Genomic DNA, 57,671 nt, shown 5'->3' with positions numbered 1-57,671 from the left:
AGTGCACGTAAACGAGCTGCTTCTTCCTCTGCTGCTTTACGTTCTGCTTCTAAACGTTCTTCTTCTTGTTTCGTTGCAATTTGTGCCTTTAATGCAAGAGATTTCGCTTCATTTTCAGCTTTTTTTACTTCCATTTCGCTTTCCTTTTGTTGAAGCTCTTGGAATTGCTTTTGAAGCTCTTTTTGTTTTTCATCTAATGTCACTTTTTGTTTCTCTAAGTTAGCTTTATCCGCTTCTTGTTGATCTACTAATTCTTGGTCAGCATCCATTAATGTTTTTACCGCTACGACACGGTCCATTAAATCTGCAACGCTTTTCGCTTCAAGAACAGCATTTAAATAAATGCCCACAGTAGTATCTTGAGCTTGGTATGCAGCCATACGATCACTTAAAATCGCTGAACGTTGCTCAATACGTTTTTTAGTATCTACAATATTTGCATCAACTTCTTTAATATCTGCTTGTACTTTGTTAAATACTTTTACTTTTTCATCGATCTCTTTTTGTAGTTTAGTTAATTCTTCTTGTAGCTTTTTAACCTCTGTATCTATTTTAGCTTTCTTATCGATCATTTGTTGAGATGTTTCTTCTGCATGCACTACGGTTGGTTGAACTGTATTAAATAATAAGCCGCCAGCTAGTGCTAATGCTAGCACCATCGACTTACGCCATTTATTGCGTTTACCCACGTTATTCTTTCCCTTCACTAGTCAATTTCGCTCATAGTATTTTAATGTAATCACTGGAACGATTTCTTTTTTTCTCTTATATTTTATTAGCCTTTTAAAGTTTAGCATTATTAGCATAACTTTTATACTATTTCACGGCTTTTTAATCGTTTAGTAAAACTCGAAACATTCTTGTAATATTCATGTAAATTCCGTTAAATTCTACAAAACTCAATTTTATTCTACATAACAACGATTTTAACTGCTTTACCATTGGACCCAATTTCTGTTTTGTAATGTTTTTGTAATATTTCTCGAGAACATTTACCCATTATGCCTCTGCATAATTGCGCCCGGAATCGGCTGAAAGAAGTTAAAATAAAAAAAGGTAAGGGAGCATTTCCCCTACCTCATCTTGTCACAAAAGAATAGATATACATAAAGTGTTTCAATAAACAAAGATTGATTTCCACTCTCAAGTTGGCGCTTCCTATTGCCTCATAGAACGTAGCGCTTGGATAGAAAGCCGTACCAAAAGAATGGCACATAAAAACAATCCCAAGTATGCAGCTGTATTTAAGTAAACAGCGTACGCGTCACGAATAAATTGTGAGATTGCTAAAAGTGCTACAGAAATAATGCCAAAGGTAATACCTACGAGAAGTAAGACCAAACGGGAAAACAAATTTGTAATAAAACGAGCATTATCCTCATCCGAAAAAACATCGTGATGTAAGATAATTTTTCCACTCTCCACCCGTTGAATGAGTTGGTTAACTCGTCTTGGCATTTTGCGCAATGCCGGAATAATCATTGCTAATTCTTCTTGCAAACGTTCCTTCGTTGCCATCGGTTCTTTAAATGGCTTTAGGAAGGATGCTCGCATATATGCAGATGAAAAATCTTTCGCTTCCGTAAAAATATCAAAATTCGGGTCAATTACACGTAATGTCCCCTCTAATGTTACTAATGAACGTAGCGCTAAACCTACCGCTGGATAGAAAGCAAGACCGAAATCACGAACAACCGTAAATAACGCATGTATTAATTCTTCTGTCGGAATTCGATCCACGTAAGAAATTTTCAAGAGAATTTGATCAATTGCTTGCTCTATCTTTGCACGATCTGCATGATCCGCATTTTCAACCAATAATGTTATGCCGTCAAATAAAGTATTTGAATCATTTAGATGAATCCCCATTAAAATTAGCTTTAAGCCCTCTTGTTGTGTAGCTCCCAAACGGCCAACAGCCCCAAAATCAAGAAGGATCGGTGTACCATCCGTCTCATCAATCTGAATATTTCCTGGATGTGGATCTGCATGAAATATACCCGAAAAAAGCATCTGTTCAATGAAAGAGTATAAAACAGTCCGTGCAAACTGCCTACGATTATTTCCTAATCGATTAAATTCAGCCTCAGCATTTGCAACGCTTTTCCCCCGTACATATTCCATGACAATAATATTTTCATAACAGTATTCTGTATAGATTTTAGGAATCTTCACCTTATAATCACTTTTGGTAAGAGCATTCGTCACCTGCAATGTATTACGAGCCTCAATATCTAAATGAATTTCCTCGCGTAACCCATCGCCAAATCCTTTAGCAAGCTCTCGAAAACCAAGTGACTCAGCCCATGTAGATTTGTTTGAAAGCCAATTGGCAAATTCCTCTAAAATATCGAGATCGTCTCGCATGATTCCCTTCACTTCTGGACGTAGTAGCTTCACCACGACTTCATCAAAATTTTTCAATCGTGCCTTATGTACTTGTCCAATAGATGCTGCCGCAATAGGCTCCATTTGAAAGCTTGCAAATATTTCATTCACAGGCTTAGGAAGTGACTCTTCTAAAATTTGTGTTACCTGCTCTGACGATAAAGGCTTCACATTATGTTGTAGCTTCTCTAACTCGTCAATAAAAATAGGCGAAAACAGTTCCTTACGAGTAGAAAGTACCTGACCAAATTTAACAAATATCCCACCACATTGCTCCAAAGTTATCCGCAAAGCAATGGCAAGCTCCTTTTCATTTTCTCGTTGTCTTGTGTATTTAATCGTTTGAACAACGCCATTTGTCACTGCTATTTTTAACACCTGACGCAAACGCTTTTGCTGTCTCCAGTAGCTACGAAGGCGCAATAATAAATTTTTTTTGCCATTCCGATGATCTCTAGCTGTAATACCACTTGGATCAAAAAGCTCAAAAACGAGATAGAGCAACATCGAAATTAGTAGCATGCAGCCAATCCAAACAAGTGTACTGACCTCCGTCACCGTTTGCATCATTGGTTCGTATAAAAAATCTGTATGACGTAAATAGGTATACCAGTAAACAAAGGACGTTAGCGTCACACTAATAACTACAGAAAGAACCCTACGTATAAAATTAATATTTGAACCAATTAATCGACCACTTACAAAATAAATAAGCCCTGATACAACAATGATTTCGATTAAAAATTTCAAAAAAATCAACAGCGTCACCTCCGATGCTACTTCCTAATACTGCTAGTATAACAAAATACGACCTGTACATCTTTGTATAAAGCCAGAGAAATAGTTACTTTAATAAAGGGTGTGGTTTTATAATAGTATCTTTTTTCGGCATAAGGTCACCTTCTATATCTTGAAAAAATAGTGGCAGTCCTTCCGCTAAGACAGGATGTATAACTTTCGTTGGATCTTGTCTTTGATGGTGAATATGCAAATGAGGTTCCGAGGATGAACCGCTATTTCCAACACGTCCTATGAAATCTCCAGGTTCTACAGTATCTCCAACTTCAACAGATACGCTACCTTTTTTAAAATGATTAAGTAAAAGATATGTACCTGTTTCTTTTATTTTTATGTACACGTAATTTCCTTCTATCGACTTAAAATCTTCTGTCCCTGGTGTAATGTCAGCTTCATTATTCGATACAGCAATAACAACTCCAGAAACAGGTGAGTAAATTCCTGTATTCCATATTCCGTAATCCTCATTACTTTCACTATTAATACTATATGGTTCCATTACTAAATCGTAGGCCCATCTCTCTGATGCCCATACTGCATGAGGCAAATTATCTTTAACATCATTACCGCCCCACCCAACTACAGTTTCTTCAGTTAAAGGCCAGCTTACAGTTATAGATGGTTGAGCACGTTCAATAGTGTTCGGGTAAGCATAAGGAATAATATTCATGGTCATTAGTATTGGAAAGATTAACATTATGTTTACGACTATATTAATAAACGGCTTTACACTTTTCTGCTTTTTAACAATAAATATAATCACCATAATCAAATTGATCATCAACCCTAGCGCCCCCACGATTGGTAAAACTAATTTAAGTATTGCCCATGAATACGCTCCATATATGCCACCAATAAAAAAGACACTGATCCATAACAATAAAATAAATCCTATTAAAGCACTATTTGTGTAACCATACTTTCGCAACATTTTTTTAATAATAAGCTTCCTCCTTATGTCTAATATCCGTAATAATAATCACCATTACTAAATATAGCAATCGAAGGATAACGCGCCTATACGACCTCAGATGTAGATTTCCATCTTTAGATAAAAAAATACCTTTAGACAAAAAATTATCTAAAGGTAAATCGAAACGTATATTATTTCTACTCGCAAGGGATGGCCCCTCATTTTAATTAGTAGAAAGTACTTGCTCCCAATTTATTGTGCCATTTTTAACTTGTTCCCGTTTTTCTTTATTCATAATATCATTAGGACGTTCACCTTTTGGCCAATCTTTATCATGATTTGCCCATTCAGGTCGATCCTGCGATAAGATAAAGGCTGCTAAATCAGCGGCATCTTGATCTGTCAAAGTACCTGCTGCACCGACCGGCATATTATGTTGGATGTAGCCAGCCATTTTTGACATTCTTGCCATACCCGCTCCATCATTGAATGAGTTTTTACCCCATAATGCCGGACCTGTATTAGCACCTGTACCTGAGCCATCAGCTGCGTGACAAGCAATACAAGACTGGGCATATACTCCCTCACCATTCTTAACATCCGGTATAGGAATGTTTTTCATAGTACTTGTACCTACCCATTCACGCTCTGCCCCGATAGGTACACCTTCTGAAATATAGGAGAAGTATGAGACCATCGCTTCTAACTCTTTACTATTCATGTCAAATTTCTTACCGTTCATACTGCGAACCATACAACCGTTAATACGCTCCTCAATCGTTACAATATCACCTGAGCGTGCAATATATTGAGGATAATTCGCCATAACGCCTACCAATGACGAAACTTGCTCATCATAACCCGCCCCTGCATGACAGCTTGTGCAAGACAACTGATTCCCAACATATTCTTCTGCAGCAACATGTGTATTATTGACAAGCTCATAACCGTATAATATCGCTTCCTTCATAGGTCCATCTGGTACTTCTTCAATACTTGGCGGCGCATAGACAACTGACTGAGCAGCTGCTGTTGTTGGTATTTTTGTTTGTACAGCGGCTTCATTGCCTTCTCCTTTAGCATCCCCTAAAATTTTGTCGCTAATGACTGCCCCCACAAAAAGTGTACCTGCTAACAGTACTGTCCCCGCTACTCCTGCTACTATAGGTTTCATCTATAATACCCCCCTTTGTATAATCACCTATATTTTAACAAAGCAGCATGTTTTTCGATGTGAATTTTCTCACACCTTACGTAAATAGAACCATTTAGAGGATAAAATGATGAATTCTTTTGTTCTATAACACATTAAACGAGACTTAATACCTCTTGCAGTATGTACTTTTTCCTAATCAATTTCGCCTTGGTGTAATTGTAGCTGACGTTTCGCTTTCTCACAGAAAAGATTTACTGAATAAAGATAAAAATGCCGAGCACAGCATTGCACTCGGCATTATAGTATTCCCTTATAATTTACATTCACCATCAGTACAAATAGCTTCACCATCACCTACCATCTTTAAAACTGGCTGAATACCCGCTATCTCTGCCGCTTGATGTAACGTTCGTACAAAAACCTCAGTTGGCTCTGCACCTTTAATACCGTAACGATTTTCAAAAACAAAGAACGGAACACTTTGTACACCTAGTTGTTGGGCATCATATCGATCTCTGTCTAAAGATTCACTGAAGTCGTTTGATGCCAGAATACCCTTTGCTACTTCAACATCTAAGTCTAAATTTCCAATGACTTTTAACAAGAAGCTATCGTCGTTTAAGTCTTTTCCTTCCGTAAAATAACCACTCATAAGCTCTTCCGTATAAGCTGACTCTTTATCAAACTGTCTTGTCCATTTTGCCAATCGATGCGCTTTTTCAGTATGGGCTGTTTTCATTTCTTCAAAATTGTAATGCAAGCCAACCTCTTCAGCCCTCATTGCTATACCCTTAGTCATTTCATTTACTTCTTCCATCGTGGAGTTAAATTTCGCGGCCATCCCATCATATAAAGTTGGTGCATCTTTCTTAGGCGTATCTGGCCCAATTTGATAAGCTTTGTAATCTATTTCTACCTGCCCTGAATAACCTGCTAAGTCAATAGCACGTTCTAATTCTCGTTTGCCAATATAGCAGAACGGACATGTGAAATCCGAAAAAACCTCAATTTTCATTCACTATCACCCCTTACAATATATCCATCCAAATTTTAATAGCAGTTGCCAATATAAGCACCGCTAACATAGCTTGTAAAATTTTCGTATTTAATTTTCTCCCCGCTCTAGCACCTAATGGAGCAGCTACTAGACTAGCTATAATCATAATGAGCGCGGGGTAATAATTAACTTGTCCCGTCATCAATTTTCCAATTGTCCCACCTATTGAAGATATTAAGGTAATAGCAAGGCTTGTAGCGATTGTCATACGTGTTGGTATACCTAATACTACTAGCATGATAGGTACTAACAAGAAACCACCAGCTGCCCCAACAATCCCCGATCCAATACCAACAATAAACGCTAAAACAGCTGCTATAGGTTTATTGAACGTTACCTCATCTAAAGGCTTATCGTCAATTTGCTTTTTAGGAATAAACATCATCACTGCAGCAATCAACGCTAATATACCATAAACGATGTTAACGCTCACTTCAGATAAAAATTTGGAGCCATAACTACCAATGAAACTTCCTGCTAATACAGCACTACCCATATATATAATCAGTGATTTATTTAAATAACCACCTTTTCGATACGTCCATACCCCAGCAGCAGAGGCGAAAAACACTTCTACTGCACTAATACCCGATACCTCATGCGCTGAAAATGCAGCAAAACCAAGTAAAGGTGGGATATATAATAACATCGGATATTTTATAATCGCTCCGCCAATTCCTAGCATTCCTGATACAAACGAACCGACATAGCCAATTAAAAATATGGTAATGATCCATGTTAAATCCATAGTTTTCCTTCTTTCTGGTTACTTCACTAAGGACCAATAACGAAAGGAGGGTTGTTCTACCTTCAAATAGACAACCCCCACCAGTCTTAAGCTTTCTGAACAAAAAATGTAATGACGCCAGCGTCTTCAGATTTGTCTAAAATCGAATGACCACCCGCTTTTGCCCAAGCAGGGATGTCCGCTAGAGCTCCCTTATCTGTTACTTGAACCTCTAAAATTTCCCCTGAAGCTAATGTATCTATCGCTTTTTTTGTTTTCACTATAGGCATAGGACAAGATAAACCCTTTGCATCTAGTTGTAAGTTTGATTTCATATTTTTCTCCTTTGGAACGGCAAAGGTTGTAAGCGATTTTGCCGGTTCTGTTTGTTTTTTCACTACCTTACGAAGGATGAGCACCTTCGCTTCGCGGTATTTACACGCTATAACCATGCATGCGTACTCATTGCATTTCAACATTCATTTATAATCCACTATCGAACTGCGCAACGATTCGGACCAATTTCCATCTCCGTTTGCTCATCCTGTGTCGGAGTAATCTTACCCATATTTACTTGACGAATTTCTTGATATGCATTTGGCTGCGGAGGCAAATGCTCTGTTACGACACTTCGGAATTCTGCTTCATCTTTAATATTTAAGCCGTGATTTTCGGCAAATAATTGTCCAAGATGCTTTGCTACAGTCCCATCTTCATTTAGTTCATCAATAATCATAAAATGAGCCGGTAACACAATTAAATCATCCGATAATTTTCTGTATCGTTTGTAAAGTGTTTCGCGTAAATCACCCACCCAATCTTCTGCAAGACCCGCTAAATCAGGGCGTCCGATTGAATCAATAAATAAAAGATCTCCAGTTAATAAATACTTGTTGTCCACAACAAATGACGTTGAACCAATTGTATGACCAGGCGAATATATCGCTCCTACATTAATTTTGGATGCGCCAACTTGTACAGTTGTTCCATCAAGTAATGGTGTATAGTCAAACACAACCTCTTCTGCATCTTTTGGTGGTAAATAATACGTCGCACCAGTAGTAGCTGCTATATGTCGACCACCTGAAATATGATCAGCATGTAAATGTGTATCGAACACATATTTAATCTTTACATTTTTCTCTTCCGCAAAGTTTGTGAATGCGTCAGTAAAACGCACAGCATCGATAATCGCAGCTTCTCCCTCAGAGATGACCATATAAGAAAGGCACCCCTTCCCTAAACGCACAAATTGATAAAGCTCACCACCATCTGTTAAATCTCCAACTTTAATCGGTTCTAAATATTCACTCCACGTTTTCATTCCACCTTCTAAATAAGCCACCGTACGTCCCGCTTCTGATAACATCTCAGCTACCATCAGCGATGATCCTTCTTTCGCACAAACAACTAATACATTTTTATCAGCTGGAATCTTCGGTAAAATATCCACGACGCCGTCTAATAGCTCAAAATACGGAATATTAAGGTATTCAAATTTATGGCCATCAATTTTCCAATCTTCAAATGCATCTGCATTTCGAACATCCAAAATAAATAATTCTTCATTATTAATTACTTTTTTGGCTACCTGAGCCGCACTCCATTTTAGAACTGACACTTTTTTACCCCCAAAGGTATTATTTTATTTGTTTTTTAGCGGAAAGGACCGTCCTCTCCGCTTGTATAGTTACAAATTAATTAGAATGTTAATGACGGTGCTGCATCTTTAGCAAACTCTAAGAACGTCACAGCTCCCCCAACCTCGATACCTTCAACAAAATCATCTGTCGTTAACCCCATTACATCCATAGTCATTTGACACGCGATCAATTTCACACCTAATTCTTGTGCCATTTCAACTAATTGCGGAATTGCTGGTACATTAGCTTTAGAAAACCCTTCTGCAAAATGCTCCGCTCCAGCAGGCATAGGTAATGCATGCATTCCTTGTTTATGAATTAAATTTAACCCTTCGAATGTAAAGAAGATGGCTACTTCTTTCTCTGTAGCCGCCGCTGCCGTTGCAATATTGAACACCTTATACGCATCGAAAAGACCACCGTTACTTGCAATTATCGCTACTTTATTTGACATAATAAATTCCTCCTAAAAGTTTTTTGATCAATTATGCCCCGGCATAATTGCGTCTGGAATCGGCTTTGTGCTCGCACAAAGAACTCCTTTCCGATTCCATGACATCCGCCGGAGGCTTTAGGCCAACACGAAGTTGGTCACTCAGTCGTTGCCACAGGACGTGGCGTTCTTAGACTGAGTTCCTCCATTTCAGCGGATGTTTGAACATTCGCTGAAAGAAGTTAAATTGCCCGTCCAGGATGTCATACCCGGAAGAACGTTAAATACCTTTGTAAAGCCATGTGCCACAAGCTTTTGAGCAGCTAAATCACTACGCTTCCCAGTTCGACATACGACATAAACCTCTTGCTCTTTATCAAGTTCAGAAAGGCGTGCTTCTAGTTCACCTATCGGAATAGACTTCGCTCCCTCGATGTGTCCAAAAGCAAACTCAGCCTCCTCGCGAACATCGAGAATAAGACCTTCCCTTTCCATCGCTTTTTCTAACGCAATTGTTCGTCCAAATGTTTGCTCTTCCATTGTGTCATCTGAGCATTTGCGAATGTAATGTTTAAGCACACTTTCTTCTTCCACTGTCCCAATGTATTGATGACCCACAGATCCAGCCCATGCAGCAATATCCGCCTTCGAGCCCTTATCTGTTGCTGATACTTCTAAAATTTGACCATCAACTAAATCCGCCATCGCCTTTTTCGTTTTAACAATTGGCATAGGACAAGAAAGCCCCTTGGCATCTAGCTGAAAATCTGCCTTAATACTCATAACTTCCCCCTCTATACCTATACGGGTATTATTTTTATTAAAAAAATATAGCATTCGCTACAAGTTCCTTGCATCTTCTTACTTCACTTCTCCATCCCAAGCAAGCATGCCACCAACCATATTGGATACATCGAAGCCTTGACTTTCTAAAAACTGAGTAGCACTGCCACTACGACCACCTGATCGACAGACCATAATATATGATTCATTTTTATTTAGCTCATGCATACGAAATTCAAGTAAGCCCAGTGGGATATGAATAATTCCCGGGATGTGTCCTGACTCCACTTCATCTACTTCACGTACATCAACTAAATTTATTGCCTGACCTTGCTCTAAAGCTTGTTGTACTCCCTTTGTTGAAATTTCCTTCACGCCATTCTCCTCCTAATATGCGCTCATGCCTCCGCGGACATTTGTCACATGCTCAAAACCTCGCTTTTTTAATTGCTTACACGCCTGACTACTACGCATCCCACTTTGACAAATGACCACAATCTCTTTATCTTTCGGTAATTTATCAAAACTTGAACCAAGTGGCATATTTTTAAATCGCGGGATATTTCGCCCCTTAAATTCAGCAGGTGTACGCACATCGATAAAAACTTTATCCTTATCATGCAAAATATCTTTCAATTGTGCCGCCGATATTGACTGCACCCCTTTCGTCGGTTTCATTCGCCAAACGAAAAACGCTATAACAACAGCAAGTATAATCCACGTTCCCAAGTAACACTGCCTCCTCCCATATACTATTTAGGGTATATAAAATTTATCTACTTTTCACGACTAAATCCATCGCTTCTTGGATGGCTGTATTCACTTTTTTTGCATCCCCTTCAGCAGTCGTTACACATTCCAATAAATTTTCACTAACAATTACGCCAATAGTCCGATCAACCGCAGAACGCACGGCAGATAGCTGTGTAATCACATCTTTACAGTTTTTTTCTTCTTCCATCATGCGTAAAACACCACGCAATTGACCTTCTATTCGTTTCACTCGATTAGCTGTTTTTGTACCGTAAGCCACACTATCACGCCTCCTCTCAAAACGATCGATTGAACTTGCTTACGTAATTCATATTATACCCCGTTAGGTATAATGTCAACATGAAAGCTCGAATTTTTTCTTAATCATCATTCCAATGTTTTTCCCCTTGTATCTACGCTTTATCCGTCACTTTCAGGTTGTTACCCTCATCTTCTTATCCTTCATTTACAAAAAAAAGCGAGAAATTCGACGATTCTATCATCGAATTTCCCGCTTAAATAGACTTTATGAATGCTTATTTCTTTTTAATAGTAATTGTCCAAGCAGCTTCGCCAACTTGTTCATACTCCGTTACCTCGTGCCCTTCTTCAGCAGCCCAACGAGGAATGGATTCTGTACCTTGTGTACAATCAAATTGCACTTCTAATTCATCGCCTGAATGTAAGTCTTTTATAGCTTCTTTTGCTTCTACTAAAGGAAATGGACAAACCATCCCCATTACTTCTAATGTTCTTTTCATATAGAAACACTCCTTTTTTACGCTGTAATTACTTGCGCAGCTTGCTTAGCTTTTTTACTTGGTCGAACGAATACAAAGTAAGATGCCGTCCATGTACCTAAAATCATAAACCCTAATGAAATCCAACCTTGCCAAGTCATCATCGCTGTCATCACCAATCCATTACCAATGGAGCAACCTCCTGCTAAACCTGCGCCGAATCCCATCAAAAGTCCACCACAAAAGCTGTTAATCGCTGTTTTTGTATCTGGAATACGGAATCTAAATTCACCACTCATTTTTGCCGCGAATAACGATCCTAAGAAAATTCCTAGTACCAGAAAGACACCCCAGTTGATGTAGCTAATTTGTCCAGTCACCAAAAATTGCAAAATATTTGCAGAAGGTGTTGTAACTCCTAACCCATGTATGCGACCAGTAGCAACACTTAATGGCCATGCTAAAATTGCAATCACGCCAATAATTGTTGCTGTTATAAATGGATGCCAACGTTTTTCAAATAATACATGTGCTAATCCCGTTTTTTTCGGCTTTAACCCCGGGATTTTCAATCGTGGCTTCTTGAGCTCACGGTAAACGATCAATGAAACAACTACTACAAAAATCGTTATAATCAACCAATTGTTTACGCCAATTGTCTCGGCAATAGAATTACTTTCAATGCTCGTTTCTTTAATAGCCTTATCCAATGGTAACAATACGCCTGATTTCATCATTGCTGCTACAAGCATATAACCAGCTAATGCAATCCAGCTGCCAATTAAACCTTCTCCAGCACGATACCAAGTCCCTGTTGCACAACCACCAGCGAAAATAATGCCTACTCCAAAAATAAATGAACCAACTATAACAGCTACGATTGGTAAAGAACCCGCACTGAATTCAAAAACCTTTAAACTAATTAAGGCATATACACCAACACTTTGAATTGCTATCGCAATAAGTAATGCGTAAAACATACGGTTATCTTTTGTCAAATACATATCGCGGAAGCCGCCAGTCAAGCAAAAACGACCACGCTGCATTACAAATCCTAGTAAAGCTCCACAAATAAGTCCTGTAATAACCATTTGGACCATCCACAATTCCCCTTTCAATAACCTAGTATTCTTATAAGATATATTACCACTTGTTTTACTATGAATTCAATTACTTTTTTAAAAATATGAATAATCTAACAACTCTTTCATACCTATGCACTCAAAAACCCTTGCTACAAGTGCAAATAACTGCTTCTTATAACAAGGGTTCATTTATTTAGTTAATTGTATGGTTGGACCAAGGAATTGTACGCTCTGCACAAATAAAAGTTTGCTTTATCCCCCCATTTTATATTTAACCTATAGAAATACAATGTTTTAAGAGTTAAAAATACCGTGATTTAGTTTTGTACTAACATGTTTATGAAATTCAGGTAATTCCTTTAACGGTTCTTTAAAAGTAATTAGCACTTTTTCTATACCAATGCTACTTAATTCTTGTAATTTAGCAATTACTTCATCATAACTACCGATCAACCCTGTACGAAAGCCTTCATTATTAGCTACAAAATCACTTAACTGAGTGGCATTTTTCCACATCCCTAACGTTTCTTTGCGATTCTGGAACTGCAGGATTGCTTCTTCATCGGCATGATCAATAATAGATTGAAATTCTTGGAACGCTTCTTCAGAAGTTTTACGGGCAATCACAAAAGCATTCACAGCAAATTTTATCGTCCGACCCTTTCTTTTCGCAATCTCCGTTACATTTTCAATCTGTTTTTGCAACTCTACAATCGGAGCTCCGTTCATAAAATAAACATCACTGTGCACGCCTGCCATAACTTGAGCGTCCTCTGAATTACCACCTTGATAAATTGAAGGATATGGCTTTTGAATTGGTTTTGGTGTAAGCGTAGCATTTTTTATTGTATAGAAATCGCCCTCATAGCTAAAGTTATCTTGTGACCAAAGACCTTTCAATACTTCTAAATACTCTGTAGAACGTCGATAGCGATCTTCATGGTTAATCCACTCAATACCAAACGTTTCTTGTTCTTTTTTAAACCAGCCACTCACTAAATTAATATGAAATCTCCCATTTGAAATGACGTCTATTGTTGAACCTATTTTGGCTAAAGTTGCTGGGTGGATGAACCCAGGCAAAACAGCTGCTATACAGTGAATATTTATCGTTTCGGCAAATAACGCTGCCGCAATCGTTAGGGCATCCAGCTGTCCTTCTTCAGCACTGCCATTACCACCAATATTCCCTATATATCGAATCGGAAATAAAACAGCATTTATATCTAACTTTTCAGCTAATTTTATCAATGTTTTATTGTACTCAAAGCTTCCTTCTGTATTTTGCTCTATCCTAGAACGTAAAAATCCACCTGCTAAATTTGAGCCCCAAATAACAAATTCCATTCTATGATCACTCCATTTATTCAAATAATGGCAATACCTTTTCACCGAAAATTTCTGCTTCCTCTTTATGAGGGAAGCCTGATAAAATAAAGTGCGTTACACCGATATCAATATACGCTTGCAACCCTGCTTTTACTTGCTCTGGTGTACCAACAATGGCGGTTCCTGCACCTTTTCGAATTTTCCCGATACCTGCCCAACTGTATTGATCAAATCGCTCGTTTTCAGCAGTAAGGACGTTCATTCTTTTTTGAGCCACTGAATCTACCGTTTCATAATAGCGATTAAGATTCGATTGCACAGGGTTTTCAATTTTACTAATAATGTTATAAGCAGCATCCCAAGCCTCTTGTTCTGTATCCCTTACAACTATATGAATTCGAATACCGTACTCTAATTGACGATTATACTTTTTAGCTCGACTTTCAACATCCTGAATTTGCTCCCGAATGCTCGCAATTGGCTCTCCCCATTGCAAATAAACATCGGCAGCTTTAGCGGCTATTTCCTTAGCCGCATCGGAAGAACCTCCAAAATAAATAGGAATACCTTTTTCTTGATAGAGAGTAGGAATCAACTTTCCTTCAGTTACATTAAAAAACTCGCCATCATGATGAAACGATTCTCCTCGCCATGTTTCTTTCACTACAGTTAAAAATTCATCTGTACGTTCATAGCGTTGTTGATGTGATAAATAGTCACCATCTTGGGCTAGCTCTTTTTCTGAACCGCCCGTTACAACATTGATCAACACTCTTCCCTTCGAAAATTGATCTAAAGTTGCTGCCATTTTAGATGCAACTGTCGGTGATACAAAGCCAGGTCTAAACGCTATTAACGGTTTTATATGATTTGTCTGATGAATGATAGCAGACCCTACAAGCCAAGAATCTAAATAAGGAATACCTGTAGGAATCAAAATCCCTTCAAATCCTGCTTTTTCTGCCGTTTGAGCTACATCTACTAAATACTCAAAGGTCGGCTCTCTTTCAGGCTGCTTTAACCCTAAATACCTTCCGTCTCCATTTGTAGGAACAAACCAATAAAAGTGTGGTTTCATAGTTCTCTCTCCTTACCTAATTAAATTCTTCAACTAGCTTTAACAGTCGATCCTTTTCACTATAGTTTTGATATTGCGCTGCAAAGGTACGAACAGGATCACCTGAATAAAAACGTTCATATAATTCGTGACGCGCTCCAAGCTGACTACCTATTAAATCCCAAGCTAGTTTAATAAATTTGGTTCTTGCAAATGCACTTGTATGTGTACCTTCATAAAACGCTTGTAACTTGTCACCTATTGGCCCATTTATTTCTTCAATAGTAGACGGCACTTGCAATAATCCGCTTGCTCCAATTTGCTGTAATATTTCCAAAGCACGTGGATAATAACGTGTACCTAAATTTCGGGCAGTCGTTAAAAATCGTTGTTTAGGTAGATAAATCCCATTGTGTTCGACAGCTTCATATTCAGCCGCATTTAATAGGCCCTTTATTGTTTCTAACTGTATGATTAACTCACTTAACTTCTCTTTTACATGTAAAAACTCCGTCGCTCCAGCTGTTTCCGCTAGTTCGTTGCCAATTGCTACTACAGATTCTAATTTACTAATCAGGCGTACAACCGTTTGATGCTGACTTAACAAGGATGATGCCGTTTCAATTCGTAGCTTCCAAGCTAATTCAGGATCTTCTGCTACCAACACCCTTTCCCAAGGGATTAGAACATTATCAAAAATTAGGACAGCATCCATTTCATCAAAACGAGAGCTTAAAGGGTGGTTGTTTGTATCAGTAGAAGCAAACGATTCTCGACATACCATATGTAACCCTTGAGCTGAGGTTGGAACATAAAATACATTTGCCATTAGTGCTTCCTCTACCCCTCGCTTATGATAAGAAGTTATGAGCAGTTCATCTACATATGGTGCTGCTGTAGCAATTGTTTTAGCACCACTCACAAAAATGCCTTCTTCATTTTTAGTAACTACACGTAATTTCCCGTGCTCTATCTCTTCAGCAGTTTTTGAACGGTTTTTTTGCGGGTCATGTGCAGCTACCGTTGATAATAAATCTAAATCACGTGCCTCTTCGTATAGTTTTTCAAGCTTTGTTGCAATGCCCGGTGACAAAACATCTAATTGTTGTCTATTTGCATACCAACCTACTAACTGCGAACGAGAATATTCGGATAAACGGCTCATTACGCCAAATGTTTCATCTACCCAGCATTTATAAGCTAAACTTTTCCTTTTCAAATCATTGATTGATGTTGGAACTAAAAAAGATAAATGGGCGTTTGCACCTTTTTCTGTTTCATATGTTAAAATCGATTTTGTCGGCTCCACTGTTTGTAAATTTAATAAATGCTGTATTGTTTGAACAGTCCCTTTAAATGCGGTATGGTTTTCTAAATTATTAACAATCTCCCCATCTAACCAAACCGTTCGCCCATTATTCAACCTCTGCAAATACGGAATCGGCGTATTCATCTTCGTTTACCTCCCTTTCAACTAAATTATTCAAAAAATGATTTAACTTATTTTTCAAATAGGACTTTTCATAGGTTTCATACTGCCATGCATACACGCGAATTGGATCACCTGTGTAGAACCGTTCGTATAAATCATGACGTGAGCCGAGTTGACTACCAATAAGTTCCCACCCAATTCTAAATAACTTTTCTTTTGTTTGTGCATCCACCTTTGCCCCTTTATAGTATTTAGAAAATAACGGGTATAGCTCATGATTTTCTGGGATCGGAGATGACGATAATTGAATAAAGCCTCCTGCTCCAATCTGCTTTAAAATATCTAGAGCACGGCCATAGAAATGAGTACCTAAATTTCTTGCTGTTTGGAGTGGCGTAATATTAGGTAAATAAACTTTCTGCTCAGTTAGACTCCCTTCTTTTTCTGATGAAATTAATAAAGCTTCAATACTATCAATTTGTGTATAAAGCTCCCCTATTTTTTCCTGAACATGTAGAAAGTAATCTGCACCAATTGATTGAGCTATTGCCGTTGTAACTCCAGCAATAAATTCTAATTTTGATAGTAAACGAACCACCGTTTGATGCTGTGCTAGCGCATCTAGTTGCTGATGCTGGTGAGCTTTCAACACACCCTCAGGTGAACCCTTAATAAGCACCCTATCCCACGGAATTAAAACATCGTCAAATAATAAAACAGCATCCATTTCATCAAATCTTGAACTTAATTGATGATGCTCTTTATTTGAAGCAAATGATTCTCGACAAACAATTTGTAGCCCAGGTAAATTCAATGGCACAATAAACATATTTGCTTGTGCTATTTGATGTGATGATAATTTTTGCGGAGAGGTGACAATGACATCATGTGCATAAGGAGCACCAGTTGCAATCATTTTAGCCCCTCTTACAACTACCCCCTCCTCGGTCTCCCGTATAATACGCAATAATGCATCTTCATCTTGCTCTGCTGCTGGTTTCGAACGATCAATTTGAGGATCCAAAATGGCAGTAGTAACAATTCGCCGTTCATCTCTAGCCAACTCATAATATTTCGTTATTTTTTCAACGAATCCAGTATCATATTGCGCAAACTGGTGCCGATCCAAATAGTATCCGGTAATTAGAGAATTAGCATAATCTGATAAACGACTCATCACTCCATAGGTTTTATTCGACCATAGAGCAAATGCTTTTTTACGCTTTATTAAATCCTCATAGCTACTTGGAATATAAAATGCACTATGCACAAATCGATTACTTTTCGGACTGATAAAACCTGCAATGCTTTGATTCTTTTCATCATCTAGAAGTGCTAATAAATTTGTGATAGTTTCTAATGTTCCCGTAAAAGCAGGATGAGTTGTTACGTCCACTTTTACTCCGTCCAGCCACACACTTCTTCCATCTTTCAAACTTCCACTAAAAGACATTTATTATCTCCAACTCCTTTTCATGAACACAAAAAAACTCCCACCAAATCTCCTTCGCAAATCTTCGCTTAAGACATCAATGAGAGCTCCATTTTTATGGTCACTATGAATATTTTTTATGGCTCAAAAACAAAATCGGAGCTTTTAGTTCTAAAACCAAAGCTCCGATTTTTTCAGTCGCCACATTATATAAATTAATTTACATATTAAACCAAATAAAACCGATAAGTCAAGTATATTTTAAAAAATCAATTAATCAATGATGCCTCGACATAATTGCGTCCGCCGCATTCATCTCTCCACCTATAGGGGTAGGAGCTTCTGTACCTGTCAATTCACTTACATTACATAAAACACTTACCGAAAGAAGCTAAAAACTTATTGATTTATAAAAAGGCGTTTGCTATAATCCTACTAATCCAATTGGTATTAAAATAATTACTGACCGGAATCACCGGAGGCGTGTAAACAATTGTCGTTTACGCGTTTTTTATTGCTTATATCTAGTATTCAGTGTCAATATTACTTTTTTAGATAATGGAGGATAAAATAATGAAACAATTTCTTTTCCTTTTAAGTACCATGCTATTGATATTAGTGTTAGCAGCTTGTAATTCAAACGGAACTGCACAAGATACATCAAATAAAACAATTAAAATAGGTTTTACACCTGGTCCATACAGCGACCAATTTCAATATGGCATTGCACCGATACTAAAAGAAAAAGGATACACAATTGAAACAATTGAATTCAGTAATATTGTCCAGCCTAATATCGCTTTAGGAGATGGCTCAATTGATGCTAATATTTTTCAGCACACGGCCTATTTGGAAAACTTTAAAAAAGAGAAGCATTTAGAATTGACAGAAATACTTAAAGTTCCTACTGCACCAATGGGGGTCTATTCAGATCGTTTTGATTCTATCGACAGTTTAGAAAAAAATAAAGAATATACAGTAGCAATTCCTAATGATCCAGCTAATATTGCACGTGCTCTAAGAATCTTAGGAGAGCTTGGATGGGTTGATTTAAAAGAAGGTTATTCACCTACTACAGTGAGTAAAGAAGATATCGCTAAATACGTCTACAACATTAAATTCATTGAAATGGAACAAGCACAATTGCCACGTTCACTATCTGACGTAGATTTTGCACTTGTAAATGGTAACTTTATTTTGTCATCTGGAAGAAAACTATCATCGAACTTAGCATTAGAGAACCCAACCTTCGAATACCAAAACCTATTAGCAGTTCGCACTGAGGATAAAGATAAAAAATTTGTAAAGGATTTAATTAAGGCATATCATTCTGCAGATTTTCAGAAATTTATTGAATCCAATAAAGACTACGAAGGATTTCACCGACCAGATTATTTTAAAGACTAATTCTTTATGAAATTAAAAAGATGACGTGCTTTTAAATAAATGCACGTCATCTACAATTTCGAACTTTATTTTACTAATTGCATGGCTGGACCAAAGAATTCATAATGAATTTTTTCGTCTTTCACGCCAATCTCATTTAAATTTTTAATGACCGCTTCCATAAAGCCAACAGGTCCACATACGTAAACATCTGCATTATTGGCTACTTTTTCAGCTAAAAATTCTTTTGTGATTTTCTTATCTTCATCCGAATATAACGCTGTGTATGTTGCATTTGGAAGCACATTTACTTTCTTTTGAATGTCATCGCTAAATGCTACAACTTTTTCATTGCGTGCACACTGGATAAAGCTCACTTCATTTGCCGCATCATCTTTTAGTGATTGCAGCATACTGTTTAATGGTGTTACACCGATACCACCGCTTACAAATGTAATTGGAGCAGAAGTTTCTTCTAAGACAAATAGTCCTGCTGGAACACTTACATCCACTAAATCTCCGACTTCTAATACGTCGTGAATAAAGTTAGATACTTTACCATTTGGCGTATGATCGCTTTCACGTTTTACAGAAATACGATAGCCGTCTTCTGTACTTGCTTGTGAAAGTGTATATTGACGGTTCATTAAATACTCTTCACCTGGTACTTTCACACGGATACTGATATATTGACCTGGCTCATAAGCTGGTAGAGGGGAACCATCTTCATTTTCAAAGTAGATAGATGTAACAAGATCACTTTCTACTACTTTTTTCGCTACTTTTAATGGTTTAAATAAGCGCCAGCCGCCATTACCCTCAGCTTTTTGATATAGCTCTTCTTCTACTTGAATGAAGATATCTGCAATGACGCCATATGCTTCAGCCCATGCATTAATGATATCATCTGTTGCCGCATCACCAAGCACTTCTTTAATCGCTTTTAGTAAGTTTTCTCCTACTATTGGATAATGCTCAGGTAAAATACCTAGACTACGGTGTTTATGGGCAATTAACATTACTGCTGGTAAAATAGCTCCTAAATTTTCAATATGAACTGCTGCAGCATAAACTGTGTTTGCTAACGCTGTTTGCTGACGGCCTTTTTCTTGATTTGTATGGTTAAAGATATTTAATAATTCTGGATGAGCTTGAAACATATTTTTGTAAAACGTTTTAGTAATCTCCACCCCATGAACTTCTAATACAGGAACTGTTGCTTTAATAATTTGTACTGTTTCTTGTTTTAACATATCGCTTACCACCCTTTCGTGATTACAATATAACGCTCTCACTTTTTAAAAGCAATATATAAAATACACCTTTAACAAAATGGACATAATTAATGTATTTTAAATACATCTTTAAAAAAGTATTGAATTTATAATACTTCAAGGTAAAAATGCTATAATTATTTTGAACTATAGAAAGTAGGGTGTTCTTATGCGCTTAACTTTATACACAGATTATTCCCTTCGAACACTCATATATTTGGGTGCAAAGGAAGATGGCCAATTATCAACTATCCAAGAAATTTCTGATGCTTATAATATATCGAAAAACCATTTAATGAAGGTGACACACCAACTTGGATTATTGGGCTATATAGAAACGATTCGAGGGCGCGGTGGAGGAATTCGCCTAGCAATTGATCCAAAGACCATTACAATTGGTGAAATAGTACGTCATACAGAAGAGGATTTTCACCTTGTCGAATGCTTTGACAAAGAAAATAATCTTTGTAAGATTGCTCCAGAATGCCAGCTAAAAGGCGTATTATACGAAGCTTTACAGGCCTATTTAACAGTCTTAGATCGCTATACTCTAGATGACTTTTTACATTCAAAAGAAAAGTTGATGGCACTGTTGCTTGGCGAATAAAAATACCCGTACAACTCAAGTTGGACGGGTATTTTTTATGTCTATATTTTTTTACAATGCCTTTGAAAAGAAAATCATATCTAGTGCACGAATTCCATTTTCATAGATGGGCTCAGAGTAATTACTGAAAAAATCTTTTTCAATGGCTTCCATACGAAAACCTGCTTTTTGATAGAAGGCAATATTATCAATACTAGAATTTGCAGTACCAACTATTATCGTTTGATATCCTTGTGATTGACAAATGCTTGTTATTTGTCGGAGTACCTCTTTCCCAAGTCCTTTACCTTGATACTTCGGTACAATCGAAATATTTTTTAACTCAACTGTCGAATCAGACTGTTCAAGAAGTAACGCTACACCCGCTAACTGCTCACCACATTTAATCTCATATAATTCACCGTCATTTAAATATTCTCGAACAGCGACTTCACTTTCATCAGCTAATAATAATTGTGGTAAATAGTCTTCCCGCACACCTTCCACTTTCTTTAAGGATGTACGATATCGAACAAAATCTTCGCACTCGAAAACATTTAAAACACACGGCTGCTTTTCTTTAATCTCTAACCATGAATGCTCTTGCGGAAAATCATTCTCAACTCCTAATCGAATAAAAGACAACTTTTCCTGTGCCTTTTGTGAGCGTATATTGACCTTTCTAGCTCCAGCAAAAACACGCTTTAGCCCTAACTCAAAGAATGCAATATCTAAGATTGCAACTTTCGATTGAAGATTATAGCCTTTTCCCCAAAATTCATGGCCCAGCCATGAGCCAATATGACAGCTCTTTTTATTGTGATCAATAAACATTAATGCCGTCACACCAATAAGTTGTCCTTCCTCATCTAAGACGACACGAGGGACTGTCTTTCCAGCTTCTTCGTCCACACATTCACGTTTAATAAAATTAATCGTATCTTCCACTTTGCCAGCAGGTAACCCTAGTGCATCTCGAACCTGTGGCATAGAAGACAATGCATGCATCGCTTCAGCATATTTTATATCATGTCTCACTAAAGTTACTACCATATGCTATTCTCCTTTTAATATGATTAAGACCTATTGCAACGGATTTTGTAACATTCTCTGCTTGCATAAGAGCTTATTCCGTCTATTTATTCATGTCTATCTATGGCTCATCACCATAACGTGGAGTTGATTTCCGTTCCGACTTGGCGCTTTGTTGCTGCCGCTTCGCTTTCGCACAGAGCAGAGCTTCCTGGAGGCGTCCGATGAGCCGCTTTTGTTGTTGCTGTCGCTACGCTTTCGCACAGAAAACATCCGCTGCGCTCCAGGGTCTCGGGCCAACACGATGTTGGTCACGAAGGCGTTATCACAGGATGTGATGGTCTTAGCCTTCGTTCCTCTATTGCTAATCCCCAAGGAATCGCCTAGTCTCCACTCCAATCAACTTATACACATAGTATTCGTTTTTTAAAAAATCATCCCTAACTTTTGACGACAAGGTATATTCATTTATCCCTAAATTTAATTATACGTTAGTTGCCAGGATACACCGAAACGATCTTGAATCCAGGCAAATTTCTTAGAAAACCCATAATTATTAAGTGGCATTAGAGCTTGTCCACCCTCTAAAATTTGAGCGGCTAGACTGTCAATTTCTTCTTCAGACGCACATTCGATAAAAATAGAAGTTGACGGTGTAAATGTAAAGTTATGCTTTATTACACTATCATTCACCATTATTTTCAAACCTTTTAAATGAAGAACAGCCATTGCAACCTGTTGTGAGTTTTCCATATAAGTTAAGCTTTCCACCTGTAATTCTGAAAACCACTGTTGATATTGCTGAATAGCTTCATTCGCTTGTCCCTGAAACATTAAAAATGGTGTGGCACTTTTCATTTATTTATCTCTCCTTCATATTTTGTAATCCATTGTGCTGGTGTCATTTTTGAAACAAGCTCTCCAATTAATTCATATGGAATATTTTTAGAGCTTGTAAAACGAATACAGCTTTTCCCCATATTGAGTTTCGTCGGTACTCTTTTCGCATATTCCTCTTGGAACCACGAGAGTAACGCTTGATCTGCATAAATGCCCATATGATAAACTGCAATATGACGTTTCTGTGCAGCAAGACTTATAAAGGGCAAGGGAGTATTGGGTGTGACATGATAGCCCTTCGGATAAGTAGTTAGTGGGACAACATAGCTTACCATGTCATAATACATACTTTCTTCAAAACCCTCTGGTAAATTGCTTTCTACCACATCCACAAGTTTGGCAAAACTCTCCCGCCATTTTTCATCCACTTGCTCAATATATGTGTTTTTCATACCCTTCCCTCTTTTCAACATAGTATTATTGCTAGGTGTGTATTTTTATTAATCAGAAGACTCATTCCATAACGTAGAATTGATTTCCGTTCCGACTAAATATTTAAGCGCTCCGCTACATAATAAATCCTAGTTGCTAACCCTCTGCCTTATTTCACAAGCTAGGCTAATCATAGGATTGCCAATCACAATGAATATAGCATCATTTAAAGGAATTAATAAAGCCTCTCTGTAATTTATGCTTTCCCCTCCGCCTTTGCTTTTCGGTATAATTCCTTTGTTTTGTAGCCTAGTCGAATAATTTCACGCATCTCCTCTAAACGTACTACTTGCGTCTCTTCCTTTTTCGCACTATAGATATATCGGGCCCAGTCCTTTTGATAACCCGGTGTTAATCCATCATAAAATATTAAATCATCCGGATTTTCCGCAAGTGAATCACGCAATTGAGGAATCATACCTTCATAGTCACTAACGCACTGACTACTCGCTGTCTTCTTCTTGCCGCGTCCCTTGCCATCTCTCTTTATACTAAATATAGAAAATGTCTCATCTAACGACATAAGACTTGCAAATTTATAATCACTGCCAACAATGTATTTTTCCTCGTCCACTTGAATTGCCGGGAAGATTTCATCACGGTGGATAAACTGTTCATACTTCTTATTACCCTTTTTCGGATAAACAAAAAATAAATAACCTTGTTCCGTAAGAGTGTTTAACTTTAGTACATTTTGTAAATACGTTACCATTTCATCAATAGTAAACACAAAGGCAATGATTCGATCATGAGGTGTATTTCCTGTTTGGGATATTCCCTCTAGTAGCATCTCCTGTGGTTGATTATGAATGGCTATGGACAGTCCATCCTTAATTTTAAATTTCTTTTGCATAGTTTTAACACCTCTTCTAATTATCAATGCAATTTTCTCTTAGTTTTGATAGTATAGCTGATTTAGTGTAATTTTCGTACAAAAAAACGCTCGAATATTCTCGAGCGTTTAAGATTGACATATGCTATTTAATTTTTGTAGTCGTAACTATTCCTCTGATAATCGGAATGGCTGTTACAATTAGTACTACTGGTAGAAACCACCAACCAATACTCTCTGCTTCCCCAATTGCAATACGTACCATTTGGAATGATATAGCTGCAAATGTAATTAGACAAAGGTTTTTTATTTCATTCAATATTTTTCGGCTATTTAAATAAAATGCCTCTACATTACTTTCATTTAAGCGTGCTGGGTAATTATGAATATGCGGAATTTTTTCAAGTAGCCCTAGTAATATCCACAGTAATATTCCGATAAACGGAAGGATGAGTAATTCTATTTTTGAACCCCACCGATTTACTTCTCCTGCACCATTAAAATGACCGGGAATCTTTTCGGGTAGTTGGCCCCACATTACAACAATATAAAAGATGGAAAGTACAAATAACCCGCCACCGATAAAGTCCCAAATCTTTTCATATTTCGTTTTTGGCAATTTCAAAATTGGCCTATACATCTTCCCACATCCTTACTTGTTCCTTTTCCTATTTTACGTTACTACAGTTCAATTAGTTTCAAATTTATGTAAATTGTCACAATTGTTTGTTACATACAGGTAACTATCCGCTTTCACTAACGGTAAAACAACAAACTATTCAGCTTTTTTATCATTCCTCCCACAAACAATTCCCTTATTATTCCTATTATACATTTCAAAAATACTCACAATACTTTGTAAATTTCATATAATCTGATATAAATGGTATAAACATATTTCATTTTTTTGTAACATTTCTACTAAATTACTGAGAAAGGAAACGACAACTATGCGATTTACTATCTACAAGAAGTTAGTACTCGGTTTTTTTATTGTTATTTTAGTATTAATTGGCACAATAGGATTAAATTTTAAACAGCTTAATTCAGTAAACAAGACATATCGTGTGTTACTCGAAGAACAAACAACTAAATCTATTAGTATTCAAGAGCTTCGCGCAATTGCTAAACAAGAAATTGTAAATATTAGAGGTTATCTATTACTTGGTAACGAGCAAAATTTTCAAAGTAATACGGCTTCACGTGAAGAATTTAAAAAGAAATATGATGAATTAAAGGCTTCGTTCGATTCTCAAAAATCTATCGAATTATTAGAGGCTATCAATAAAAGCGAGCAAGATGTCCAAAAGTTTGCAGATCGTATGTTTTCATTAAAGGATGCTGGAGAAACAGAGCAATACGAAAAGCTCGATAGTACACAAGGCCGCATACTTATTAAACAATTCGATAACCGTGTAGCTAACCTTGCTAACTACCAAGATGATTATATAAATGAAAAAATCGCTGCTACATCTAAAGAAATTCAGGCTATTAAATTTCAAATGATTATTCTTGGCATTTTTGCTGTTGTCATTAGTCTCATCATTGCTATGGTCATGGGGAGCCTTATCTCCCGCCCTATCAAAGGTATGGCAAAAGCTGCGAAAAAGATTGCTGATGGCGATTTAACAGCTGAGCAAATTCACATTAAGAATCGTGATGAGGTAGGTGATTTAGCACTTGCCTTTAATCAAATGGCAACAAATTTAAAGGATCTTATTACAAATGTACGTCATAACACCGTGCAAGTAAGTGGTTCTGCTGCTGAATTAACTGCAAGCGCTGAACAAACAATCCAAGCGACAGAACAAATTACTTCCTCTATACAAGAAGTTGCAAGTGGCTCCGAGGCCCAAGGAAAAAACGCTTCTGAAAGTTCAGCAGCCATGAAAACTATGACAAAAGGTATTCAACACTTGGCTGCGACGACAGCTGCCGTTTCAGAGCTTGCGATAGAAACAAATACTGAAGCTAATAACGGAAATGAATCGCTACACCGTGTTATTACACAGATGGACACAATTAATTCAGCGGTTTTAGAATCTGCTAGCGTTGTGAAAAATTTAGGAAATCATTCCTTCGAAATCGGAAATATTATTGGTCTCATCACGGATATCGCAGAGCAAACAAATTTACTAGCACTGAATGCTGCAATTGAGGCGGCACGTGCAGGGGATCATGGTCGCGGCTTTGCAGTAGTTGCAGATGAAGTGAAGAAATTAGCAGATCAATCTAAGCAATCAGCTGAACAAATTGCAAGTCTGATTTCAGAAATACAGCAGGATACAAACCGTGCCGTAACTGTTATGGAAACTGGTACACAAGAGGTAAAAGTCGGGATGCAAGTGGTAAAAGTAGCTGAGGAAGGCTTCTCAAAAATCGTTGAACTGATCGAACAAGTATCCCAACAAATCCAAGAAGCAACGACCGTTTCAGAGGAAATGTCGTCAAGTGCTGAGCAAATTTACGCATCCTTCGATGAAATTGCAACAATCGCACAGATGTCTTCTTCAAATCTACAAAATGTAGCTTCTGCTTCCGAGGAACAGCTAGCGACTATTGAAGAAGTTGCCGCTTCTGCTGCCACACTATCAAATATGGCCGAGGAGTTACAAACACAAGTTTCGCGCTTTAAAGTGGAGTAAAAAGTCTTTTCAAGAAGCTTGTTTAAAGTTATTAAATCTCCCGAATTGTATTTGTTCATTAAATACGATTCGGGAGATTACTTTTTTATGTGTCTATTAAATCTAGTATCCATTCAACGATTTCATTTATTGGATAGCTGATATTTTTACGGTAAATGTTCTTCTAAAGACATCGCCATTAATACTACTCGTTATGTATGCTTGGCTACATTTCTCTGTCTTCCTTCTGAAATCCAACTATGTCGCAGCTTACGTTTCAAGCCTTCCGATTCATGCAAAAGTTTTGCGTAAATCCATTGTCGTCACCCTTTATTTGTACTTTTCATTTAGCACATTTAACATCTTAATTACCGCAGTCTCGTCACTTGGTACTTGTAAGGACGCAAGGTCACGTACTTTATGTTCACCTACACAAACGCTTTCCTTCGCTTTTACAAACATGGATGCATCGTTCGCATCATTCCCAAACGCTATAAATTCACCTTCAGCGACACCTAACTTCATTAAGCCCTTCCATTTATCAATGCCATTCGGGCTCATATCTACAATATTTTCTGCACTATGCTCGTATAATGAAATAGGCAACTGCTGTAATTCAGCTACTATTTCTTTATGTTGCTCTCCTGGAAATAAAACAATTTTTACGAGATCGTTTAGTTCATGTAATGACACGTTTTTCGCAAGCTTTAATGGATCTAAATTTTGATAAATTGGATGTTCCTCACTACCTGTATACGCATAATCCCAATCACCATCAACTAAATACCGCAGTTGAAATGCCGAAATAATGTTTTGAATCTCTTCTACAATTTCTGCTGCAAATGCTGTCACCTCAACAGTTTCTCCGTTCTGTGCAACAAATGCACCATTTCCCCCTACCATTGGAAATTTGCGCATTGCTTCCGGTAATACAGGTAATAAATCACGAATTGGACGAGCTGATGCAAAAATGATTTCATGGCCATTCTCGATACAAGCTTCTAGAGCATTAGTAATTCCCTTACTTAATGGTTGGCCCTTAAAACAAATCGTACCGTCTAAATCAAATACAAATTTCATAGTCACGCCTTCTTTCTAAACTGATAAATACTCACTTATTATCTCATAAATATTTACATTCATTGCAAAAATAATAATTATTATCATAACGTGGGGTTGATTTCCGTTCCGGCTAGGCGCTTTGTTGTTGCTGTCGCGACGTTTTCTCACAGGGGTTTTTTTATTATCAAATGATTGACTTTATAATAAATTGTTGCCCCACCGTAACGAGACAGAAAAAAAATAATTTTTTGAATATTGTTGACAAATCAAAAATACCCAAGTATCATTGCTTTCAACAACACATTATTGTAGGCCAAGATTGGAAATAGTAGAAATGCAAGTGTACTTGTAGAGAGTCGGTGGTTGGTGCAAACCGATAGGCACACATTTTGAACTCGTCCATGAGCCACTCCCTGAACTTTGAGTAAGGGACGTCGGTTTCCTCCGTTAACGGGATAGACAGCGATGACTGTCGATAAGGGGACTTTTTCTATAAAGAGAAGGTCAATTAGAGTGGTACCGCGAGCATAAACTCGTCTCTATATTTTTATATAGAGGCGGGTTTTTTATTTTTATTTTTATTGAAAATTGGCCTAGGTGTGAATTTCGTCTCTAGCCCCAGAGCTACCAGTTCAAAGCAGAGACAATATTAATATAATGACAACTACAACAAAAGGAGTGTTTGAAAATGGGAAGAAAAATTTGGGTGTTTGATACAACTTTACGTGATGGCGAGCAAGTGCCTGGTGCAAAACTGAATTTATACGAAAAAGTAGAGATTGCACAGCAACTCAAAAAATTAGGCGTCGATATTATCGAGGCTGGTTTCCCGGCTTCATCACAAGGAGATTTTGATGCAGTTAAAGCTGTCGCACAAAAAGTTGGTCATACAAATGACATTATGATTACTGCTTTAGCACGTGCTGTACAGGCAGATATTGATGCTGTTTATAACGCTGTAAAATATGCTGAAAATCCGATGATTCATATGGTGCTTGGTACTTCTGATATTCATGTTGAAAAAAAATTTAGCAAATCCAAGGATCAAATTCTACAGATTGGCGTTGATGCAGTAAAATATGCGAAAACGCTGCTACCCCAAGTCCAATATTCAACAGAAGACGCATCTCGTTCAGATTTCGAGTATCTTTGGAAAACAATCGAAGCCGTAATGAAGGCTGGTGCAACAATGATTAATGTACCTGACACAGTCGGCTTTGCAGAACCAGAAGAATTCGGAGCGATGATTTATAAACTAAATGAGCGTATGAAAAATCTAGACGATAGCGTTTTGTTGAGTGTTCATTGCCATAATGATCTTGGTATGGCCACTGCTAACACGCTTGCTGCGATTAAAAACGGCGCGGATAAAGTAGAATGTACAATTAACGGCATTGGCGAACGCGCAGGAAATGCAGCATTAGAAGAAGTTGTCATGGCGTTGAAAACACGTGGCTCTGTATACAATGCTGAGACACGTATTAACACAAGAGAAATTATGAATACATCTCGTCTTGTTTCAAGCTTTATGGGCTTAGACGTACAAGTAAACAAAGCGATTACTGGGGATAATGCTTTTGCCCATTCCTCTGGTATTCATCAAGACGGCCTTCTAAAATCTCGTGATGCCTATGAAATTGTCCATCCAGAAGATGTAGGTCTTGACGATATGGAGCTAGTCCTTACAGCTCGCTCTGGCCGTCACGCGGTGAAAAATGCCCTTGAAAAACTCGGCTTTTCCAATCTTTCAGCGGATGAATTTGAAGGAATCTTCGAAGGCTTCTTAAAGCTTGCGGACGCAAAGAAAGAAGTTTACGATCACGATTTATATGTTATTGTGGAAAGCTATTATGAGAAACATGACGCAAACAATGCTAATGCCACTCATTACAGTGATCAGTTCTTCGACTTCGATGATTTACAAGTCGTCAGCAACGCAAGCTTCCCTTCTGCTAGTGTGAGAGTACGTAAAGGCGGGGAGGTATTTAAAGCAAGTGCAGTTGGCTCAGGTCCGATTGACGCCCTATATTCAGCCATCGCAGAAATTACAAACATTGATGTGAAACTTGTAGAATATAATATCAATAGTGTTTCTCGTGGTAAAGAAGCGCTTGGAAAAGTAAAAATCACAATCGAGCATGAGGGTGAAAAATATATCGCAAAAGCCGCAGATACAGATATTTTAAAAGCGAGTGCGCTAGCTTATATTAATGCTATCAATAGTATTGTTGTTGCTAAGTTAACGCCTGTTATGAATTAAAATAGATCAATTATGCCTCGGTAAAATTGTAGCTGTCGCTTTGCTTTCGCTACAGATAAACAATGCTTCCGGAAAGAAGTTAAAAGCAGTATGACACCATTAAGTCATACTGCTTTCATTTTCCCTAGCGGCTACCTTCCACTAACTTTTGATATTCCTCTTCAATTAATTCAACATCAAGACGTTCAAACAGTGGTGTCACTTCGCTAATGCTTGCTGGTAAGTCCACTTGCTCATGCCACATCACTTCATTGATTCCTAACATTTTTCTCACCTTCTCAGCTGAAAACGGTAAAAATGGATGCAACAGCTGTCCAAGATTAGCAATCATATAAACACACGTTGCTAGTGTTCGATTGCCAGCTTCCACATTCTCTTTCACCTGTAGCCAAGGTTGCTGCTCATCAAAATAGCGATTAGCTGCACGAATATATTCAAAAATAGCCTCTAGAGCTTGTTTAAAATGACCCGCTTCTATATGAATCCCAATATCATCAAATAGCTGAATCGTGTGTTTTCGAATAATGGCATCTATCTCGGCTTGAGGCACTTTGCTATCGAAAGATTTCTCTAAAAACTTCAATGTTCGATTGACAAAATTACCGTAAGCGCCGAGTAATTCGCCATTATGGCTATAAATAAATTCTCGCCAAGAGAAATCAGTATCACGATTTTCTGGCGCATTCATTGTTAAAAAATAACGAATAGAATCTGCATCGTATCGACTCAAAATATACGGCACCCATACTGCCCAGTTTTGGCTCGTCGATAATTTCCGTTTTTCTAATGTCAAATATTCATTTGATACAATATGTGTAGGTAAGGCTTTTGCCCCTATCCCCATAAGAATAGCTGGCCATATAACTGTATGGAACGGAATATTATCTTTACCATGCACATAATACGAAATCGTTTCTTCATTCCACAAATCTTCAATCGCTATTTGATGCTGCTTCGCCCATTCAATACTCGCTGTTAAGTAACCTGCTACTGCTTCAATCCACACATATATTTTTTTGCCTTCAAAACCTGGCACTGGCACATCGATACCATTTGGCAAATCCCTTGTTACAGCACGGTCCGGAACCCCTTCTGCCAAGTAACGTTCTGTTAAACCTAAAGCATTGTCCCGCCAACGTTTTTCTGCCTTTGCTTCTGCTAAATAAGTCTCCAGTCTCCCTTGAAACTGACTAAATGCAAAATAAAAATGCTCTGTCTCCCTGATAATTGGCTCATTCCCACAAATTTTACAACGTTTATCGATTAAATCGAGTGGGTCTAAAATTGTTGAGCAATTATCACATTGATCACCACGCGCCTTCGCACCACAGTTTGGGCAAATCCCCTCTACAAACCGATCCGGCAAAAACTGCTTGTCCGTTTCACAATAGGCTTGTTCAATTTTCTTTTTGTATAAAAAATTGTTCGCTAGTAGCTGTAAAAAAATTGTTTGAACAGATTCATGATGGTGCTGCGCATCTGTTCTCGTATACAAATCATAGGTAAATCCTAAATCATTGAAGCATCTTGTAAACTCCTCGTGATAATGATCAGCAATTGCTTCCGTTGTCGTGTTTTCCTGTGCAGCACGAAGTGATATCGGCGTGCCATTACAATCACTTCCCGAAACATATAAAACCTTCTCGCCCTTTTGTCGGTAATATCTAGCCAAAATATCACCCGGTAATAATGCGGCAACATGCCCTAAATGCAAAGAACCATTTGCATATGGCCACGCGCCTCCAATAACGATTGTCATCCTAAGTTGCTCCCCTCGAAAAAAAGTGTAAATCAATTACGCCTCGGCGTAATTGCGTCTGGATTTTGAATTGTGCTAGCACAATTCTTCCTTTTAAAACCCATGACATCCGCCGGAGGCTTTATCTTTATTCAGGTAAGCCCTGAATGAAGATAAAAAAAAACGCCCTAATCAAAATTGATTAGGACGAGTATACCCGTGTTACCACCTATATTTACAAATAGCTCACACTATTTGCCTCCATCAGTACGTCTCATCTTATTAAATCAATTATGCCGCGGCATAATTGCGTCCGGAATCAGCTAGAAGAAGAGAGAGATACTGCCGCTGTTATAACGAGTGCCCATCTCGTCGTAATCTACTCGCAAACTTGCTTTCGGTACGAAGCTCAAAGGTCATTTTCAAAAGGGATCATTTACCTCATTTCCACCAACAGAGGCTCTCTATATAATGCTTCTCCAATTTACTTTTCCTTATCAATGCTTTTACTATAGATTTCCACCATTTTACTCTTTCTTCTTTTGAATTGCAATGGATGTCGATAAATATCTGAAAGTTCTCGATAAAATGAAAAAGTTAGGCGATAAAACAAAAAAGTTGGGTGATAAATCAGAGAATGTAGTCGATAAAATCTTATCCTAGCAGCTTTAAATCAAGTAGCTCATTTAAATCATCAATAATAATGTCTGCTTTTTGTAATTCTGTGTCCTGCGCAAAGTCGAAACGGACACCAACAGAGAGTAACTGATTGTCATGAGCCGCCTGAATATCAGAAGAACGATCTCCTACAACTGCGCCGCGTTCAATGGCATTTTCCTCGATGATCTTTTTCACTAAATCAGATTTATGACCACTCGAAATGGATTGAATACTATATGTACCGTTAATAAAACGCTGTAATTGATAGGTTTCTACTATTGCTTGTAAATACTCGGTTTGCCCATTACTGGCAATGAATAAATTATAGTTTTCTGCCAACATAGCAAGTGTTTGCTCTGCATTTGGATACAAAGCGCCCTGGCGATTACGTATTTGTTCAATCAGCTTAACATGGAATAATGCGTTGCTTTCTTCACGTGTCTCTAGCGTGTGCATAGGACATAACGTTTCCCAAACAACAGGTAATGGAACCCCCATAATTTCGCGGTATTTCTCTATTGGTGTTTCTCCCTGCCACAAGCTCTTTGCACGTAGCACATCGAATGTTGCCGATAATGCTGGCTCTAATATTAGGTTTGTTTGAAATAAAGTACCATCCATATCAAAAATAATAGCTTTTTTCATAAAATCACCCCTTCTGTATTATTAACGTTTTCTCCTCTTTTATTGTTCTCGTTAATATTATACAATTTTAAATATGAGACCCCTCTAGTTTCCTAAACTAAAAGGGGCTCCGTATTTTTAAGGTTCTAAGGGGACTATCATTTCTAATTCCTTTATTTCTTTCCAATAACCTTGCTCATCCGTCTTACCTGGTTTAAGTGTAAATGATTTTGGCATTTTCTCCATAGGAGGCAGTACTAGAATAATATGATGTCCATAATCCTTGGTTGCACCTATTTGCATATTTGCGCTATCGTATAACTTCCCTTCACTATCAATTACCTCAAACTCAAAAAATGGCCATTTATCATTTCTATCTTGTTCTCTTGGGTAATCTACTAGGACATCTATGCGTGTCGATAGTGGTGTGGATGATACCTGTGCAACGTTTAACTTATATAACCCATTGTTAGTACTAGATTTTACATTTGGATAGAAGCTAATAACTTCTTCCTTTAATTTTTCCAGAGTAAAATCCACATGCCAATTACCTTTGTAGCCAAATAAATCTCTCCCATTCAAGGCTACTTCAATTTTATCCCCGTATATATCTGTATTTGATAACGTTAATTCATGATGCTCAATAATTGTGTTTTTATCTATATCATCTTGGCCTGTAGAACCTACCGCAACATCTATTGGCTCCCCATTGACCGTTAGCATATTAGTACCTACATTCTCTTCTTCTAAAGAAACCCCATTCTGCCCTGTATATGCAACCGTAACTAATAATCTATTACCATCATATACCGCTTCTTCAACAGCCATTGTAAGACCTGCATGAGTATCCTTCTTTCCTATTTCCGTCATGAAATGTTTTTGTTCAATTTTTTTAGCTGCAATATCCCCAAACTCAACATAAATGGCTCCAATATAAGGTACATTGGCAAGTGCAGTAGCTATTGTAGGGGAGAAAAATCCCGAACCTAGTAGCGCTATGCACAATCCGCAGGCAACAAGAAGAGGTTTTATAATTCTAATGATCCGCTTCTTCCTTTTTGCTGCACTTATTGCCGCCTGCTCTCTCATCATCAATTGTTGAAGTGGAATATCGATACGATCCATAGATTGATTATTATTTTCCTTACTCATACAAGTAGCCCTCCTTTAAGATTGGTTTTAACTCTTTCTTAGCTCTATTAATATAGGATTTCACTGTACCTTCAGGACATCCCAGCATTTTTGCAATCTCTTTGACAGAAAAATCATGATAAAAGCGTAACCACATAATCGTTTTATACTTATCATCTAATGTTTCAATAGCCTCTTTTAAATCCATTGAATAAGTAACATTCTCCATATTTTGATTTCCTGCTATCTCTGCAAAAAACTCCGCATCTCCTGGAGTGAATTTTCTTGAATCTTTTCTAATAAAATCTATAGATTTATAAACCACAATCTTAATAATCCATCCTGGAAAACTATTTGGATTTTTTAATGTTGTCAATGTTGTATAAGCTTTATAAATAGACTCTTGATAAATATCAAGCGCATCCTGTTCATTTCGAACATACGAATAGGCAGTACGATATAATTTCTCGCGCATTAAAGCAATCAACTGCTCAAATGCTTCATCATCCCCCCTTTTTGCGCTCTTAACCAATTTTTCTATATCCACCTAATCTCCTCCTTCCGGTTACACTTTAAAGTCGTTTGAGAAAAGGAAAACGTTGCAAAAAAAAATAGATGCCCTCCTCTTAAAGATAGAGACACCTATTTTTTAATATTAATCAAAAAACTCCATATGCGTTTTTTCCTTCTTATAGTAATCCAGTCGATCTTGTAAAGTCCCTGTATGGAATTCGAATTTATGACCGTCTGGATCTGTGAAGTAAATTGATTTTTTATCTCGCACATCTCTTTGTCTGCCTTCCAAAATATTGACATTATAATGGACTAGCTTTTCATACATTTTGTCAAAATCGTCCTCCTGGATAGAAAACGCTATATGTGTATAGGATTGATGTATGTCATTGCGTGGGATATCCTTTTCTACATTCAGGGCAAGCCACAGCCCATTTACATCTAAATAGGCTGTAGTTCTACCCTTCACTAATAATTTTGCGTCAAAAACCTTTTCATAAAATGCAATAGATTCCTCTAGATTTGAAACTGAAAATAATAAATGATTAATATTCTGGATTTTCATGCGTGTACCCCCAACTATGAAATCGCTGATAACTCGCTCACTCTCATATCAAGTTTAATTTGATTTTTTACCTTTCTTTAAGCCTTTCGCAATTTGCTTCGATTTGCGTTGTTCATTTAGTCTTGCTTGAGCATTTGTTTTGCGTTCGATAAAAGCAAGCTCTCTTTGCAATTTAAAGTAGCTTTGGAGACGCGATTGATCCAGCTCGCCATCAGTAATTGCTTGCTGTACAGCACAATGTGGCTCCTTCTGATGTGTGCAATCTCTGTAACGACAGGCTGCAGAAAGTTCCTCAATATCCCGAAAACTAGAAGACAAACTATCACTTTGATCCCATAACTGTAGCTCGCGCATGCCAGGCGTATCAATTAAACAGCCGCCACCTGACAATAAAACTAACTCACGATGTGTTGTTGTATGGCGCCCCTTCGCATCATCTTCTCGAATACCCGAAACCTTCATAAGCTCCTCACCACTAAGCGCATTTGTCAAAGTGGATTTCCCTGCGCCAGAAGAGCCGAGTAATGCTCCCGTCACACCTTCCGTAAATAGCGCACGAATATCTTCTAAGCCCTCGCCTGACAGAGCACTAGTCACAAAAACATCCACACCAAACGCTACAGACTCAACCTCACGTAGTTTACTAGAAACATCTTCACAGAGATCGGCCTTTGTCAATACAACGACCGGCTTCGCACCTGAATCCCACGCAGCTACTAAATAACGTTCTAAACGACGAATATTAAAATCAGCATTTAAGCTCATAACTAGAAGTACGATATCAACGTTCGACGCTACAATCTGCTCTTGTATTTCCAGCCCCGCGGCCTTACGGGAAAAAACTGATTTTCGTGTAAACAATTTATGAATAATCGCCTTTTCCTCACCCTGCATTTTCTCAACTAGCACCCAATCTCCTACTGCTGGGAAATCTTCACGCGCTAATGATGTATACGCGTAATGTCCAGCAATCGTTGCCAGCCACTCTCCTTCTTCAGCCAGTACACGATAGGAATGCTTATGCTCTAAAGTAACCCTAGCCGGCACACAATTCGCCAGCTTAGCCTCCTGTTTAAATCCAGTCATTTGCTCCTCAAAATATGTTGAAAATCCTAAAGTTGTTAAATTCAATTTGTTTTCCTCCTAAATGTGAATATCCTTTGTACTCAATTGATACTAAACACAAAAAAACCTTGTCTCTGCGCAATTCGGCAGTTACAAGGTTCACAGGCACATTTAAGAGAATATACAAATCACCACAGTTGTGATTTAAATACACTGCGTGGTCAATTTATATATTTTAGGCGTGTGAAACTGAACAAACCGAATTGCAGTTCGTTAAAAACGGATCTATTCATCATGTCACATCACCTACTTCCGATTTAGTTATTTTCAATATAGCGAAATATTCCGAAATTGTCAATTATATTCTAACAAGCATGTACCCCCTCCCTCCCTGCATACAATGAACAAGACCATTATTGACGGAGGAGATGTTGAATTGTCAAAAATCATTTCTATCAGTACATACCAACCACCGTACACATTACAACAGACAAATGCGGAGGAGCTAACGAAGGAGCTTTTTCATGCAAAGATTCCTAAATTAGAACGCTACTTAAAAGTTTTTGAGAATGGTGGTATTGCAACACGCCATTTTTGTGTACCATCAGAATGGCATCGTACTGATCATTCCTTTGAGGAACGAAACGATTTATATATTGAACTGGCTACACAATATAGCGTTGACGTCATTCAAGCCTGTTTACAAAATGAAGCGTTTTTACAATCACCGATTTCTCCTAAAGACATTGATGCCATCATTTTCGTGAGTTCTACTGGCATTTCCACACCAAGTATTGATGCACGAGTTATGAATAAACTTCCTTTTTCAGACAGACTTAAACGTATTCCACTTTGGGGACTTGGCTGCGCTGGTGGGGCGGCCGGCGTTAGTAGAGCCTATGATTTCTGTCGTGCCCATCCAGAAGCAAAAGTTCTTGTCGTTTGTGTCGAGCTTTGTAGTCTAACCTTTCAGCCAAATGATTTTTCAAAAAGTAATTTAATCGGTGCCTCTCTTTTTGCAGATGGAGCAGCATGTATACTCGTCTGTGGAGATAAAGTGAATATCACAGTAAAAAAACCCTTACCTGCTATTATTGGGACTGGCTCTAAATGGATGCCAGATTCAGAAAATGTTATGGGTTGGAATATTAAAAATAATGGTCTTCATGTCGTTTTTCAGAAAAGTATTCCTGCCATCATCACCAATTGGCTCGGGCCATTCATTGAACAATTTTTATTGGAGCATGAACTATACAGTGAACAGCTTAACCATTTCATTGCACATCCTGGCGGTAAAAAAGTGTTAAAAGCATATGAAGATACTCTTTATCTAGCTCCCCAAAAAACCGACATTTCTCGGGAAATATTAAAATATCATGGAAATATGTCATCTCCTACGGTGCTATATGTATTGGAGCAATTTATGTTAAACGAAGGACAAGTAGAGGATACCGGTTTGCTCGTCGCTCTCGGCCCTGGCTTCTGTGCTGAAGCTGTATTACTTAAATGGAGGGAGTAGCATGATTATTTACATTATTTTGATCCTCGTCATTCTACAAAGATTGACAGAAGTTTTCATTGCAAAACGCAATGAAAACTGGATGCTTTCACAGGGAGCATATGAAGTTGGTTCCTCTCATTATCCATATATGGTTTCTTTACACGTCGGTTTTTTCCTATTTTTAATTATTGAAGTAGTTACTAATCATAAAAGTTTATCGCCTTTATTTCCGTTACTGTTCTTATTATTTATAGCCGTTCAAGCATTACGCATTTGGTGTATTCGTTCATTAGGGCCTTTTTGGAACACAAAAATACTCATATTGCCGGATGCAAAAGTTGTACGGAAAGGCCCGTACACATTTATGCGTCACCCAAATTATGCAATTGTTTGCTTAGAAATTATTCTTCTGCCTTTAATGTTTCAAGCATACTTCACAGCATTTTGCTTTACACTTTTAAATGTGACAATGCTATCCGTGCGCATCCCAATTGAGGAAAAGGCTTTGCGAGATGCTACAAATTATAATCATGTATTTCAAAAAAAGATTTCGGAATCCTAACCGAAATCTTTTTTGCTTTTATTTTTAATGCCATTCCCAATTAAACGGATCTTGTAAACTCCCCCATGAATTATTAAACTCGTCTTCCGTTAATAAACACTTGTCCAATTCTTTTATAATCGCCTCTTTATCTAAATCAACACCAATTATAACGAGCTGCGTCATGCGATCTCCAAATTCCTCATCCCAATCCTCTAGTACCTCGGGGCTTTGCAAGAAAACATCCTGCTGCTGTTTCTTTGATAAAGCAGCTACCCAATAAGAAACGGGCTCTATTTTTGCCGATGAGCCTGCCTGTGATAGCAATAATGCAACTTCTTGATGCTTTGCACTCCAAATAATACCCTTTGCTCGGACAATCGATTCTGGCATATGATCACACCATTCTACAAATCTCATTGGATGGAATGGTCTTCTACGCTTATAAATGAAAGAAGAAATGCCGTACTCCTCCATTTCCGGTGTATGATTTTCATGACCAAGCTCTAATTCCTTTAACCAACCAGCAGATTCTGATACCCGTTCAAAATCAAAGCATCCCGTATTTAAAATTTCAGCTGGCTCTATTACACCGTTTACTGTACGAATTAGCTTGGCTTCAGGCTGTAAGGCACGTAAAATACGCTCTAATTTTTCAAGCTCTTCATCTGATACTAAATCACATTTGTTTAATACAAGGACATCACAAAACTCGATTTGGTCAATGAGTAAGTCGGCAACATCCCGTTCATCTAATTCGCTGACTGCCTCCTTACGCTCTAAAAGGCTTTCACCCGACTGAAAATCATGCCAAAAACGATTCGCATCTACAACCGTCACCATCGTATCAAGCTGGCAAAACTTTGTTAAATCAATACCAAGCTCCTCGTCTAAATAGCTAAATGTTTGGGCAACAGGTATTGGCTCGCTAATCCCCGTCGATTCAATTAAAATATAATCAATAGTACCGAGCCTTGCGAGACGCTCCACCTCCTGCAATAAATCCTCGCGTAGCGTGCAACAAATACAACCATTCGATAACTCCACAAATTTTTCCTCTGTTCTTGAAATGCCGCTTCCATTTGCAATCAGTTCTGCATCGATATTAATTTCACTCATATCATTGACGATTACAGCAACACGCATATCTTTTTCATTTTGTAAAACGTGATTCATCATTGTTGTCTTACCAGAACCTAAATAACCACTTAACACTGTAACAGGGATTTTCTTTGTCATCTTTACAACTCCTTAAATCGTAATCATTACTATTTACATTTTGTAATTAAAACATAGAATCCTACAAAACGCAACGCTAAAACTTTACGGAAATACGATATTGACATATTTCATTAAAAATAATAATGTATAAAGCGTAATAATTACGATTTAAAAGGAGGTTATTTTATGCGTGTACAAGTGACATTGGCCTGTACAGAAACAGGTGATAAAAACTATATCACTACAAAAAATAAACGAACTAATCCAGAAAGGCTGGAGCTTAAGAAATATTCCCCGCGTTTGAAAAGAGTTACATTACACAGAGAAACGAAATAATATGTATTACGTCTAGAATCCCCTAGTAACATAAAAATGGCTGTTTCATCTTACTTTTGAAACAGCCTTCCACAACATACTTTATAAAGTTTTATTAGTATTTATTTCTATAGTTAGCTCGTTTAATTTGTGTTCCAAGTCATCAAGCAAACGTAATTTATGATTCAACTGCTTTTCAAAATCTATTGATTGAGCCAGTACTTTATTTACTCGAACATCTAAGTTTAAAAGGACCTCTGGATTCATCATCGTTTTTTCACTTAGAGAAAAGCTATGTTTTTTTACATCTGATAATTTTTCTATCTCAGTGCTTTTCCCCTCTATTTCTTCGGCTAAATGCTTATTAAGATTGTCTGAATTAGTTTGTTCTACACGAGATCTTTCAATGGCTTCAATTATTGTTTTCATTTGTTGGCTTATATCCCTTGTAAAAACATTCAGCTTATTTTCAAGGCCATCTACTAAAGTCTTATAATGAACATCTGATTTCACAGAAAGAAATTCATCTTTAGTGGATTTTAACGTTTCCTTTATTAGCTTATTTTCTGCACGTAGCTCTTCTAATTCCTTTAATAAACCCTCTATCGAAGAAAGTTGTTTTTTCTTTTGGATTTCTCTACCTTGTATATCTTCATAGTAAGTTTTTAGTTTTTTTTCATGGTCTCTCTTCTGCTTTAAAAGCTCCATCGAAAGATCCTTTTTCTGTTTCGTTAATTGAACATTTTCTCGCTCTAATCTCAGTACTAGTGAATAATAATCACTATCTCTAAGCCTTTTAACTTCATTTTTATATTTTGCTAATTCGGCTCTTAAAAAAATGATCATTTGCTGCAGCTGAATAGGATCATTGTTTTTAACAATATCATTATCCACACTTGCACCTCCTATCACGACATTTTTCTAAGTAAACTAATCACTTCTTCAAATTGCGCCTTACTATCCTCTAACATCTCATCAAGCTGCTTAATAATCTTAATTTCTATTTCCTCATCGCCAATTTCTTCAACTTTGCTCTTTTCTCCTGACATTAAATAGGCAAGAAGTAGATTCAATGTGCCTTTTTCGAGATAAGCAAAGCTGTTATTTTTCGTATTACTATAGTTAGATAGATTCGTAAGCTGTTCCTTTATTAGTTGATGGACAACACTATCTATTTTTTGATTTATATTTTCAGACTCACTCATTTTCATCCTCCTGTGTAATTCCATTGAGATTAATAGGATTTAAGACAACGACACCATCTTTTAGCTGATCACAATATGTAAAACCCATAATACTTCCTGAATAAGAAAACTTATGACCCCATTTGATTTGAAAGTTAGGGAATGATAGTGTTTCGTTTGGCTCTAACGTTGTTTTTCCTATAGGTCTAAGCCAGAATTCCTCCTTGCTTGATTGGTCATTGATTCGCTCCCAGCTACTGTTTCCTTTTAAATTTGGTGCGAAATGTTCATAGACATACCTTCCTGAGAAAGAGAATGGAGAATCTTCAGGCAGTTTTATACATAGATACGGATTTGTTATAGGCTGATTACCTATATTGCGAATATGGTAAGAGCCCAAGCATAAGCTCTCCTCATCAGGGTTATAAGAAATATTGAACGAGGATGTGAAATAACTAATGATATTTACATTTTTTAGAACGATAAGCTCCTCAACTGTTTTTTTAATTTCATGAACATAAAAATCCGTTTGTTTTTTTAGTTCATTTATCTTTTCTTCCACATGATCGATACGAGTAATCATAATTAGTACCCCCTTGCCAATAGTATTAAATTAACAAAACCTACTTTAAGCGATAGCTACTGTCTGAAATCCTTTCATAAAAAAAAAGAGAGGATTATCCTCTCTTTACAATATGATTTTCTTCTATGTGTTAGTACCATTAACCAACAGTTGGGAATACAGCAGGGCATTGCGCTGGGCGAACTACACCTGGACATGCGAACGGTAATTCTGCTCTTGGCTCGCAGAAAGTCGCTAAGAATTCCACAGTAACTGGGAATGTAGATTGAATACTTTGGCAAACTGATATAGTAACTGTTAATGCAGTAAACGTAATTGTGCCTACTCCAGCAGTTAGAGTTCCTGTTGAACACACGAAACAATCTAAATCTGTGAATAAAATTTCTACATCTGTCCCTTTAGGTGCGCATAATGTAACTTGTTCACAACGTGAAACTGTAATAGGATTGCTTGTAAACTTAGTACCATTTGGTAAAGTAACAACTAACGTAACAGTAAAGTTCTTTTGAATAGTCAGATTTTGAAGACATACCGTTGCACCATCAATGGAGAATTGACGATTCTCACGGTTCAAAATAACAATAGGGTTAGTTGCTCTTGGAACTACATTACATGTAACCACTGCACCAGTTAAATCAGTAGTTGCTGTTACTCCCGGAAAAGCAATTGGGCCAGTAGGGGAAAACTCAAACGTAGCTTCCTTTACAATCCAGTCAAACACCTTATCTACGTTTATACAAATTTGTTCCTGCGCCTGGGATGGCATATTATCTTGCATCCTTTTGACACCTCCATAATTTTTTTACCTTTCGTTTGTATCTTATGTTTTCTGACTAAAAGTGCATGGGCTAAAAAGTAATTTGTTCTGATTTTTATTAATCAATTATGCCTCGACATAATTACGTCCGGAATCGGCCAGAGGCTTTAACTTCTTTCAGCAGGTGATGAAACACCCTCTGAAAAGTAACTTAAATCCGCATTCATCTCCCCACCTTCTTTGCTTTCGGCACAGAAAATAATTGCTGAAAGAAGTTAAAATACTTAAGTATCAGTATGTATCGTTTTTGCTTACATCTCATCTTCTTAAGGAGAAACTAAAATGTTTGAAAGGACCGGTATATTTGTAACAGAAAGTAAATATTTTTAATAAAATATTAATGGACTGAAAGGGGTGAAATGCAATGGAAGATTCAAAATTGTACTGCGCTCAAGACATTGAAAAATTGAAGCAAAAAATAGAAGCCTACAAGGACACGTTAACTTCATTAAAAACAGGAACTTCAATTGAAGATTATTTATTTATGAAAATGGATTTTGATGGGATTAAAACGCAAATGGCACTTTTAGAAGGGCTAACTGAAACAATAGATGATAAGCAACATTCACAGATTGGAGGCTATGAGGAGCAGATAAAACTCCTATCGGCACAAATTGAGTCTCTGAATCAAACAATTGAAGAAATGAACCAAGAAATACTAAAGGTTTTAAACAAATTACTCGCTATTGAAAATACTGAAGCTCCAATCACTACACCTAAAACTGAAAACACATCTAAATTTATTGCTAACGGTGTACAAAGGGATCCGATCATTACACAGACAACAAGTCAATCGGCGACTGCATTAAAACAGCCATCTTATAAAATGCTACAAACTCTGGCAGGTAAAGCAATAAACGCGCAGTTAGATGTTAACAATGGTATACCTTCTGCTCACAACGGAAATCAAAGAAATGTACCCGAAGAACGTCATTTTAATCAACAATACTTTCAATCAATAAATACTCATCCAAGCCAAATATATAATGGTTTATTTAGAAATACCACTACCGAATCCACCATCCATTTTAAAAACGCGACGAACGCACAGGAAATTCCAATTAGTGTTTATGAATCTAATACTTTACCACATGCCGAAATCCATAATTCCACTGACTTTAATACGGAAGATTTAGCTAATTTTAGAGAACCCGAAAAAATTAATAACACTGTCACTTTAGATGAAATGAGCTCTGTAATAACAAATGAGCCTTCTATTTCTGAAGCTTCTGAAGTGGTTAATGAACCTGCCATTCTTGAAGTAGCTGAAACCGTCAATGCACCTGCCATTCCTGAAGTAGCTGATACTGTTAATGCGCCGATCATTCTTGAAGCAGCTGATACTGTTAATGCGCCTGTCATTCTTGAAGCGGCTGATACTGTTAATGCGCCTGTCATTCTTGAAGCAGCTGATACTGTTAATGCGCCTGTCATTCTTGAAGCAGCTGATACTGTTAATGCGCCTGTCATTCTTGAAGCAGCTAAAGTGGTTAATGAGCAAGGGGGCGTAAATAAATCCCCTATTTTAAAAAGTGATGAATTTGAGATTTTTGAACCTACTTCAGAGGAAGTGTCTGAAACCCATACACCAATTGAAGAGATAAACAAGCAACCTGAGCTAAAAGAAGAATCAGCTGAAGAAGGTCATAAAAAAGAGAAGGGCTCTTTATTTTTCAATTTCTTTCGAAAATGGAGCTAGTTTAAAGCTGCGGTGTACAGTGTATAGTTACAATGGAGATTTATACGATAAACCGTCCAATAAGTATGAAAATACATATTGGACTTTTTTCTGTTCCATTAACAAATTTGCAGAAAGTCAAATTCATTAGAGAATACTTGCCATTGACAAAAACGCCTCTAAAGAAGCCTCCATATTTTCACATATAAAAACTGCAATGTAGTTAATGGCCCTACCCCTATAATCTTAGATGAATAGAATAATGAAGAAAGGGGGTGTAAAAATGTGTATGAATAATTCAATGTGTGGCTGCTCTAATAATCAAAATGAGTGTCATGCACTTGGTCCTTTTGAAGCTATAGACGCTGCATGTATTACTACTCCACCAGCAACAGGCTCCATCATCCCATTCGCGTCAGGAATTGTGCCTGTTATTTTAACATCAGTTCTTGGTGGCGCGATCGGTACAGTAAGTTTAGTAGGATTCGGTACGTCTATTCCAGGGGTAAGTCTTTCTGGTACAAATATAGATTTAACACTTGCTACAGGAACGGAAGCCTTTTCGGTTCCACGTGATGGTACTATTACATCTATTTCTGCATCATTATCTGCAACAGTTGCTGTAACCCTTACAGGAACAGCAACAGTCAGAGCACAAATTTACCGCGCGGTTGCGGGAAGCAATGTTTTCAGCCCTACAACAGCATTTGTTGATTTAGCACCAGCTCTCTCAACAATAGCAATAGGCACTATTACATTTGGTACTAGAAACGTTACACCAGTGCCAGTAGCTGCTGGTGATCGTTTATTAATGGTGTTCTCCATTACTTCCTCAGGGATTGTTGCTACTGTTACTGGTAACGCAAGTGCAGGTATTAATATTGTATAAAAGATTATGTTCGTAAGTTAGATTAAAGCTACCATACAGTAACATTACCTATGTATAATACGATAATTACTTGAAATCAACAGTAATAAGTAAAGTAGGCGATTTTCTTTAAATCAGGAAATCGCCTACTTTTCGCTCTAAAAATATAGTTGTTATTTCGCCAAAGCCATTTGAATATGAGCAAGATGATGCTTTCCATGCCAAGCATATAGGGCTATAGCTTTTTCAAGTGTCATCAATCCTGATTCAGGATGATTAAATGCTCGGTGTAATTGCTCTGCTGTTAAGCTTGTTAGCAAATAAACCCAACGTTCATGTAAGCTCTCAATCATTTTATAAGATGTTGAGGAAGCCATTCCGGAATCGGGTAACTTTGCCCATTCTTCCTCATCGTAAGGCTTAATCGTTGGAGCATCCTCTGTCAAAGCTAGCTTAAAACGGATGTAGCTATTCATATGACTATCTGCAATATGGTGGACAAGCTGCGTAACCGTCCAACTATTTTCTCGGTAGGAGTTTGTTAATGCTTGTTCACTTGCTCCATTAAGTGCCTCTGCTAGTTGTTTCGGTAATAGACGAATATCCTCCATCCATTCCTTTACTTGCTGTGCCGTCACTACTTCCGGAAATTGAAATTGTCCAATTGGATATCTTAAATCGGTCATAATAGCTATCCTCCATTTCTATTTTCTTACTTTTCATGTTACCAATTTTATATTTTTCATGCCATTCGCTTTAATTCTTTTAAGCAAAACCCTCATTTTGCAAGAATTATACTTACAAAACGAGGGTCGTTGTGTGAAAAATCCACTCTCTATTCATTAATATCGTAAATTAAAGTATCAAAATAACTTTCATTAACATACAGTAAAATCGCCCATTCACCGGGTTTTGGTATTTTTACACTTGAAGGTACATGAGCATCTGCACCATTAACAGGTCCACCAAGCCCTATAGTCCAACCATCTACTAAGATAGGATGCACTGTTTTAGATTCTTTATGATACCCGACAATGGTTAACTTGCTATCACGACCTTCTTCAATTCCCCAAAGATGCCACATCCATTTTTGAGTGTTTAAACTTGGCATATTGGCTCCGATAACACCTGATTTATTTGCATTACCTATAATACCTCTGTCTCCAAATTCTACTGCCTTTTTGTCCCAATCAATCGATTTAAAATCACTTTCTTGCACAAAATCAGGTAAATCATTTGGCAGAGCAACCTCTTTCTCATTCATTGTACAGCCTACCAACAATAACAACACTGTTACCATAAGTACCCATCTCCCCATTACTACACTCCCTATAAGTTATGGCTATTTTCTATGAAACGAATTTTTCGCACAAATAGTTACAGAGTATTCCGAAAATTATATGCATTCTTTTATTCTATAGACCTCATCACAAATTTAACTAACGACTTTAACGGATGAATAATCGTTAAATCTGACTCTTGTTCGAATTGCTGTGCAACCGAAATATGCCGTTGTTCCTCCGCTAGATAATAAAGAGTTTGTCTAATAGCGTTATTATACGCTTCCTTTTTCCCCTGCATAATCAGTTCAAACGTATTGTCGATAATTTTTACTTCAGTACTATTGGATTTTTCATGTAGTAAAGCATATTGCTGAAGTCTATTCATCGTACCTTCTACGGTTTCAGGATTTGTAAAAAGAATCATTTGAGGCTGTTTTTCTTCACATACTGTTTCAAAGAACGGCTCATCTATTTTAATAATTGGAATAGAAAGTTCCAGCTGTTCTTTCTCTAACAATGCAATATAATTAGTGCACGTTATTAAGATGGCATCCATGTTACAGCTTTCCATCCATTCGAGTTGCTCTTTCACCTTAAAAACTAACCTGTCTGTCCCTTTTGATACTTGCTGTATAAGACCTGAATCCACAAAATGGACCAGTTCTACGTTCTCAATGGTTTGAAATGCCTGTTCTATATACTCAATATTTGAATGATGTGCATGTAAACAGCCAAGCTTTTTCCTCAAGAGCAGTCCCCCCTAACTTCCTTTCAGCGGATGTTTGAACACCCGCTGTAAGAAGTTAAAGGCATGTAGCATAACGTTATGAATTACTGAAGCATCCTCTACTTGTGCTAAAATAATGTGCATCTGTCAACACTCCTTTTATGCCTAAAAATACATTACAATGCATTTTTAAGCATAAATAAACCGCATTACCTTACAATAATGCGGTCATTACTATTAATTTTTGTTCACAAAACGTATTGCTCTACTCATAACAGTTGGAACGATTGAAGCATGATTTTCCTCCAATGCTTTATAGAAGGAGATATCCATGATTTTTTGTAATTCACTCGCGATTTGTTGCGCATCATCAACCATAAAGGTTTCCAGTTCTCCCACCCCAATGAATAGTTTTTCATAAGCAAATGGAAGCTCTTTTAAAAATGTTGACGCATAACCTAATAGTTCATGCTCATTCCACCAAATAGAAGGGCTAATCGCTATATAACGTTGGAAGCTTGATTGATGATGGAATAATTGCCAAAGAACAAAATAACCTGCTAATGAATGCCCGAGCAGCGCTTCATGTTGCATATTTACAGGGGATTGAGCCTGAACACTTGGCTTTAATTCCTCCTCTAAAAATCTACTAAAGTTCTCTGCTCCTCCATGTTTCTCATGACCCTTACCTTTAAATCTTGCAGGATAAGTATACGTTTCGGCTTGTCCTGTAAAATCATAAAATCGGCGTTCGTGCATGTCAGCACCATGTCCAATGCCAACAACAACGGCTGGTAAAACTCCTGTTTTTGGTGCATTACGGCTCTGTAGGCGAACCGCTTCCTTTACAAGATGAAAATAAGACGAGCCATCTAATACGTATAAAACTGGAAAACCTCCTTCAGGTACTTCTCCATTAGGTACATAAATATTTACCGTATACGTATAATCTGTAAACTTCGATACAATTTGCTGCGTCACATAATCAAGTGCTTTCACGTTCTTCCCCTCAATCATTTGTCCGTCTCCTTCATAACATCATAGCCATAACATACTGGTGTTTTCGTAACTGGATCTTCCATAATACGTGCATTAATATTGAATACGCTACGCATAACATCTGCACATAAAATTTCCTCAGGTGTTCCAGTTTTCATTACATCCCCCTGTCGCATTGCGATTAAATGATCGGAATATCGTGCCGCGTGATTAATATCGTGCAATACCATAACAATCGTACAACGATGCTGTTCGTTTAAGTTTTTCACAATTTCTAACACTTCTAACTGATGCGCCATATCTAAATAAGTTGTCGGTTCGTCTAATAGCAGAATACTTGTTTCTTGTGCTAAGGCCATTGCAAGCCATACACGTTGGCGTTGACCCCCAGAAAGTTGAGCAAGCTCCCGATTTCTATACTCCATCGTATTTGTCACATTTAAAGCCCATTCAACCATTTCTTCATCTTTTTTTGTTAGGCGATTAACATTATTACGATGTGGATAACGACCATAAGCAATAAGCTCCTCCACCTTTAACTGACCTGGGGCAATAGGCGTCTGGGATAAGATAGCTAACTTTTTCGCAATTTCCTTCGTCGATAAATTTTGCATATTTTGGTCCTGTAAATAAACCGTGCCCTGCTGCTTCTTTAATATACGACCAATTGTTTTTAACAGTGTAGATTTTCCACATCCATTGGGACCTATAATGGTCGTAACCTTTCCTTCTTCTATTGTTAAATTCAAGCCTTCAAACACACGAACCTGCTCATAGCCAGACGATAAATTTTCCATTCTAAATGCAGTTTGCACACTTTTTCCTCCTATGCCTTCGATTTCACTAGTAAATATAAGAAGTACGGAATCCCAATAATCGAGACAACAATACCAACTGCCAGCTCAGACGGCGCAAATACTGTTTTTCCTATGAAATCTGCAAATATAAGCAATCCCGCGCCTATCAACGCACTAACTGGCATGATATAACGATGTTGTATACCAACAAGCTGTTTAGCAATATGTGGTGCCATTAATCCAATAAAACCGATACTACCTGATACCGATACACAGGCACTTACTAAACCGACGCTTGCCAATAACAGCTTCATTTTCTCTTTTTCAACCGCTATCCCTAAGCTAGTAATACTATCCTCTTCTAATTGAAAATAATCGAGCAAATAGGATTTCCGATAAACATAAAAGCCTAATAAAATAAGCCACGGTAGCATAGTCACAACAAAGATCCAATTTGCATTATAAATAGATCCTGCCATCCAAACAGCGGCAGCTTCATAATCTTGAGCATTCATTTTCAATGATAAAAACAGTGACAATGCTCCAAAGCCACTATTAATCGCAATCCCCGTTAAAATTAGCCGCTGCATATCTAAATGACCGTTTTTTAAGGCAAATGAGAAAATCAACAAAGCTGCCATCGTACCACCGACGAATCCAAATATCGGCATCATCAAAATGGATAACCAACTACTCATATCTGCAGATGTGAGATGTAATTGAAAGAAAAACATAAATATAACCACTGCTGCACCAGCACCAGCATTGATCCCTAAAATCCCAGGGTCTGCTAGGCCATTACGCGTAATACCTTGTAACACAACCCCTGCCATCCCTAAGCCAACACCTACTAATGCTGCAATGACAATACGTGGTAAACGGAATTCAAAAATGACAAGATCAAATTTTGGATTTGGTTCAATGCGTAGCAATGTTTTTAAAACATCCATCACCGACATATCAAAGACACCATTTGTAACATGGAGATAGCCGGCGCCAAAAATAAATAACATGAGTATGGAAGCAGTCATGACGAATACACTTGAGGTTTTTTTACGCACGTTGTTCACCTCCGTGTTTACGAACTAAATATAAGAAGAATGGAACACCAACCAACGCCGTTAATACGCCAATTGGAGTTTCGAATGGATAATTAACAAAGCGACTGAGTACATCACAGAGCGCTAAGAAAAACGCACCTATTACAGCTGCACAAGGAATGATAAAACGGTAATCGACTCCAACAAGGAAACGTGTAATATGAGGAATGACTAATCCTACAAAGGCTATCTTTCCTACGAGTGCAACTGCTGTACCTGTTAAACAAACAACAGCAAGCATACTAATAATTTTCACTGCTTTTGTTTTTTGTCCAAGTCCAATAGCGATATCTTCGCCTAGTGAAGTTATTGTAATAGCCTTAGCTGATAATAGTGCAAGAACTAAACCAATTAATCCAAATGGAATAGCTAGCATGAGCATATCCATATCCACCATATGTACCTTTGTGTTATACCAAACACTTACCGTTTGTGATACTTGGAAATACATCGCAATGGCTGTAGCAATACTGCTTAAAAACGTACCAATGACCGTCCCAATAATGGCCAGCCTTACTGGTGATAGACCATTTCGAATTAGAGAGCCAAAACCAAAGACAATCCCTGCCCCTAATGCTGAACCAAGCATTGAAAGTAGAATCATTTGGTAATTAGGAAGCCCTGGGAAAAATACTATTGCTAACGTAATCACAAATGCTGAACCATCATTAACTCCCATTAGTGAAGGGGACGCTAAATAATTTCGTGTAATACCTTGCATCACTGCCCCAGCTACTGCTAAAAATGCTCCCACCAGTAAAACTGCAGCGATTCTAGGTATACGACCTGTTCGAATAATTTGGTGATCCACATTTGAAGAGTCGAATGCAGTAATTGCCTGCCACACCGTTATTGCACTAATGTCTTTTGTGCCGTACATAACGGATACTAATGCCACAATCGCAATTAGAAATGGAGAAGCTGCTACTATCGTAAATGCCAACATGTTTGTTTTTTTCAACTTTCACACCTTTTTCTATATCAATTATGCCTCGGCATAATTGCGTCCGGAATTGGTTTTGTCCTTAGGCCTGCACGAGGGCCGACACGAGGTCGGTCATTTCGGTAATGCCACAGGACGTGGCATTTTTACCGTTGCAGGTCAGTTAGCCGTTATCGCATGGAAGCGATGATTTTAGGCTAACATCCTATATTGAACTCCTTTCCGATTCCGCGACATCCGCCGGAGGCTTTAGGCCAACAAATGTTTTTTGCGCGAAAGCGTAGTGCTAACGTAGCGCCAGTAGCATGTTGTTGGTCACTCAGTCATTGCCACAGGACGTGGCGCTTTTAGACTGAGTTCCTCAATTTCAGTGGATGTTTGGGCATCCGCTGAAAGAAATTGAACTTTATTTTATAAAAGGCTGGCAATAGCCTGGTGATGCCACCAAATCTACTACCAGCCTATCTAAAAACTATTTAAGTAATTTTTCAGCTGCGATATCTAAGAATTTCACCTTAGACCATGCAGTACCACCCTGTGCTAAAGGTTCAATTGCATTCACGAAAACCTGTTTATTTTGTGATGCCTTTAAGCTTGCGAAAATCGGATTTTTTTGTAGCTCTTCTAACGCTTTTGGTGCATCGGCATTTTCTGATTCCTCAAATTGAAGGAAAATAGCATCAGGATTAACCTCTGCTAATGTTTCAAGCGATAGTTCGGTCTGTGCCTTTGCTGTTTTTAAAACCTCTGGTATTGGAGCCCCTAAATCTTCATATAGAACAGGGTTTAAGTAAACGCCTGCTGGATAGATATACATTATGCCACCACGTACCCGAATAACTAGAACTTGCTTGTCCGCTAATTGCTCTTTAGATTTCACTTGAGAATCAGCAACTTTCGCTTCATAATCAGCAATGATTTTTTTCGCCTCATCTTCTTTACCTGTAAGCTGGGCAAGTAATGTTAGATTCTCCTTCCAATTTGTAGAGACATGTGAATATGGAACCATTGTTTGAATTTTTTTAAGCTTTTCAGCCATTTCCTCAGGGTATTTTGAGGAACCTAAAATAACATCTGGATCAAGTTTAAGAATGGCTTCAGTATTCGGTGTCATTTTATTTCCAACAAGCTCAGCACCTTCTAATTCAGAAGCAAGATATGATGGAATTTTCCCACCGATATCTAGCACACCAACAGGCTTGATACCAAGCATTGCCGCATCCTCCATAGATTCTAAACTTGCTGCTACAATGTTTTTCACTTCTGTAGGAAGTTCATATTTTTCACCTAAGTATGTAATCGTCTGTGTTTTCGCCTGATTTGTTTGTGTTTCTGTTGCACTAGTTTCTGCCGTATTATTTGTAGATGTATTAGACTCTTCCGCTTTATCCGTACCACATGCAGCCAAGGATAGAGCTAATAGAGCGGGTGCACACATTTTAAAATATTTATTCATAGATTTATTCTCTCCTAACGAACTTAATTATATTGATAATGATAATCATTTTCATTTATAAGTCAATAGACTTTCTTGATTTAATTGATATTCATTATCATTTACGGTTACTATCCTAACAAAGAGAAAACCTATTGTGAATGGACAATTTTACAACCACATGGACTTTTGCCGATTCTTAACTTCTTTCATCAGGTGTTCAAACACCTGATGAAAGAAGTTAAAGCCTCCGGCGGATGTCACAGCATAATTGATTTACAAAAAAAAGCTGCTTCTTTTTTCAAGAAACAACTTTTTATACGTATTTAGCTTCCTCCATCATTAATTTCCGAAAAGCTGTCGGGGACATTCCAGTACATTTTTTAAATACTCGACTAAAATAAAAGCAATCTACATACCCTACACATTCAGCTATTTCCGCTACTGGAGAATTGTCATATTTTAGTAACTCCTTCGACCGTCGTATACGATATTCCGTTAAGTAAACGCTAGGATTCATCCCAGTATGCTGTTCGAACAAATGGGCAAACCTACGACGCTCCACGCCAAATTCTTCAGCAATTTTTGAAACAGAAAGTTGTTTAGCATAATTCTCATGTATATACTGTAATGCTTGCTCCATCTGTTCACTAGCTGTATCAAGAACCTTCACTTTTGCCGACATAAGAATAGCTTCCAAAAGATTCATAAATAGAATTTTTGCTTTGAATATCGACATATTACCTGGCATTGCTTGGCTTTCTATTAACTGCTGTACATAGTCGATAATTTTCGTATGATAGCCTGTATTGATTAAAAAGTGCTGAGCTGATAACGGATATTGAGGTATTTCTTCGGACGGGATATGATAATGAACAACTGCATACTCCCATCCCTTATCGCTAGTAACTTTAATTTCGATTGGCATTTGTGATCCTGCATGTACGACCATACCTGGCTCCATTGCATAAGGGATACCGTTAAAGCTAAATATAGCACTACCAGCAAGCGGCACAACCAAACCACACTTCCCAGGGGCTGTTGTTCGTCCAATATCTATTTGGCCCGGCTCCATTTTATTTGTAAAAACATCCGTAAAACTTACAGATGCATGTGCATAATAATCGATTAAATGCTTGATATCCACTTTAAAGCTCCTATATTCTGGATTTGCGAAAAATGATGCAGATCATGATCTACTAAACTAGCAAAATAACCGCAAAGTGTTAATTCTGAAGCACCTATTGTAAAAGGCTGTTGCCATTGCTTATCCACTATTTGATAAAGTGCGTCAATTAGCTGCTGTCTCTGATTGATAAAATTGGCTATTGTCTCTTCTTTTCTTTGTGCTCGACTATTCCTTGCCGCGCTAGTATTCAGCTCTTCTACAGTCGGTCCTTTTGGTAAGCTTTCTTCTGTAAAAAGAAACGGTAGACGTTGGTTTACCACGAATTCATCCCATGGAGTAAGATGTCCAATGACCTCTGAAACCGTCCATTTTCCAGGACCTATAGACGTGCGCCATTGTTCTTCTGTTATGTTTGATAAACTTTCCACAAACACGATAGATCTTTCATAATGCGAGATTATTTGATGTTTATCGTGATACAAGTCTTTAGCTCCTTCGTTTCATTTTAGTAGACAATCTGTAGCTTCGGCCAACATAATTCCCACTGCTTGTTTCGAACTCTATTCATAAAAACCTCATGCCGTTGAGAGCCTTTTTGAAAATATGGTGTAGGAGCGACAATCCCAGAAACTAAATGCTTGATACCATGAGGTGCAGCTATTTCAAGTATTCCATTAGTAAGCCTTACACCGATAGCTGTCGGTATTTCTGGAAAATGTGCAATTCCATCAATCGAAGACTGATAAGGTTTACTCTTATTTACTTCATGCATCCTCGCTTGATTTTTCACAGACCAAGGCTCATTCGGTAAATACTTCTTCAATTCTTGTTCATATTGCTTCTCATAGTTCTCTAAAGAATTTACTTTATCAAAATATATCACATCAATATCGGCTAATGATGTTCTGTATTTTTTGTCATGTAAATAATCCCACACCTTTGAACGAATAAATCCAGCACATACCCATGAATCAGGTAATTGTAGCTTCTCTACAGTTGTCAAAATACCCATCATCCATTCATCTGCGGCAATTAAGCTTTTTAGCTCTTCTTCTGTTTTTATCAGTTTCTTTCACCTCTGAATGTATCATTCCCCATGCTTGTGCTGTTTCCTTATTAATGATTCTCAACCCATGTTCTTATTTTTCTAGCAACATCCTTAGGTGCTTCACGAAAAATATCATGACCTGCATCAGCGATTGGTTCAATATCTAAGTTCTTAATTTTAGTTTGCAAAATTTGAATACTCTTCTTTCTAGTAGATTCTAATTCGCTTGGTTTTGTTGCGTGGATCAAGAGAGCCGGGCATTGCACCTGTTCTACTATATCTGTGACTGGTTCCGCATCAATACCTTTTATGATGGATTGCCCTGTGAAAGTAGATATCGTAAGTCTAATTTCGCCATCCTGTTCCTTAACTTGAGCCCTTGATGCTTCTTTAAGCTCTTCTGACCATCGTGAAAGCTCTTCTTTTTCTGATTCAAAAAATACATCCCAAGATGAGAATCTTACTTCATCGCAAAATTTCTCTATACCTTGTAATTCGTTTTCTAATGTCATGCCTAAATCTTGCGATGACAAATAACCGCCATCTAACAAAATTATTCCCTTTAATCGATTTGGGTATTTTGCGGCATAATGCAATGACAAATCAGCTCCAAAAGAATGACCAATTAAATAATGAGGTGTATTACCTAACTGCTGATTTATTATTTCTTCTATTCCTACAATCAAATTGGAAGGAAAATAAGCCTTTTCTTCTTCCAAGGCTTTTGCATAGCCGTGTCCTGGTAAATCAAAGGATACGATATGATACTCTGGTAAATGTTTTGCTAGTTCTCCAAATGCTAAGCCCGAACTCCCTAGTCCATGTAAAAAGATTAACGTTGTATTTTGTGAGTCGTCCCATTGATATATGTTTTGCTTCATTGCTACCATCCCCTTCGGTAAATAATCACTTCCATTACTTACAATAATAACTATTTACAATTCAATTTCATAGGGGCTAAGCAGGGCCAATTAGGAGAGATTGGAGCTTTAAGGGGACTTTATTTCAAGAAGTATTTATAGTGAAAGAGGAAAAATTAATTTTATTTAAATATCATTTATACAAAACGAAAAATAATATATTAGATTTATAAATTGTTTACCATTACCCTTAAACTAACAACATTAAAGGAGCCGCTTATGAAAAAATCTTTTATTTTCATTGTGACCGTTGCCATTGCAATAGGACTTTTTTATACAAAGCTTTCACTGACGCTCGTCGGTATCGGAATTATTGCTGCTTTTATCGGTACCCTTGCTGGAGGTGCTGGGTTAATTACAATCCCCGCTATGATGCTTGTTGGCATACCTATTCAAACAGGCATTGCTACGAATAAATTTTCATCGGGCATTGCAGCGTTGTCAAGCATCTTTTATCTTCTTTATCATAAAGAGCTTCGACTAGCAGCTATTATGAAATATGTTGCTGTAGCAATTGTCGGAGGCGTTTGTGGAGCACTCCTAACAGTATCCATCTCGGAAAAAACAATGAATATTATTGCATGTATTCTACTTATCTTCGCCCTATTTATAACGTTGAAAAATAAAGAATGGACTGTTAGCTCAGAAGAAAATGACACTAAACACGGCAATAAATTATGGCAGCCATTTTTAATCGCGGCTTATGATGGGGGCTTTGGACCTGGTTCTTCAACCTTCAGCATACTGCATTTTTTACGCTATCATTACTCCTACATAAAAGCTGTACAGCTCACACGCGTACTTATTTTCGGGAGCTGCACAGGAGCATTTATAGTATTTTACCAAACTGGTTTTATTCAATGGCCTTATGCAATGGCAATGGCAATAGGCTCCATTATCGGCTCTCAGCTCGGCCTTTTAATTCTACCGAAAATTCCGATAAAAATAGCTAAAATACTACTAATAATCATCATTTTATTACTACTTATTCAAGTTGCAATAAAAATAATTTAACTACTTAAATGTTCATGAATTAACTTCCATTCATTGTTTAGGACAGTAAAAATATTCGTTGCTCTTCCGCTACCTGATACAAATTTTCCGTTATGACAGCCTTCATAATGGTATGTATAAATACAGGTAGCTGATTGTTCATCAACCGTAAGCCACTGGACATCGGTAGCCGAATAAACTTCTTCCTTTATCAAATCCCATGCATTATTGAAATAAGCTCCTATTTCTTCTATGGTCACGCATGTTTTATCCGAAAACCAATACACTGCTTGCGGATGCAAAACTTCTTTTACGTTATTAAAATCATGGGAATTTGTCGCTGCAATATAGTTTTCTAAAGCTTGTTGATATGGCATGGTAATATCTCCTTTTTTAACTAATATTAATTGGAATTCTACTACTTAGAAACAAAAAGAATGAAATAGCAGAAGGTGTGACAAGACTATTTCAAACAGTTTATGATGAGGTAAAGAAAACAAGGAGGGTATCCATGCTCGCTACTATTCAAAAACAACAATATAACTATGTCGTAAAATTTAATCGACCACTGTCACATTCAGTTGATGCTGTTTGGGCAGTATTAACGAAGAATGAAAAGCTTCAAAAATGGATGAATAATTTAGAAATCATTGATCTTCGAAAGAACGGTAAGATCCACTTTAATATGAATGATGGAACAAATGCTTATAAGGAAATAGCAATTACAGACTATGCTGAGAAGGAAGTACTCGAATTTGATTGGGGAAAAGATACAGTAAGATTTGAACTCTCCCCTACCAGCAGTGGGTCCATATTAGTATTACTTGAAACGATTGGTGAGCTAACTGACCATACACCTAAAGATTTAGCCGGTTGGCATATATGCTTAGACTTACTTTCGGATTTATTAAACGGAACTGTACATGAGGAATTTCCAATGGAAGAATGGCAAAAAAGGTTTGCAGAGTATGCGCAGCTTGTGGATGACGTTGAGAAGATTTAAGCATATCACGAATAAAACTCCTAGAGTGAAGTGACCCCTAAAAGTTAGATTAGACACAGTTATTTCATTAGGCAGCTTGGGTAAAACGAGTTCGGTATTGCACCGGACTCGTTTTTAATTTTGCCTTAATCCGTTTCGTATTATAGTAATTGATATATTTTTCTAATTCTATTTTA

Annotated in this window: 62 protein-coding genes and 2 other annotated features (1 of these 64 running past the window's edge); of the genes, 11 read left to right on the top strand and 51 right to left on the bottom strand. The window is 37.5% G+C overall.

Annotated features, from left to right (window positions below; translation table 11 throughout):
- The 19 genes from ACYQ73_RS19530 to ACYQ73_RS19440 form a co-directional block, all read right to left on the bottom strand.
- On the bottom strand, window positions 1-707 hold the 5' portion of the coding sequence (locus tag ACYQ73_RS19530; protein ID WP_460013988.1) for a C40 family peptidase. It extends 514 nt beyond the left edge of the window; only the first 707 of its 1,221 coding nucleotides appear in the window; its start codon is at window positions 705-707; its stop codon lies off the left edge, out of view.
- 451 nt (window positions 708-1,158) lie between these two features.
- Window positions 1,159-3,147: an ABC1 kinase family protein gene (locus tag ACYQ73_RS19525; RefSeq protein WP_460013987.1), complete on the bottom strand. Its 1,989-nt coding sequence runs from the start codon at window positions 3,145-3,147 to the stop codon at window positions 1,159-1,161.
- A gap of 85 nt (window positions 3,148-3,232) precedes the next feature.
- Window positions 3,233-4,117 (bottom strand): M23 family metallopeptidase, encoded by an 885-nt coding sequence (locus ACYQ73_RS19520; RefSeq protein ID WP_460013986.1) that lies wholly within the window; start codon window positions 4,115-4,117, stop codon window positions 3,233-3,235.
- Window positions 4,118-4,322: 205 nt separating this feature from the next.
- Window positions 4,323-5,273, bottom strand: coding sequence for a c-type cytochrome (locus tag ACYQ73_RS19515; protein ID WP_460013985.1), 951 nt, complete (start codon window positions 5,271-5,273; stop codon window positions 4,323-4,325).
- A 292-nt stretch (window positions 5,274-5,565) separates the two neighbouring features.
- The gene (locus ACYQ73_RS19510; RefSeq protein WP_460013984.1) at window positions 5,566-6,270 is read right to left on the bottom strand and encodes a DsbA family oxidoreductase; all 705 of its coding nucleotides are present in this window, start codon (window positions 6,268-6,270) and stop codon (window positions 5,566-5,568) included.
- 13 nt (window positions 6,271-6,283) lie between these two features.
- Window positions 6,284-7,060 (bottom strand): sulfite exporter TauE/SafE family protein, encoded by a 777-nt coding sequence (locus ACYQ73_RS19505; protein ID WP_460013983.1) that lies wholly within the window; start codon window positions 7,058-7,060, stop codon window positions 6,284-6,286.
- Window positions 7,061-7,146: 86 nt separating this feature from the next.
- Window positions 7,147-7,374 carry a sulfurtransferase TusA family protein gene (locus ACYQ73_RS19500; RefSeq protein WP_460014095.1) on the bottom strand — a complete coding sequence of 76 codons (228 nt, stop codon included), beginning with the start codon at window positions 7,372-7,374 and terminating at the stop codon, window positions 7,147-7,149.
- A gap of 158 nt (window positions 7,375-7,532) precedes the next feature.
- A complete protein-coding gene (locus ACYQ73_RS19495; RefSeq protein ID WP_460013982.1) occupies window positions 7,533-8,660 on the bottom strand; it encodes an MBL fold metallo-hydrolase in 1,128 nt (375 codons plus the stop codon).
- A gap of 80 nt (window positions 8,661-8,740) precedes the next feature.
- Complete coding sequence (locus ACYQ73_RS19490; protein WP_460013981.1) at window positions 8,741-9,136, bottom strand: DsrE/DsrF/DrsH-like family protein; 396 nt, start codon at window positions 9,134-9,136, stop codon at window positions 8,741-8,743.
- Between the two features lie 189 nt (window positions 9,137-9,325).
- A complete protein-coding gene (locus ACYQ73_RS19485; protein WP_460013980.1) occupies window positions 9,326-9,898 on the bottom strand; it encodes a sulfurtransferase TusA family protein in 573 nt (190 codons plus the stop codon).
- 78 nt (window positions 9,899-9,976) lie between these two features.
- On the bottom strand, window positions 9,977-10,273 hold the full coding sequence (locus tag ACYQ73_RS19480; protein WP_460013979.1) for a rhodanese-like domain-containing protein: 297 nt from the start codon (window positions 10,271-10,273) through the stop codon (window positions 9,977-9,979).
- A 12-nt stretch (window positions 10,274-10,285) separates the two neighbouring features.
- Window positions 10,286-10,627 (bottom strand): rhodanese-like domain-containing protein, encoded by a 342-nt coding sequence (locus tag ACYQ73_RS19475; protein ID WP_460013978.1) that lies wholly within the window; start codon window positions 10,625-10,627, stop codon window positions 10,286-10,288.
- Window positions 10,628-10,670: 43 nt separating this feature from the next.
- Window positions 10,671-10,931, bottom strand: coding sequence for a metal-sensitive transcriptional regulator (locus ACYQ73_RS19470; protein ID WP_460013977.1), 261 nt, complete (start codon window positions 10,929-10,931; stop codon window positions 10,671-10,673).
- Between the two features lie 256 nt (window positions 10,932-11,187).
- The gene (locus ACYQ73_RS19465) at window positions 11,188-11,412 is read right to left on the bottom strand and encodes a sulfurtransferase TusA family protein (RefSeq protein ID WP_460013976.1); all 225 of its coding nucleotides are present in this window, start codon (window positions 11,410-11,412) and stop codon (window positions 11,188-11,190) included.
- A gap of 17 nt (window positions 11,413-11,429) precedes the next feature.
- Complete coding sequence (locus ACYQ73_RS19460; protein ID WP_460013975.1) at window positions 11,430-12,491, bottom strand: YeeE/YedE thiosulfate transporter family protein; 1,062 nt, start codon at window positions 12,489-12,491, stop codon at window positions 11,430-11,432.
- A 279-nt stretch (window positions 12,492-12,770) separates the two neighbouring features.
- Window positions 12,771-13,823, bottom strand: coding sequence for an LLM class flavin-dependent oxidoreductase (locus ACYQ73_RS19455; RefSeq protein ID WP_460013974.1), 1,053 nt, complete (start codon window positions 13,821-13,823; stop codon window positions 12,771-12,773).
- A gap of 16 nt (window positions 13,824-13,839) precedes the next feature.
- Window positions 13,840-14,883, bottom strand: coding sequence for an LLM class flavin-dependent oxidoreductase (locus ACYQ73_RS19450; protein WP_460013973.1), 1,044 nt, complete (start codon window positions 14,881-14,883; stop codon window positions 13,840-13,842).
- A gap of 16 nt (window positions 14,884-14,899) precedes the next feature.
- Entirely contained in the window at window positions 14,900-16,315 is a 1,416-nt protein-coding gene (locus tag ACYQ73_RS19445) for a 4-hydroxyphenylacetate 3-hydroxylase N-terminal domain-containing protein (RefSeq protein ID WP_460013972.1), read from the bottom strand.
- A complete protein-coding gene (locus ACYQ73_RS19440) occupies window positions 16,278-17,747 on the bottom strand; it encodes a 4-hydroxyphenylacetate 3-hydroxylase family protein (protein WP_460013971.1) in 1,470 nt (489 codons plus the stop codon). Before ACYQ73_RS19440 ends, ACYQ73_RS19445 begins: the two co-directional genes overlap by 38 nt.
- 552 nt (window positions 17,748-18,299) lie before the next feature.
- Here ACYQ73_RS19440 and ACYQ73_RS19435 point away from each other — a divergent pair.
- A complete protein-coding gene (locus ACYQ73_RS19435; RefSeq protein ID WP_460013970.1) occupies window positions 18,300-19,133 on the top strand; it encodes a MetQ/NlpA family ABC transporter substrate-binding protein in 834 nt (277 codons plus the stop codon).
- Window positions 19,134-19,198: 65 nt separating this feature from the next.
- On the opposite strand, the gene hmpA is transcribed toward ACYQ73_RS19435, so the two are convergent.
- The gene (gene hmpA / locus ACYQ73_RS19430) at window positions 19,199-20,365 is read right to left on the bottom strand and encodes an NO-inducible flavohemoprotein (RefSeq protein WP_460013969.1); all 1,167 of its coding nucleotides are present in this window, start codon (window positions 20,363-20,365) and stop codon (window positions 19,199-19,201) included.
- Between the two features lie 190 nt (window positions 20,366-20,555).
- On the opposite strand from hmpA, the gene ACYQ73_RS19425 reads away from it, so the two are divergent.
- A complete protein-coding gene (locus ACYQ73_RS19425; protein WP_415730773.1) occupies window positions 20,556-20,993 on the top strand; it encodes an Rrf2 family transcriptional regulator in 438 nt (145 codons plus the stop codon).
- Window positions 20,994-21,044: 51 nt separating this feature from the next.
- Here the strand turns inward: ACYQ73_RS19425 and ACYQ73_RS19420 are convergent, their stop codons facing one another.
- The 5 genes from ACYQ73_RS19420 to ACYQ73_RS19400 all read right to left on the bottom strand — a co-directional run bounded on the left by ACYQ73_RS19420 (window position 21,045) and on the right by ACYQ73_RS19400 (window position 24,808).
- Window positions 21,045-22,025, bottom strand: a complete 981-nt coding sequence (locus ACYQ73_RS19420) for a GNAT family N-acetyltransferase (protein WP_460013968.1) — start codon at window positions 22,023-22,025, stop codon at window positions 21,045-21,047.
- A 459-nt stretch (window positions 22,026-22,484) separates the two neighbouring features.
- A complete protein-coding gene (locus tag ACYQ73_RS19415) occupies window positions 22,485-22,862 on the bottom strand; it encodes a VOC family protein (protein ID WP_460013967.1) in 378 nt (125 codons plus the stop codon).
- Window positions 22,859-23,296: a DUF1801 domain-containing protein gene (locus ACYQ73_RS19410; RefSeq protein ID WP_460013966.1), complete on the bottom strand. Its 438-nt coding sequence runs from the start codon at window positions 23,294-23,296 to the stop codon at window positions 22,859-22,861. Before ACYQ73_RS19410 ends, ACYQ73_RS19415 begins: the two co-directional genes overlap by 4 nt.
- Window positions 23,297-23,532: 236 nt before the next feature.
- Complete coding sequence (locus tag ACYQ73_RS19405; RefSeq protein ID WP_460013965.1) at window positions 23,533-24,189, bottom strand: YdeI/OmpD-associated family protein; 657 nt, start codon at window positions 24,187-24,189, stop codon at window positions 23,533-23,535.
- A 124-nt stretch (window positions 24,190-24,313) separates the two neighbouring features.
- Window positions 24,314-24,808, bottom strand: coding sequence for a DUF1648 domain-containing protein (locus ACYQ73_RS19400; protein WP_460013964.1), 495 nt, complete (start codon window positions 24,806-24,808; stop codon window positions 24,314-24,316).
- A 310-nt stretch (window positions 24,809-25,118) separates the two neighbouring features.
- Here ACYQ73_RS19400 and ACYQ73_RS19395 point away from each other — a divergent pair, with 310 nt between their 5' ends.
- Window positions 25,119-26,813, top strand: coding sequence for a methyl-accepting chemotaxis protein (locus tag ACYQ73_RS19395; RefSeq protein WP_460013963.1), 1,695 nt, complete (start codon window positions 25,119-25,121; stop codon window positions 26,811-26,813).
- Window positions 26,814-27,122: 309 nt separating this feature from the next.
- Here the strand turns inward: ACYQ73_RS19395 and ACYQ73_RS19390 are convergent, their stop codons facing one another.
- Complete coding sequence (locus ACYQ73_RS19390) at window positions 27,123-27,872, bottom strand: HAD-IIB family hydrolase (RefSeq protein WP_460013962.1); 750 nt, start codon at window positions 27,870-27,872, stop codon at window positions 27,123-27,125.
- Between the two features lie 288 nt (window positions 27,873-28,160).
- Window positions 28,161-28,398, top strand: a binding site (T-box leader).
- A 144-nt stretch (window positions 28,399-28,542) separates the two neighbouring features.
- Here ACYQ73_RS19390 and ACYQ73_RS19385 point away from each other — a divergent pair.
- On the top strand, window positions 28,543-30,114 hold the full coding sequence (locus ACYQ73_RS19385; protein WP_460013961.1) for a 2-isopropylmalate synthase: 1,572 nt from the start codon (window positions 28,543-28,545) through the stop codon (window positions 30,112-30,114).
- A 124-nt stretch (window positions 30,115-30,238) separates the two neighbouring features.
- Here the strand turns inward: ACYQ73_RS19385 and metG are convergent, their stop codons facing one another.
- The 6 genes from metG to rsgA form a co-directional block, all read right to left on the bottom strand.
- Window positions 30,239-31,873, bottom strand: coding sequence for a methionine--tRNA ligase (gene metG / locus ACYQ73_RS19380; protein WP_460013960.1), 1,635 nt, complete (start codon window positions 31,871-31,873; stop codon window positions 30,239-30,241).
- A gap of 179 nt (window positions 31,874-32,052) precedes the next feature.
- Window positions 32,053-32,362, bottom strand: a binding site (T-box leader).
- A 144-nt stretch (window positions 32,363-32,506) separates the two neighbouring features.
- Window positions 32,507-33,157 carry an NIF family HAD-type phosphatase gene (locus ACYQ73_RS19375; protein WP_460013959.1) on the bottom strand — a complete coding sequence of 217 codons (651 nt, stop codon included), beginning with the start codon at window positions 33,155-33,157 and terminating at the stop codon, window positions 32,507-32,509.
- Between the two features lie 117 nt (window positions 33,158-33,274).
- On the bottom strand, window positions 33,275-34,288 hold the full coding sequence (locus ACYQ73_RS19370) for a DUF4179 domain-containing protein (protein WP_460013958.1): 1,014 nt from the start codon (window positions 34,286-34,288) through the stop codon (window positions 33,275-33,277).
- Window positions 34,281-34,814 (bottom strand): sigma-70 family RNA polymerase sigma factor, encoded by a 534-nt coding sequence (locus tag ACYQ73_RS19365; protein ID WP_460013957.1) that lies wholly within the window; start codon window positions 34,812-34,814, stop codon window positions 34,281-34,283. Before ACYQ73_RS19365 ends, ACYQ73_RS19370 begins: the two co-directional genes overlap by 8 nt.
- A 108-nt stretch (window positions 34,815-34,922) precedes the next feature.
- Window positions 34,923-35,345: a FosM family fosfomycin resistance protein gene (gene fosM / locus ACYQ73_RS19360; RefSeq protein WP_460013956.1), complete on the bottom strand. Its 423-nt coding sequence runs from the start codon at window positions 35,343-35,345 to the stop codon at window positions 34,923-34,925.
- Between the two features lie 54 nt (window positions 35,346-35,399).
- Window positions 35,400-36,476, bottom strand: a complete 1,077-nt coding sequence (gene rsgA / locus ACYQ73_RS19355; RefSeq protein WP_460013955.1) for a ribosome small subunit-dependent GTPase A — start codon at window positions 36,474-36,476, stop codon at window positions 35,400-35,402.
- Between the two features lie 370 nt (window positions 36,477-36,846).
- Here rsgA and ACYQ73_RS19350 point away from each other — a divergent pair, with 370 nt between their 5' ends.
- Window positions 36,847-37,929 (top strand): type III polyketide synthase, encoded by a 1,083-nt coding sequence (locus tag ACYQ73_RS19350; protein WP_460013954.1) that lies wholly within the window; start codon window positions 36,847-36,849, stop codon window positions 37,927-37,929.
- Window position 37,930: 1 nt separating this feature from the next.
- The gene (locus ACYQ73_RS19345; RefSeq protein ID WP_460013953.1) at window positions 37,931-38,473 is read left to right on the top strand and encodes an isoprenylcysteine carboxyl methyltransferase family protein; all 543 of its coding nucleotides are present in this window, start codon (window positions 37,931-37,933) and stop codon (window positions 38,471-38,473) included.
- Window positions 38,474-38,497: 24 nt separating this feature from the next.
- Here ACYQ73_RS19345 and ACYQ73_RS19340 read toward each other — a convergent pair whose 3' ends face one another.
- Window positions 38,498-39,691 (bottom strand): GTP-binding protein, encoded by a 1,194-nt coding sequence (locus tag ACYQ73_RS19340; protein WP_460013952.1) that lies wholly within the window; start codon window positions 39,689-39,691, stop codon window positions 38,498-38,500.
- Between the two features lie 168 nt (window positions 39,692-39,859).
- On the opposite strand from ACYQ73_RS19340, the gene rpmG reads away from it, so the two are divergent.
- A complete protein-coding gene (gene rpmG, locus ACYQ73_RS19335) occupies window positions 39,860-40,009 on the top strand; it encodes a 50S ribosomal protein L33 (RefSeq protein ID WP_053481849.1) in 150 nt (49 codons plus the stop codon).
- 81 nt (window positions 40,010-40,090) lie between these two features.
- Here the strand turns inward: rpmG and ACYQ73_RS19330 are convergent, their stop codons facing one another.
- From ACYQ73_RS19330 to ACYQ73_RS19315, 4 genes are all read right to left on the bottom strand, one after another.
- The gene (locus tag ACYQ73_RS19330; RefSeq protein ID WP_460013951.1) at window positions 40,091-40,882 is read right to left on the bottom strand and encodes a hypothetical protein; all 792 of its coding nucleotides are present in this window, start codon (window positions 40,880-40,882) and stop codon (window positions 40,091-40,093) included.
- Between the two features lie 14 nt (window positions 40,883-40,896).
- A complete protein-coding gene (locus ACYQ73_RS19325; RefSeq protein ID WP_460013950.1) occupies window positions 40,897-41,193 on the bottom strand; it encodes a hypothetical protein in 297 nt (98 codons plus the stop codon).
- Window positions 41,186-41,755, bottom strand: coding sequence for a hypothetical protein (locus ACYQ73_RS19320; protein ID WP_460013949.1), 570 nt, complete (start codon window positions 41,753-41,755; stop codon window positions 41,186-41,188). The genes ACYQ73_RS19325 and ACYQ73_RS19320 overlap by 8 nt, the downstream gene beginning before the upstream one ends.
- A gap of 139 nt (window positions 41,756-41,894) precedes the next feature.
- Window positions 41,895-42,533: a BMQ_0737 family morphogenetic spore coat protein gene (locus ACYQ73_RS19315; RefSeq protein WP_460013948.1), complete on the bottom strand. Its 639-nt coding sequence runs from the start codon at window positions 42,531-42,533 to the stop codon at window positions 41,895-41,897.
- A gap of 403 nt (window positions 42,534-42,936) precedes the next feature.
- On the opposite strand from ACYQ73_RS19315, the gene ACYQ73_RS19310 reads away from it, so the two are divergent.
- A complete protein-coding gene (locus ACYQ73_RS19310) occupies window positions 42,937-44,271 on the top strand; it encodes a hypothetical protein (protein WP_460013947.1) in 1,335 nt (444 codons plus the stop codon).
- Between the two features lie 262 nt (window positions 44,272-44,533).
- Window positions 44,534-45,139, top strand: a complete 606-nt coding sequence (locus ACYQ73_RS19305) for an exosporium glycoprotein BclB-related protein (RefSeq protein WP_460013946.1) — start codon at window positions 44,534-44,536, stop codon at window positions 45,137-45,139.
- Window positions 45,140-45,291: 152 nt separating this feature from the next.
- On the opposite strand, the gene ACYQ73_RS19300 is transcribed toward ACYQ73_RS19305, so the two are convergent.
- The 12 genes from ACYQ73_RS19300 to ACYQ73_RS19245 all read right to left on the bottom strand — a co-directional run bounded on the left by ACYQ73_RS19300 (window position 45,292) and on the right by ACYQ73_RS19245 (window position 55,460).
- Window positions 45,292-45,804, bottom strand: coding sequence for a YfiT family bacillithiol transferase (locus ACYQ73_RS19300; RefSeq protein WP_460013945.1), 513 nt, complete (start codon window positions 45,802-45,804; stop codon window positions 45,292-45,294).
- A gap of 149 nt (window positions 45,805-45,953) precedes the next feature.
- Entirely contained in the window at window positions 45,954-46,436 is a 483-nt protein-coding gene (locus ACYQ73_RS19295) for a hypothetical protein (protein WP_460013944.1), read from the bottom strand.
- A gap of 92 nt (window positions 46,437-46,528) precedes the next feature.
- Entirely contained in the window at window positions 46,529-47,155 is a 627-nt protein-coding gene (locus ACYQ73_RS19290; protein WP_460014094.1) for a hypothetical protein, read from the bottom strand.
- A gap of 210 nt (window positions 47,156-47,365) precedes the next feature.
- Window positions 47,366-48,145 (bottom strand): alpha/beta hydrolase, encoded by a 780-nt coding sequence (locus ACYQ73_RS19285; protein WP_460013943.1) that lies wholly within the window; start codon window positions 48,143-48,145, stop codon window positions 47,366-47,368.
- The gene (locus tag ACYQ73_RS19280; protein ID WP_460014093.1) at window positions 48,142-48,924 is read right to left on the bottom strand and encodes an ABC transporter ATP-binding protein; all 783 of its coding nucleotides are present in this window, start codon (window positions 48,922-48,924) and stop codon (window positions 48,142-48,144) included. Before ACYQ73_RS19280 ends, ACYQ73_RS19285 begins: the two co-directional genes overlap by 4 nt.
- Before the next feature lie 29 nt (window positions 48,925-48,953).
- Window positions 48,954-49,955, bottom strand: a complete 1,002-nt coding sequence (locus tag ACYQ73_RS19275; protein WP_460014092.1) for a FecCD family ABC transporter permease — start codon at window positions 49,953-49,955, stop codon at window positions 48,954-48,956.
- Window positions 49,956-49,977: 22 nt separating this feature from the next.
- Window positions 49,978-50,985 (bottom strand): FecCD family ABC transporter permease, encoded by a 1,008-nt coding sequence (locus tag ACYQ73_RS19270; RefSeq protein WP_460013942.1) that lies wholly within the window; start codon window positions 50,983-50,985, stop codon window positions 49,978-49,980.
- A 454-nt stretch (window positions 50,986-51,439) separates the two neighbouring features.
- Entirely contained in the window at window positions 51,440-52,423 is a 984-nt protein-coding gene (locus ACYQ73_RS19265; protein WP_460013941.1) for an ABC transporter substrate-binding protein, read from the bottom strand.
- A gap of 295 nt (window positions 52,424-52,718) precedes the next feature.
- Window positions 52,719-53,549 (bottom strand): AraC family transcriptional regulator, encoded by an 831-nt coding sequence (locus ACYQ73_RS19260; protein WP_460013940.1) that lies wholly within the window; start codon window positions 53,547-53,549, stop codon window positions 52,719-52,721.
- Entirely contained in the window at window positions 53,531-54,013 is a 483-nt protein-coding gene (locus ACYQ73_RS19255; RefSeq protein WP_460013939.1) for a DinB family protein, read from the bottom strand. The genes ACYQ73_RS19260 and ACYQ73_RS19255 overlap by 19 nt, the downstream gene beginning before the upstream one ends.
- 23 nt (window positions 54,014-54,036) lie before the next feature.
- Window positions 54,037-54,546 (bottom strand): nucleotidyltransferase family protein, encoded by a 510-nt coding sequence (locus ACYQ73_RS19250; RefSeq protein ID WP_460013938.1) that lies wholly within the window; start codon window positions 54,544-54,546, stop codon window positions 54,037-54,039.
- A 101-nt stretch (window positions 54,547-54,647) separates the two neighbouring features.
- A complete protein-coding gene (locus ACYQ73_RS19245) occupies window positions 54,648-55,460 on the bottom strand; it encodes an alpha/beta fold hydrolase (protein WP_460013937.1) in 813 nt (270 codons plus the stop codon).
- 258 nt (window positions 55,461-55,718) lie between these two features.
- On the opposite strand from ACYQ73_RS19245, the gene ACYQ73_RS19240 reads away from it, so the two are divergent.
- Window positions 55,719-56,513, top strand: a complete 795-nt coding sequence (locus ACYQ73_RS19240) for a sulfite exporter TauE/SafE family protein (RefSeq protein ID WP_460013936.1) — start codon at window positions 55,719-55,721, stop codon at window positions 56,511-56,513.
- Here ACYQ73_RS19240 and ACYQ73_RS19235 read toward each other — a convergent pair.
- A complete protein-coding gene (locus tag ACYQ73_RS19235; protein WP_460013935.1) occupies window positions 56,510-56,869 on the bottom strand; it encodes a YybH family protein in 360 nt (119 codons plus the stop codon). The genes ACYQ73_RS19240 and ACYQ73_RS19235 overlap by 4 nt on opposite strands.
- Window positions 56,870-57,003: 134 nt before the next feature.
- Between ACYQ73_RS19235 and ACYQ73_RS19230 the strand changes: the two genes are divergently transcribed.
- Window positions 57,004-57,495: an SRPBCC family protein gene (locus ACYQ73_RS19230; protein WP_460013934.1), complete on the top strand. Its 492-nt coding sequence runs from the start codon at window positions 57,004-57,006 to the stop codon at window positions 57,493-57,495.
- Between the two features lie 67 nt (window positions 57,496-57,562).
- On the opposite strand, the gene ACYQ73_RS19225 is transcribed toward ACYQ73_RS19230, so the two are convergent.
- The coding region (locus ACYQ73_RS19225; protein ID WP_460013232.1) for an IS3 family transposase at window positions 57,563-57,671 on the bottom strand (109 nt) is incomplete at its 5' end.

The sequence above is a fragment of the Lysinibacillus sp. CTST325 genome (genome assembly GCF_054665055.1).
The sequence above is the reverse complement of the archived record's forward strand: the minus strand, read 5'-3'. Positions and strand labels throughout refer to the sequence as shown.

What these genes read in the sequence shown, in the direction of transcription:
- ACYQ73_RS19520 (WP_460013986.1), bottom strand. Translation starts at nt 4,117, where the DNA reads ATGTTGCGAAAGTATGGTTACACAAATAGTGCTTTAATAGGATTTATT.
- ACYQ73_RS19515 (WP_460013985.1), bottom strand. Translation starts at nt 5,273, where the DNA reads ATGAAACCTATAGTAGCAGGAGTAGCGGGGACAGTACTGTTAGCAGGT.
- ACYQ73_RS19510 (WP_460013984.1), bottom strand. Translation starts at nt 6,270, where the DNA reads ATGAAAATTGAGGTTTTTTCGGATTTCACATGTCCGTTCTGCTATATT.
- ACYQ73_RS19505 (WP_460013983.1), bottom strand. Translation starts at nt 7,060, where the DNA reads ATGGATTTAACATGGATCATTACCATATTTTTAATTGGCTATGTCGGT.
- ACYQ73_RS19500 (WP_460014095.1), bottom strand. Translation starts at nt 7,374, where the DNA reads ATGAAATCAAACTTACAACTAGATGCAAAGGGTTTATCTTGTCCTATG.
- ACYQ73_RS19490 (WP_460013981.1), bottom strand. Translation starts at nt 9,136, where the DNA reads ATGTCAAATAAAGTAGCGATAATTGCAAGTAACGGTGGTCTTTTCGAT.
- ACYQ73_RS19485 (WP_460013980.1), bottom strand. Translation starts at nt 9,898, where the DNA reads ATGAGTATTAAGGCAGATTTTCAGCTAGATGCCAAGGGGCTTTCTTGT.
- ACYQ73_RS19465 (WP_460013976.1), bottom strand. Translation starts at nt 11,412, where the DNA reads ATGAAAAGAACATTAGAAGTAATGGGGATGGTTTGTCCATTTCCTTTA.
- ACYQ73_RS19460 (WP_460013975.1), bottom strand. Translation starts at nt 12,491, where the DNA reads ATGGTCCAAATGGTTATTACAGGACTTATTTGTGGAGCTTTACTAGGA.
- ACYQ73_RS19455 (WP_460013974.1), bottom strand. Translation starts at nt 13,823, where the DNA reads ATGGAATTTGTTATTTGGGGCTCAAATTTAGCAGGTGGATTTTTACGT.
- ACYQ73_RS19450 (WP_460013973.1), bottom strand. Translation starts at nt 14,883, where the DNA reads ATGAAACCACACTTTTATTGGTTTGTTCCTACAAATGGAGACGGAAGG.
- ACYQ73_RS19445 (WP_460013972.1), bottom strand. Translation starts at nt 16,315, where the DNA reads ATGAATACGCCGATTCCGTATTTGCAGAGGTTGAATAATGGGCGAACG.
- ACYQ73_RS19440 (WP_460013971.1), bottom strand. Translation starts at nt 17,747, where the DNA reads ATGTCTTTTAGTGGAAGTTTGAAAGATGGAAGAAGTGTGTGGCTGGAC.
- ACYQ73_RS19435 (WP_460013970.1), top strand. Translation starts at nt 18,300, where the DNA reads ATGAAACAATTTCTTTTCCTTTTAAGTACCATGCTATTGATATTAGTG.
- hmpA (WP_460013969.1), bottom strand. Translation starts at nt 20,365, where the DNA reads ATGTTAAAACAAGAAACAGTACAAATTATTAAAGCAACAGTTCCTGTA.
- ACYQ73_RS19425 (WP_415730773.1), top strand. Translation starts at nt 20,556, where the DNA reads ATGCGCTTAACTTTATACACAGATTATTCCCTTCGAACACTCATATAT.
- ACYQ73_RS19420 (WP_460013968.1), bottom strand. Translation starts at nt 22,025, where the DNA reads ATGGTAGTAACTTTAGTGAGACATGATATAAAATATGCTGAAGCGATG.
- ACYQ73_RS19415 (WP_460013967.1), bottom strand. Translation starts at nt 22,862, where the DNA reads ATGAAAAGTGCCACACCATTTTTAATGTTTCAGGGACAAGCGAATGAA.
- ACYQ73_RS19410 (WP_460013966.1), bottom strand. Translation starts at nt 23,296, where the DNA reads ATGAAAAACACATATATTGAGCAAGTGGATGAAAAATGGCGGGAGAGT.
- ACYQ73_RS19405 (WP_460013965.1), bottom strand. Translation starts at nt 24,189, where the DNA reads ATGCAAAAGAAATTTAAAATTAAGGATGGACTGTCCATAGCCATTCAT.
- ACYQ73_RS19400 (WP_460013964.1), bottom strand. Translation starts at nt 24,808, where the DNA reads ATGTATAGGCCAATTTTGAAATTGCCAAAAACGAAATATGAAAAGATT.
- ACYQ73_RS19395 (WP_460013963.1), top strand. Translation starts at nt 25,119, where the DNA reads ATGCGATTTACTATCTACAAGAAGTTAGTACTCGGTTTTTTTATTGTT.
- ACYQ73_RS19390 (WP_460013962.1), bottom strand. Translation starts at nt 27,872, where the DNA reads ATGAAATTTGTATTTGATTTAGACGGTACGATTTGTTTTAAGGGCCAA.
- ACYQ73_RS19385 (WP_460013961.1), top strand. Translation starts at nt 28,543, where the DNA reads ATGGGAAGAAAAATTTGGGTGTTTGATACAACTTTACGTGATGGCGAG.
- metG (WP_460013960.1), bottom strand. Translation starts at nt 31,873, where the DNA reads ATGACAATCGTTATTGGAGGCGCGTGGCCATATGCAAATGGTTCTTTG.
- ACYQ73_RS19375 (WP_460013959.1), bottom strand. Translation starts at nt 33,157, where the DNA reads ATGAAAAAAGCTATTATTTTTGATATGGATGGTACTTTATTTCAAACA.
- ACYQ73_RS19370 (WP_460013958.1), bottom strand. Translation starts at nt 34,288, where the DNA reads ATGAGTAAGGAAAATAATAATCAATCTATGGATCGTATCGATATTCCA.
- fosM (WP_460013956.1), bottom strand. Translation starts at nt 35,345, where the DNA reads ATGAAAATCCAGAATATTAATCATTTATTATTTTCAGTTTCAAATCTA.
- ACYQ73_RS19345 (WP_460013953.1), top strand. Translation starts at nt 37,931, where the DNA reads ATGATTATTTACATTATTTTGATCCTCGTCATTCTACAAAGATTGACA.
- ACYQ73_RS19340 (WP_460013952.1), bottom strand. Translation starts at nt 39,691, where the DNA reads ATGACAAAGAAAATCCCTGTTACAGTGTTAAGTGGTTATTTAGGTTCT.
- rpmG (WP_053481849.1), top strand. Translation starts at nt 39,860, where the DNA reads ATGCGTGTACAAGTGACATTGGCCTGTACAGAAACAGGTGATAAAAAC.
- ACYQ73_RS19325 (WP_460013950.1), bottom strand. Translation starts at nt 41,193, where the DNA reads ATGAGTGAGTCTGAAAATATAAATCAAAAAATAGATAGTGTTGTCCAT.
- ACYQ73_RS19320 (WP_460013949.1), bottom strand. Translation starts at nt 41,755, where the DNA reads ATGATTACTCGTATCGATCATGTGGAAGAAAAGATAAATGAACTAAAA.
- ACYQ73_RS19315 (WP_460013948.1), bottom strand. Translation starts at nt 42,533, where the DNA reads ATGCAAGATAATATGCCATCCCAGGCGCAGGAACAAATTTGTATAAAC.
- ACYQ73_RS19310 (WP_460013947.1), top strand. Translation starts at nt 42,937, where the DNA reads ATGGAAGATTCAAAATTGTACTGCGCTCAAGACATTGAAAAATTGAAG.
- ACYQ73_RS19305 (WP_460013946.1), top strand. Translation starts at nt 44,534, where the DNA reads ATGTGTATGAATAATTCAATGTGTGGCTGCTCTAATAATCAAAATGAG.
- ACYQ73_RS19300 (WP_460013945.1), bottom strand. Translation starts at nt 45,804, where the DNA reads ATGACCGATTTAAGATATCCAATTGGACAATTTCAATTTCCGGAAGTA.
- ACYQ73_RS19295 (WP_460013944.1), bottom strand. Translation starts at nt 46,436, where the DNA reads ATGGGGAGATGGGTACTTATGGTAACAGTGTTGTTATTGTTGGTAGGC.
- ACYQ73_RS19285 (WP_460013943.1), bottom strand. Translation starts at nt 48,145, where the DNA reads ATGATTGAGGGGAAGAACGTGAAAGCACTTGATTATGTGACGCAGCAA.
- ACYQ73_RS19280 (WP_460014093.1), bottom strand. Translation starts at nt 48,924, where the DNA reads ATGGAAAATTTATCGTCTGGCTATGAGCAGGTTCGTGTGTTTGAAGGC.
- ACYQ73_RS19275 (WP_460014092.1), bottom strand. Translation starts at nt 49,955, where the DNA reads ATGACTGCTTCCATACTCATGTTATTTATTTTTGGCGCCGGCTATCTC.
- ACYQ73_RS19265 (WP_460013941.1), bottom strand. Translation starts at nt 52,423, where the DNA reads ATGAATAAATATTTTAAAATGTGTGCACCCGCTCTATTAGCTCTATCC.
- ACYQ73_RS19250 (WP_460013938.1), bottom strand. Translation starts at nt 54,546, where the DNA reads ATGATGGGTATTTTGACAACTGTAGAGAAGCTACAATTACCTGATTCA.
- ACYQ73_RS19245 (WP_460013937.1), bottom strand. Translation starts at nt 55,460, where the DNA reads ATGAAGCAAAACATATATCAATGGGACGACTCACAAAATACAACGTTA.
- ACYQ73_RS19240 (WP_460013936.1), top strand. Translation starts at nt 55,719, where the DNA reads ATGAAAAAATCTTTTATTTTCATTGTGACCGTTGCCATTGCAATAGGA.
- ACYQ73_RS19235 (WP_460013935.1), bottom strand. Translation starts at nt 56,869, where the DNA reads ATGCCATATCAACAAGCTTTAGAAAACTATATTGCAGCGACAAATTCC.
- ACYQ73_RS19230 (WP_460013934.1), top strand. Translation starts at nt 57,004, where the DNA reads ATGCTCGCTACTATTCAAAAACAACAATATAACTATGTCGTAAAATTT.